We start from the raw sequence: 52287 nt of genomic DNA, 5'->3' as shown, positions 1-52287 counted from the left end.
CGGCGGAAGCCGCCATCGACGACGATACGGACGCCGGGCACGGTCAGCGAGGTCTCGGCGATGGAGGTGGCAAGCACGACCTTGCGCCGCGGTCCGGGCGTGAGGGCGCGGTCCTGCTCGGCGGGAGGCAGCTCGCCATGGAGCGGCAGCACATCCGCCGCGATGCCGGAGAGCCGCTCGGCGGTACGGCGGATCTCGCCCCAGCCGGGGAGGAAGGCGAGCACGTCGCCCTCATGGTCGCGCAGCGCGGTGCGGATGGCGCCGGCCATGGCCTCCGGCAGGTCGCGCGGGTCCGCGAGGTCACGGGGGCGGTGCCCCACCGAGACCGGCCAGGCACGGCCAAGGGACTCGATCGTCGGCGCATCGCCCATCAGCCCCGCGAAGGCCGTGCCGTCGAGGGTGGCCGACATCGCCAGCAGCCGCAGTTCCGGGCGCAGGCCGCGTTGCAGGTCGAGGCAGAGGGCGAGCGCCAGGTCGGTGTCGAGGTTGCGCTCATGCGCCTCGTCGAACAGCACGCCGGCGACGCCCTCGAGTCCCGGGTCGGATTGCAGGCGGCGGACGAGCAGGCCCTCCGTCACCACCTCGATCCGCGTCGCCGCCGAGACGGCGCGGTCGAGCCGCGTCGAGAGGCCGATGGTGCCGCCCGGGGCGGCTTCGCCCAGGAGCTCGGCCATCCGGCGAGCGGCGGCGCGGGCGGCAACGCGGCGGGGCTCCAGCACCAGCAGCTTGCCGGCCTCGGCCCAGGGCTCCTCGCGCAGGACGAGCGGGACGAGCGTGGTCTTGCCGGCACCTGGCGGGGCAATGAGCACCGCATTGGGGCTGGCGCGGAGGGCGGCGGTCAATGCCGGGAGGGCCTCGGCGACGGGGAGGTCGAGGGGAAGCATGGCGGGGGCATAAGGCCAAAGCGGCGGGTTTGACACCGGCGCGCGACAATTCCCCTGGGCTGCGACATGCGGGTGCGACACGTCCGCGCGAGAACAATGCCGCCTTGTCGCATCCGCCGCATGGGTGCCGGAGAGGAAGGATGTCGAACTGCCACGGAAAACACGCGCAGGTTGCAAAAAAGGCTTTGCTCGCGGCACCGTGAAGTGTATACCTTATCCCATCGCGCAAATGTGAGGATGGCCATGCAAACCAAACTCTCCGCTGGCAAGACCCGCCGCCTGCCCGCCGCCACCGCGGACGCCGCCGATACCCGCCGCCGATCGCTGAGCGCGATGATCGCCCACAAGCGCCGCTGCCGCGATGCCGGCACGCCGGACAGCGCCACGATCTCCAGCATGGTCGACGCTTTCCTCGCCGCCGGCGGTGCGATCACGGCCTGCCCGCCCGCCTATGTCCTGCCGGTGCAGAACGGCGCCGGACGCCAGGGCTGACCCACCCGGCCGGCCCGATCCCAGGGCCAGCCCCGCCACCCCGCCAACGGATTGCACCCCCCATGTCCGAGATCATCGTCTTCCCGCTCGCCCGTCCGCCCGCCCCGGGGACGCCCCGTGGCGGCGAGGAGGTTGCCACCCTGGCGGACCGGCTCAGCAAGATCGAGCGCAGCGAGAGCGGGGACGAGACGATCATGGAGCTGCTGGTCGATGCCGAGCTGGCCGCGCTGAGCGCCCTCGCCGCCGCACCAGCCCGCAGCCATGCGGACGTGACCCTGAAGCTCGCCACCCTGCTCCGCCGGGTCGAGGCGGCGGACGAGGGGTTGATGCCGGAGGGCGAGATGACGCTGCTGCGATCCGCCCTGCGCGACATGCGGCGGCTGGCCCGGCGCCCGGTGGCGGCGCGAGCCTGAGGGAAGCCTCGCCGCAGGATTGGCGGCGAGGGAAGCATTTCAGCAATGGTTTGAGAGCGGCCGAGGGCCGGGGGCGCATGCGGCGCCCCCGGCCCTCCTTTCATGGGGGCTTGCGGTCGGGGCAGCCCTCCCCCCTTTATCCAGTCATGCGCCGCCTGCTTGCCTTGCTGCTCCTGCTGATCCTGCTGCCCGGCCCCGGCCGGGCGGCGGAGAGCGCGGCGCAGCGTTCGCCGCGGGCGGAGGCGACGCTGGTGGCGGACCGGGTGGCGGTTGCGCCAGGCGAGAGCGTCCGGCTCGGCCTCAGGCTGAAGCTGGCGCCGGGATGGCATACCTATTGGCGCCATGCGGGCGATGCCGGCGCGGCGCCCGAGATTGCCCTGACCCTCCCCGAAGGCGCCACGGCGGGCGGCATCGCATGGCCGGTGCCGCGGCGCATCCCAAACGGGCCGCTGATGAGCTTCGGCTATGAGGGCGAGGTGCTGCTGCCGCTCCCCGTCACCGTGCCGGCCGATGCCACCGGCCGCTTCACGGTGGAGGCAGAGGCGAATTGGCTGGTCTGCGCCGAGCTCTGCATCCCGGAGGAGGGCCGGTTCCGCCTCGACCTGCCGCTCACGGATAACGGCCGGGCCGATCCGGCGCTGGCGCCGCTCTTCGCCGCGGCGGAAGCAGCGGTGCCGCGCCCCTCGCCCTGGGTGGCGCGGGCGGCGCTGGAGGGCCGGCGGGGCAGCCTCACCCTCATCGGCGAGGGCCTGTCGACGGCCGCTCTGCGGGAGGCGGAATTCTTCCCCCACAAGGCCGGGCTGATCGAGAATGCCGCGCCGCAGCGGCTCACGGCGCGGGATGGCGCGCTGACCCTCGGCCTCGCCCGGCCGGAAGGGGCCGCGCTGCCGCAGCGCCTCACCGGCGTGGTGGCGCTGGTCGATGCGGCCGGGGTGCGCTCCGCCTATGAGGTGTCGGCGCCGGTCGGCGGTGCGCTGGAGGGCGAAACCCTTCCGCTCTGGCAGGTGCTCGGCTCGGCGCTGCTCGGCGGGCTGCTGCTGAACCTGATGCCCTGCGTCTTCCCCATCCTCGCCATGAAGGCGATGGCTCTCGCCCGGCTGTCCGGCGCGGCGCGGCGCGAGGTGCGCGCCCATGCGGCAAGCTATACGGGAGGGGTGCTGACCTGCTTCCTCGGCCTGGCCGGGCTGCTGATCGGGTTGCGCGCGGCCGGGGTCGCAGCGGGATGGGGCTTCCAGTTCACCGCGCCGGCCTTCGTCGCGGGCCTTGCCTGGCTCATGCTGGCGGTCGGGCTGAACCTCTCCGGCGTCTATGCGCTCGGCGGGCCGGCGGGGGCCGGGGCGGGGCTGGCCGCGCGAGGCGGGCATGTGGGCAGCTTCTTCGCCGGGGCGCTTGCCGTGTTGGTGGCGACGCCCTGCACCGCACCCTTCATGGCAGCGGCGGTCGGGGCGGCGCTGGCGATGCCGCCGGCCGGGACGCTGCTGGTCTTCGCCGCGCTCGGCCTGGGGCTGGCGGCGCCCTATGCCCTGCTCGGGATCTTCCCAGGCCTCACCGGGCAGCTGCCGCGGCCGGGCGGATGGATGGAAGCGCTGCGCCAAGGCCTTGCCTTCCCGATGTATGGCGCCGCCGCCTGGCTGGCCTGGGTCCTGGCGCAGCAGTCGGGGCCGGACGGGCTGCTGCTCCTGCTCGGCGGGGCGGTGCTGATCGGCTTCGCCGCCTGGGCGCTCGGGCTGGCGCAGCGCGGCGGCGGGCGGGTCGGGCGGGTGCTGGCCGGGGCGGCGGCCATCGGCGCCCTCGCCCTGTTGCCGGGTCTTGCCGCCGCACCGCCGGCCGCCGCTGGCACCGAGGCGCGGGCGGAGGCCTGGTCGGCGGCGCGAGTCGCGGCCTTGCAGGCCGAGGGGCGTCCGGTCTTCGTCAACCTCACCGCCGCCTGGTGCATCACCTGCAAGGTCAATGAGCGGCTGGTGCTTCAAAGCGGCGCGGTGCAGGCCGCCTTCGCCGGGCGCAACCTCGCCACCCTGACCGGCGACTGGACCCAGGGCGACCCGGTGATCGGCGCCCTCTTGCGCGACCATGGACGGGAGGGCGTGCCGCTCTACCTGCTCTATCCGGCTGGTGGCGGGGCGCCGCAGGTGCTGCCCCAGGTGCTGACGGAGGGCATCGTGCTGCGGGCGCTGGCCGAGGCAGGGTGATTCGGCACGCAGCTTGCTGCGAGGACGCCGCAGCATCGGCGAGGCGGGACCCATGAGCGACATCTATGCGGCACGCGGCTATGGCACCCGGCCCATCGGCTTCGGTACCCGGATCGGCGTCGTGGTGGTGGACTTTCAGCGCGGCTTCACCGATCCCGCCTTTCCCATGGCCGGGGCGCCGATGGTGGAGGCCGCCGTCGAGGCCACGGTCCCGCTGATGCAGGCGGCGAAGCGCGCCGGCCTGCCCGTCATCGCCTGCGTCAACGGCTATGACAGCCCCCGCGCCGCGCCGCACTGGAAGGCGGCGCCGGTCTTCGATCTGCTGGCCGGGACCCCGGCGGTGGAACTGGACCCCCGCATTGCCGCCGCCGCGCCCGATGTGGTGCTGATGAAGTCGGCGCCTTCGATCTTCTTCGCCACGCCCGCCGCGGCCATCCTGACGAAGGAGCGGGTCGATACGGTGGTGATAGCCGGTTGCATCACCTCGGGCTGCGTCAGGGCCAGCGTGATCGATGCCTTCTCGCTCGGCTTCCGGGTGATGGTCGCCCGCGACTGCGTCGGCGACCACGACCTGGCGGCGCATGAGCAGAACCTGAAGGATGTCGCGCGGCGTTATGCCGATATCATCCACGCGGCCACGGCGATCGGCGAGATCGAGCGCTGGGCCCGCGCCAACGACAAGGGATAGGGGACATGCCCAAGGAAATTCTTTGCGCCTTCAGCATCCATTGCGATGCGGTGGCGGGCTGGCTCGGCAGCTACATGGGCGAGGACAGCCCGGGCGACATCAGCCGCGGCGTCTTCGCGGCCGAGGTCGGCATGCCGCGCATCCTGCGGCTGTTCGAACGCTTCGGCCTGACGCAGAGCTGGTTCATCCCCGGCCATACCATCGAGAGTTTTCCTGAGTCGACCGACATGGTGGCGAAGGCCGGCCATGAGATCGGCCTGCATGGCTACAGCCATGAGAACCCCCTCGCCCTCAGCCGCAAGCAGGAGGAGGCGATCTTCGACAAGTGCATCGGCCTGATCGAGAAGCATTGGGGGCGGAAGCCGGTCGGCTATGTCGCGCCCTGGTGGGAAGTGAGCGCGACCAGCATCGAGATCCTGGTCGAGCGCGGCATCGCCTACGACCATTCGCTGATGCACCACGACTGCACGCCCTACTACGTCCGCACCGGCGACGGCTGGACGCCTATCGACTACGCGCAGCCCGCCGAGAGCTGGATGCGGCCCTTCACGAAGGGCCAGACCACCGGACTCGTCGAGATTCCCGCCTCCTGGTACCTCGACGACCTGCCGCCGATGATGTTCATCAAGAAGTTCCAGAACAGCCACGGCTATGTCTCGCCCCATGCGCTGGAGCAGATCTGGCGCGACCATTTCGACTTCATCTACCGCGAATACGACTACGCCGTGGTGCCGATGACCATCCACCCGGACGTCTCCGGCCGGCCGCAGGTGCTGATGATGCTGGAGCGGTTGATCGGCCACATGCTGAAGCACCCCGGCGTGCGCTTCGTCACGCTGGAGGAAATGGCGCAGGACTTCCGGCGACGGAACCCTCAGCCCGCCTGAGCGAGGAGGTGGCGGGCGATCGCCAGCCATTCCTCCTCGAGCGTGCCGGCCGGCTTCACCTGGCCGGCTCGGCTGTACCAATAGCTGGCATTGGCGAGGTCGCCCTCCTTGCGGTGCAGATAGGCATGCACCCAGGCGCTTTCCGCATCCTCGCCGTCCTGGGCGAAGGCGTGCGCCCCGTCCCAGTCGCCGCGCGCATCGGCGGCAAGGGCCTGCAACGGCCCGCTGAGCGGCGGCAGCGCGATCCCTTCGCGGGCAGCGCGCAGCAGCTCCTCCGCCGTCATCCGAGCACCCGCTTCGCCGCCCGCCGCTTGGCGATCGAGACGCCGACGAAGGCCAGCGCGATCACCAGCACCGAGACGCCGGTGACAACGGTGCCAAGCGCGTAGATCTCCGGCGTCGTCACCGTGCTGGTGAGGCCCTGGAGCTCGAGCGGCAGGGTATTGGCATCGCCGATCGACTGGCTGGTTCGCGCGATCTCGTCCCAGGACAGGGTGAAGCCGAAGAGCGCGACGCCGACCAGGCTTGGCGCCACCAGCGGCAGCACGACATGGCGGAAGACCTGCCAGGGCGAGGCGCCAAGGTCGCGCGCGGCTTCCTCGAGGTCGTTGGGAAAACGGTTGAACACGGCGAACATGATGAGCAGGCCGAAGGGCAGCGTCCAGGTCAGATGCGCGCCCAAACCGGATGTGAAGAGGCCCATGGCCGTGGCGTAGCCCTCGCTCAGCCACTCGACCCCGTTTTCCTCCGCGAAGGCCTTTACCGCATCGTCCAGCAGCCGGAATTCGAGCGCGATGCCGAGCGAAACGACGATGGAGGGCACGATCAGGCTGGCGATAGTCAGGTTGAAGAGTAATCCCTGGCCGAAGAAGCGCCGCCGGAAGGCATAGCCGGCCAGCAGCGAGATCACCGTCGTCAGCACCATGACGACCACGCCAAGCCGCAGCGAGCGGCGGAAGGAGGCCCAGATGTCGATGACGCCGGCGCCGGCCCAGAGCGTCTGGTACCAATGGGTCGAGAGGCCGCGCAACGGGAAGGTCAGCCCGCCTTCCGGTCCCTGGAAGGAGAGCACGAGGATTGTCAGCGTCGGCCCGTAAAGGAAGGCGACGAAGAGGGCGAAGAAGGCCCCGAGCAGCCAGAAGGTTAGCGGGCGGCGGTCCTCGTCCATCACAGCTCCCGCCGGATATCGATGAGCTTCGTCATCACCGCGATCACCAGCAGCACCAGCCCGAGCAGCACCACCGCCTGCGCCGCGGCTGCCGGGAACTGCAGGTAGGACATCTGCACCTGGATGATCTTGCCGATGGAGGCGATCTGCTGGCCGCCCATCACGCCGATCGTCACGAAGTCGCCCATCACCAGCACGATCACGAAGATGGAGCCGATGACAAGGCCCGGCTTGGTTAGCGGGATGACGACATGCCAGAGCGTCTGCCAGCCGCTCGCCCCGGCATCCTGCGCGGCTTCCAGCAGCCGGCGGTCGATCCGCATCATGCTGTTGAAGACAGGCACGGTGACGAAGAGCGTGTAGAGATGCACGAAGGCCAGCACGACCGAGAAGTCGGAGAAGAGCAGCCAGTCCTGCGGCTGGTCGACCAGGCCCGAGGCGACGAGGAACTGGTTCACCACCCCCTCGCGCCCGAGCAACGGCAGCCAGGAGATCATGCGGATGACGTTGGAGGTGAGGAAGGGCGCCGTGCAGACGAGGAAGAGCGCCATCCGCATCGTATCCGAGCGGATATGAAAAGCGAGGAAGTAGGAGATGGCGAAGCCGAAGAGCGTGGTGAAGGCCCAGACCATGGCGCAGAGCCGGAGCGTCGAGAGATAGGTGCGGAAGGTGGTGCAGAGCCCCTCGCCCAGGTTCGAGCAGCCCTCGAACATCTCGACATAGTTGCGGGAGGTGACGTCCGGCACCAGCGAGTACTCGGTGTAATTCCACAGGCTGACGACCGCGGTCGCCAGCAGCGGAAACACGAAGAACAGCAGCAGCACCAGCGCCAATGGCGCCGCCTGGAGCAGCGGCGCCACCGGGCGGCCCATTGGGCGGCGGTCAGGCGGCGATGAACTCATTCCATTTCCTGACCATGTAGTCGTTCTCGTCCATCACGGCATTCCAGCAGGCAACGGCGCCCATGCGCGCATCGAAGCTGCCGCCGTCGCGCACGCTGCCCGCCTTCTCCATCACCGTGCCGTCGGGCGCCTTGATGTCCTGCGCCGCCGGCTTGCCCATCATCCAGAAGTCCCACTCATAGGCTTCCATGCTCTTCTGCGCGGTCGAGAGCACGGCGGAGTAGTAGCCCTGCCGATTGAGGAAGGCGCCGGCCCAGCCGGAGAGGAACCAGTTGATGAACTCGTAGGAGGCGTCGAGCTTCCGCCCGCTCAGCGTCTTCGGCAGGCCGAAGCCCGCAGCCCAGGCGCGGTAGCCCTCCTTCAGCGGCTGGTAGGTGCAGGGGATGCCGCGGCTGCGCACCGCCGTCACCGCCGGCGACCACATCGACTGGATGACGGTCTCGCCCGAGGCCATCAGGTTGACGCTCTCGTTGAAGTCCTTCCAGAAGGCGCGGAACTGCCCGGCACGCTTCGCCTCGGTCAGCACCCGCATGGTGAGGTCGATCTCGGCCCGGGTCATGTTGCCCTTGTCGGCATATTTGTGCCGGCCCATCGCCTCCACCGCCATCGCCGCATCCATGATGCCGATGGAGGGGATGTTGAGGATGCTCGCCTTGCCCTTGAACTCAGGGTTCAGCAGTTCCGCCCAGCTCTCGATCGGACGGCCCACGCGGTCCGGGCGGATGCCGAGCGTATCGGCATTGTAGGTCGTCGGAATCAGCGTCAGCCATTGCGTCTGGCCGGTGGCGAAGGTCTTGGCGTCGCGCGCCGGCATGTAGCTGACCTTGATCGGCGCCGTGCCCTGGTCGCCGATCTTCTTCCCCGCCACCTCGCCCTTGGTGAAGACGGTGCTGATCTCGCCCACCAGCTTGATGCGGTTCGCATCCATGCCCATCAGGTTGCCCGAGGGGATGATTTTCTTCAGCATCCAGTACTCGGCATCGAGGATGTCGAGGCTGTTCGGCTGCGTCACCGCGCGCCGCACCACATCGTCCGAAGTGACGGGGATGTATTCGAGCGTGATGCCGAGGTCCTGCCTCACCTTCTCCTTGATGCCGGCATGCTGGTTCACCGCCGTGCCGACATAGCGGAGCGTCACCGCGCCTTGCGCATGCACCGCAGGGGCGGCGAGGCCTGCCGCGAGGCCTGCCGCGCCTTGCAGAAGCTGGCGGCGGCCAGCGCGAATGGGCTTGTCCATGCCTGGATTCTCCTTGTCCGTCATGTCCCGTCCGCCAGATAGCGGAGATCCTGCTCATCCCAGCCGAGGCCGACCGCCTCGCCGGCCTCGAGCGGCCTGGCGCGCAGCGCGGCCTCGCCGACTAGCGCCTGCCAGTCCTCGCCGGCGGGCCCGGCCAGCGCCACGGCGAAGCCCGTGCCGGTATATTCGACACCGCGCACCGTCGCCTGCACCACGCCCTCGCCGGCCGGCCGCAGCAGCGTCCGGTCCGTCCGCACCGCGACCAGCCCGTTGGCGGGCAGCGCGATGACGTTGTGCCCGCCCATGAAGCGCGCGGCGAAGGCGGTGCGCGGGGCGTCGAACACTTCGAAGGGCGTGCCCTGCTGCTCGATCCGCCCGTCCTTCATCAGCACGACGAGGTCGGCCAGCGCCAACGCCTCGTCCTGGCTATGGGTGACATGGACAAAGGTGATGCCAAGCTCGCGCTGGAAACGCTTCAGCTCGGCCCGCACCCGGCCGCGGAGGAAAGGGTCGAGTGCCGAGAGCGGCTCGTCCAGCAGCAGCGTCGCGGGATTGGTCACCAGTGCGCGGGCCAGCGCCACGCGCTGCTGCTGCCCGCCCGAGAGCTGCGCCGGCAGCCTGTCCGCCAGCGCCTCCAGCTCGACGAGGCGCAGCATCTCGCGTGCCTTGGCATGGCGCTCCGCCTTCGCCATTCCGCGCATGCGGAGCGAGAAGGCGACGTTGTCGAGGCAGGAGAGATGCGGGAACAGTGCGTAGGACTGGAACATCATCGCCGTGCCGCGCCTGGCCGGCGGCAGGCCGCTTACCTCATGGTTGTCGAGCAGGATGTCGCCGCTGCTTTGCCGTTCATGTCCGGCGAGCATCCGCAGGCTCGTCGTCTTGCCGCATCCGGAGGGGCCGAGCAGGCAGCAATAGGTACCGGCGGCGATCTTCAGGTCGAGCGTGTCCACCGCGACCGAGCTGCCGAAGCGCTTGGTCACCTTGATGAATTCGATGGCGCCGCGGCTGGTCTGGCCGGTGCGCAGGAGCATGGCGTCAGGCAGGCGAAGGTCCCCCTCGCCCCGGAGCCTGCGGCAGAACGCCCCCCCGCTTCAAGCAGCCGCGAGGGGGATTCAGGCCGCAGCCAGACCGAACTTGCCCAAAGAAATATCATTTCGCCGCTCTTTTGAGCGCGCATCAGCGGACAGCCGCCCCGACCCAATGGCCGGAAGGCCTCGTCGGTCTCCGTGGTCGCGGCAACACGGCGATGGTCCCCGGTCCTGAGGTACCAAACGGTTCCGCCTTCCCTGGTCGCCCGGGATGGCCTCCATGACCAGACCTGTTCCGACATCCTCCCTTTTTTGGCGCACTGCCGCGACCGGGACCCTGCCTGGATGGTCGCGGAAGGGGCCGAGGCACCGGCCAGGGCGATGCTGCCGGCGACGAGGTCGCGGCAGGTGACGGCCGACATGGATGCTTCTCCTGTTCCCGCTTGCCAGCCGCGGTGCCGGGCCGTAATCCGCCCTGGTCATGGCCTTTGCTTGCTTCGGTGGGATGGAACGGCAGGACCTCGGGCCTTGCCGGACACGCCTCCCATTGCAGGGCATCGTTGTGAAGCCGAACAAAGCGACTCAGGCAGTCTCGCCGTGACCACGTCCATGCCGAACCGAGGGGCAACACCTTGCTTGCCGCCCTTGGCGAGCGGCCGGAGTGCATGATGGAGCGCGACAACCGCCGCGCCATGGACGGCCTCCGCATCGTCCGGGCGAGCCGCGAGACGCTGCATGCCAGGGCGGACCTCATCATCGACACGATTGGCCAGGCGCCGGAGGCAAGCCTCGAGGCGCTGCCCGGCGGCTTGCAACGGGAGACCACCGCATGAGCCCCGCCCCGCCCGGCTATCTCCGCCTGCCGGAGCATGCGCTGCCCATCTTCAACAGCCTGGTCGGCCCCTTCTGGGTGAAGCCGGAGGGCGAGGGCATCCTGCTCGGCTTCCGCGTCGAGCTGCGCCACTGCAACCCGATGGAACTCTGCCATGGCGGCATGCTGACCGCCTTCGCCGACATCGTGCTGACCGGCGGCTGCAATCACGTGGCGCGGCTGCGGAGATTCCTCGTCACCGTCAGCCTGGCGACCGACTTCATCGGCCCGGCGCGCATCGGCGCCTGGGTGGAAGCACGGCCGGAGGTGCTGAAGGTGACGCGCGGCATGCTCTTCGGCCAGTGCCTGGTGACGGCGGAGGGCGAGCCGGTGCTGCGCGCCAGCGGTACCTTCCGCCATTCCGGCGACCCGGACCCGCGCTTCGACCGGATCGCGCGGCTGCTGGACGCTCAGCCGAGTGCGGCCTCCGCCTCCAGCGCGGCGCGGTAGCGCTCGGGCGCCGGGATCGGCTTCATCCGCGCGGTCTCGACGAAGGCGCAGACCAGCTCCGCCTCATAGACCAGCCGGTCGCCGACCCGCCCCGTCACCGCGAAGCGGAGGGAGGAGCCGCCGAGGCGGATCAGCAGCACCGTGCTCGCCAGCGTGTCGCGCGGCGTGACAGGGCTGCGGAAATCCATCTGCACATGGACGAAGGGCGTGCCGATGCCCTTATCCACATTCATCTCGTACCAGCCGGTGCCAAGCCGGTCCTGGAACCAGCGCTCCACCGCTTCCATGGCGAAGTCGAGGAAGCGCGCGGTGTAGGCGATGCGCGCCGCATCCGTCTCGCCCCAGGTGATGCGGCGGGTATGGGTGAAGGCCTCGGTAGGTCTCAACGTGATAGCGTCCCTGCTCGCGCATCTGGCCACGCAGGGAGGGCCAGTCGATGCCATGCTCGCGCCCGATCGCCCCGGGCGCCTCCTCCACGCCGGCGTCCAGCCCGCGCAGCCCGCAAACATGGATATGGGTGGAAGGCTTGCGGAGCAAAGCGGCCAGTGCCGGCGCCTCGGCCCGCATCCGGTCCTGCACCGGCCCGGCAGCCCGTCGGGCAGCCTGCCGAAGCAGAGGCGCTTGCCCACCGACGCAGCCGGGACCTTCTGCAAGGGGCCGAACCGGGCAGCTCCTCCGGTGCCCCCGCGCCGAAGAACAGGCGCTGCCGCTCCCTGTCCCGCCGCGCCAGGCGGTGATGTGGCGGTGGGGTGGTTCCTCGTGCCGGGTCGCCCGTGCCATGGTGCCGCCGGACCGCCCTCCCCCGATGCGGGGAGGTGACGGACAAGGGTTCGCTCAATGGCCGGGCCGCCTATTCCGAGCGGCTCCACGACAACAACGATGCGGAGGTGCCGACGCCATGAATGCTCCTGTTTCGATGACCGAGGCACCGGACTGGGCGCGCTACGCCGCCGGCGCCATGGTCGAGACCTTCGCCGATGCGGTGCTCGCCGGCGGGGCACGGACGCCCTTCACCGACCTCAACGGGGCGCTCTCCGCCATCTCGCCGACCGATCTCGGCATCCATGCGGCGCGGGCTGCGATGGCGCGCTCGGGGATCGACCCGAAGCGCATCGGCACCACCGTCGCCGGCAACTGCACCCAGGCGAGCTTCGACGCGCTGTTCTTCGCCCGGCATATCGGCCTCTATGCCGGGATGGCCGACGACAAGCCGGCGCATGGCGTGCAACGGCTCTGCACCACCGGCTTCGAGGCCATCGCCCAGGCGGCGCGGGCGACCAGCCAGGGGCAGGTCGATGTGGCGCTCGCCGTCGGGACGGAGAGCATGAGCCGGGCGCCGGTGGCCAGCTTCACCTCGCGCGGCGGGTTCGGGCTCGGGCAGGTGGAGTTCAAGGACTTCCTCTGGGAGGCGCTCTACGACACGGGCTGTTCCACCGCGATGGGCGGGACGGCGGAGAACTTGGCGAAGCTGCACGGCATCAGCCGCGAGGAGACGGATGCCTATGCGGCGGCGAGCTTCGCCCGCGCGCTGGAGGCCCAGGCCGCAGGCCGTTTCGGCGAGGAGATCGCGCCCGTCACCGAGGCCGTCTTCGAGGGGCCGGGGCTGAAGGCGCGGCGGCTGAAGCTGCCGAAGAAGCTCGATGCCGTCTCGGCCGACAGCCATGTCCGGCCGACGCCGATCGAGGTGCTGGCGAAGCTCCAGCCCGTCTTCGGCGGCGTGCAGACGGGCGGCAACAGCAGCGCCATCGTCGATGGGGCGGCGGCGGTCGTCGTCACGACCGGCAAGGCGGCAGGCGAAGGCGGGACGGTGCCGCTCGGGCGCATCGTGGCCGCCGCGGCGGCGGGGGTGCCGGCGGAGGTGATGGGCATCGGGCCGGTGCCGGCGGCCATCGCGCTCACGCGGAAGCTCGGGCTCAGCATCGCGGACATCGACCTGTTCGAGATCAACGAGGCCTTCGGGGCGCAGGCCGAGGCCGTCAGGCGAGCGCTCGGCGTCTCGCATGACCGGTTCAACGTGAATGGCGGGGCGATCGCCTTCGGCCATCCGCTGGCCGCGACCGGCGTGCGCTGCGTCCTCTCCCTCGCCATGGAGCTGAAGCGGCGCGGGCTCAAGCGCGGCATCGCGGGCGCCTGCGCGGGTGGCGGGCAGGGGATGGCGGTGCTGGTCGAAGTCGCTTGAGCGACTTCGTCCGCCGCTTCCTCGTCCATTGGAATGATTGCGATCCGGCGCGGATCGTCTTCCATGCCAATTTCATCCGCTGGATGGATGAGGGCTTCACCGACATGACCCGGGCGCGCGGCGTGGATTTCGCCGCGATGGCCGGGGCCGATCCGCATTTCCGCGGCTCGCCGCTGGTCGACCTGCGCTGCGCCTTCCGGGCGCCGGCGCGCTTCGCCGATATGCTGGAGCACCGGATCGCGCCGCCCGCCTTCACCGGCGGTCGGAGCTTCCGGCTGGCGCATCGGTTCCTCCTGGAGGACGGGACGCTGGTCGCCGAAGGCGAGCAGACGCGGATCTGGGGGCGGGACGAGGGCGAGGGGCTGCGGGCGGTGCCGATGCCCGAAGAGGTCAGGCGCAGGCTCGAAGGCTGATCCGGCGGAGACTAAAGGGCTTGATGGTCTTCAAGCCCTCCGGGCCCAAGGGTCTGGAATCCTTGGGCCCAGACCAGGCAATTTAAAGACTTTAGGGATTTAGGCGCCTGTCCCGCGACGCCCGGGATGCACGAGCCCAGCCCGCGCAGGATGGGGACAGGCTTTCCCCCTACGAAAGATGCGAACCGGGATTAGGCTATTCGTCCTATATCCCGGACCGTGCGGAAAAACAACGGCTCAGCCGGCGACGACCCAGGGCATCTCCAGCGCGCGAAGGCCCAAGGGGCGGTCGCCCTCGATGCGGACGCGCTGCAGGGCATCGGCCGCGGTGCCGGTGTGGAGTACCGTGCGGTTGTCCCAAAGGATCAGATCGCCCGGGCGCCAGGCATGGCGCCAGGTGACGGCGGGCGCGGTCGCGGCGGCGAAGAGCGCGTCCAGCAGCCGGGCGCTCTCGCCGGCCGGCAGGTTCAGGATGCGGCGGGTGAAGGCCGGGTTGACGAAAAGCGCCCCCTCCCCCGTCACCGGATGGCTGCGGATGACCGGGTGTTCGGCAAGGCGGCCGTGATGGGCGTGCTCGGCGCGCAGCTCCTCGACGCGGCGGCGGAGGCTCGCGGGCAGCAGGGCGAGGGCTGCGCGCTGGTCCGCGAAGGCGATCTCGGTCGCCTCGGCCGCCGGGGCATGGGCGAGGCAGGCGAGGCTCGGCTCCGCATCATGGGTGTGGTCGGCGTGCCAGGCGGCACCGGGCGGAGCCTCGCCCTCCGGGATGCCGGCAACGACGCGGAGCGGGGGCGGCAGCAGCAGGCTGCGGCGGTCGAGCAGCGGCGCCTCGACCGCGGCGAGGCCGGCGGCGAAGGCGGATTGCGCGGCTGGGCTGAGGCGCTGGCCACGGAAGAGCAGCACGGCATGCTCGAGGAAGGCGTCGTGCAGCACTTCGAGGGTCGGCGCGTCGAGCGGGGTGGCGAGGTCGAGGCCGGCGACCTCGGCGGCGAAAGCGGGATGGAGGGGGTGGATCTGCATCGGGGCGTGGCTCCGGGCGAAGGGGTCAGGGGAGAGGGTGCGCGTCAGCGTCGACAGCGCATTCGCCCGCATCCCTGGCTCCGGCCCCGCTGCATTCCACGCGATTTCCTGTCGGCCATGGCGATTATCCACGATCCATGATGGATATAATGGACAATGCACAGCCGGGCGCAAGGATGATTCCGTCACGATGAAGCGTTCAACCCGACACAAGCGGGTTGTATTCACCGATCAGAGACTGTTAATCCTTGGGCCTGAGCCGTGAGGAGCCGGAGGCCGCCATGTCGCACCCCCTCGCCCGCCGGGCCTTGCCCAGACTTGCCCTGGGGCTCGCCGCACCGGCGCGGGCGCAGGGCGCCGGCACGCTGCTGAATGTCAGCTATGACCCGACGCGGGAATTCTACCGGGCCTATAACGGCGCCTTCACCCTTTGGTGGCGGGAGAAGTCCGGCCAGGCGGTGCGGCTGAACAGTTCCCATGGCGGCTCGGGGCGCCAGGCGCGGGCGGTGATCGACGGGCTGGCGGCGGATGTGGTGACGCTCGCCCTGGCCTACGACATCGACGCCATTGCCGAGCGGGGGCTGATCGCGCGGGACTGGCAGCGGCGGCTGCCCGAGAACAGCGCGCCTTATACCAGTACCATCCTCTTCCTAGTTCGGCGCGGGAATCCCAAGGGCATCCGCGACTGGGGCGACCTGGTGAAGCCGGGGGTCGGGGTGGTGACACCCAATCCCAAGACCTCCGGCGGGGCGCGGTGGAATTACCTGGCGGCCTGGGCCTGGGCACGGCGGCAGGGCGGGGGCGACGCTGCGGCGGCGGAGTATCTCGGGCGGCTGCTGCGCAACGTGCCGGTGCTGGATACGGGTGCGCGTGGCTCGACCACCAGCTTCGCGCAGCGGGCGCAGGGCGACGTGCTGCTGGCCTGGGAGAACGAGGCACACCTGGCCTTCGCCGAATTCGGCGAGGGGCAGTTCGAGATCGTGGTGCCGAGCCTCTCGATCCTTGCAGAGCCGCCGGTGGCCGTGGTCGACCGCAACGTGGACCGGCGTGGGACGCGGGCAGTGGCGGAGGCTTATCTGGAGCATCTCTACTCGGCCGAGGCGCAGGCGCTGGCGGCGCAGCACTACTACCGGCCGCGCGAACGGGCGGCGCTGGCGGCGGCGCGGGCGACCTTTCCCGACCTGCCGCTGGTGACGGTGGATGCGGAATTCGGCGGCTGGGCCGAGGCGCAGCGGGCGCATTTCGCCGATGGGGGCAGCTTCGACCGGCTGTACCAGCCCGGGCGATGAGGCGGCGGGCCGCGCTGCCGGGGCTCGGCCTCGCGCTCGGGGTGACCTGGCTGTGGCTGGGGCTGATCGTGCTGGTGCCGCTCTCGGCGCTGGTGCTGCGGCCGTGGGAGCTGGGGCTGGCCGGCGTCTGGGCAAGCGTGACGGAGCCGCGGGTGGTGGCGGCGCTCGGGCTGTCCTTCGGGGCGGCGCTCGGGGCGGCCTTAGTGGATCTGCCGCTCGGGCTGCTGATCGCATGGGTAGTGGTGCGGTACCGCTTCCCCGGCCGGCGGGTGCTGGATGCGGCGATCGACTTGCCCTTCGCCCTGCCGACGGCCGTCGCCGGGCTGGCGCTGACGGCGCTCTACGCGCCGAACGGGTGGCTCGGGGCGCCGCTGGCGGCGATGGGGGTGACGGTGGCCTTCACGCCGCTCGGCGTCGCGGTGGCGCTGGCCTTCGTCGGGCTGCCATTCGTCGTGCGCATGGTGGAGCCGGTGCTGCGCGACCTGGGGCCGGAGGCGGAGGAGGCTGCCGCCGTGCTGGGCGCGACGCGGTGGCAGGCCTGGCGGCGCGTGGTGCTGCCGGCGCTGGGGCCGGCGCTGGTCTCGGGCGTGGCACTCGCCTTCGCGCGCGCCGTTGGGGAGTATGGCAGCGTGATCTTCATCGCCGGGAACCGGCCGATGGAGAGCGAGATCGCGCCGCTGCTGATCGTGGCCCGGCTGGAGCAGTATGACTACGCGGGGGCGGCGGCGCTGGGGCTCGCCATGCTGCTGCTGTCCTTCGTGTTCCTGGTGGTGTTCGGGCTGATGCAGCGCAGGCTGCGGCGGGGTGTCGTTTGAGGCGGCCGACCGAGGAGGCGCCGTGGCTGCGCTGGGTGTTGTGCCTGGCGGCGGTGGGGGTCGCCGTGCTGTTTCTCGTGCTGCCGCTGGCGGCGGTGTTTGCCGAGGCCTTCCGGCGGGGCTGGGAGCCAGCCGTCAGGGCACTTGCCGATCCGGATGCGCTGGCGGCGGTCAGGCTCACCCTGCTGGTGGCGGCGGTGGCGGTGCCGGTCAACCTGGTGGGCGGGGTGGCGGCGGCCTGGGCGATCGCCAAATTCGACTTCCCCGGACGGCGGCTGCTGATGGTGCTGATCGAGCTGCCCTTCTCCGTGTCGCCGGTGATCTCGGGGCTTGTCTACGTGCTGGTCTTCGGGGCGCAGGGCTGGCTCGGGCCGTGGCTTGAGGAGCGCGGGGTGCAGGTGATCTTCGCCCTGCCGGGGATCGTTCTGGCGACGATCTTCGTCACCTTTCCCTTCGTGGCGCGGACGCTGATCCCACTGATGCAGGACCAGGGGCGGACGGAGGAGGAGGCGGCGGCGACGCTCGGCGCCGATGGGTGGCGGATGTTCCGGCATGTGACGCTGCCGAATATCCGCTGGGCGCTGCTGTCGGGCGTGCTGCTCTGCAATGCGCGGGCGATGGGGGAATTCGGGGCGGTGTCGGTCGTCTCCGGCCATGTCAGGGGAGAGACCAACACCATGCCGCTGCATGTCGAGATCCTCTACAACGAGTACCAGTTCGTCGCGGCCTTCGCGGTGGCGGGCTTGCTCGCGCTGCTGGCGCTGGTGACGCTCGGCGCCAAGGCGGTGCTGGAGCGGGCGGGGTGATCGAGGTCCAGGGTTTGCATCTTCGCTATGGCGGGGTGGCGGCGCTGGACGGGGTGAACCTTGCCCTGCGCGCGGGGGAGTTCGTCGCGCTGCTGGGGGCGTCGGGGAGCGGGAAGACGACGCTGCTGCGCAGCCTCGCCGGGCTCGAATTTCCGGATGCGGGGCAGGTGCTGATCGAGGGGCGGGACATGGCCGCCGTGCCGGCGCGGGAACGGGGGGTCGGCTTCGTCTTCCAGAACTACGCGCTGTTCCGCCACATGACGGTGTTCGAGAACATCGCCTTCGGGTTGCGCATCAAGCCGCGCCGGCTGCGGCCGGGGCGCGCAGAGATCGTGCGGCGGGTGGAGGAACTGCTGGCGCTGGTGCGGCTGCCGGGGATGGGCGGGCGCCATCCCGACCAGCTTTCGGGCGGGCAACGGCAGAGGGTGGCCCTCGCCCGGGCGCTGGCGATCGAGCCGAGGGTGCTGCTGCTCGATGAGCCCTTCGGCGCGCTGGATGCGAAGGTACGGAAGGAGCTTCGGCACTGGCTGCGCGGGCTGCATGACAGGCTGGGGCTGACCAGCCTCTTCGTCACCCATGACCAGGACGAGGCGCTGGAGCTGGCCGACCGGGTGGCGGTGATGCGCGACGGGCGCGTCGTGCAGTTCGACACGCCGGAGGCGCTGCTGGCGGCGCCGGCGGATGCGGGGGTGGCGGGGTTCCTCGGCGATGCAGTGCCGATCGATTGCGTGGTGCGGGACGGCCAGGCCTGGTTCGAGGGGTTGCCGCCGGTTGCCGTGGCGGGCGTGGCGGAGGGCAAGGCGGTGGCCTTCCTCCGGCCGGTCGACCTGCTGGTCGAGCCGGGGGCGGGCGAAGCGCGTGTCGCAGCGGCGCGGCAGGATGGGCGGGGGGTGCGGCTGACGGTGGAGACGGCGGGGATGCTGCTGGAGGCCACGCCCGCGCCCGGCTGGATGCCGCGGCGGGGAGAGCCCTGCCGCGTCACCGCGCTCGCGGCGCGGGTGTTTCCGGCATGAGGCCGGGCAGCGCCAGGGCGGCACAAAGCAGGGCGAGGCCGGTCAGCCCGTAGACCAGGGCGGGCGGCAGGACCGGCAGCAGCAGCCCGGCTGCCAGCGGACCGGCGCCGGCGCCGAGGTCGCGCCAGGTGGCGAGGCGGGCGAGGGCCGGGACGCGCTCGGCACCCGGGTTCCGCGCAGCGACGACGGGGGCCGGGAGGGGCTGCAACAGGCCGCGCAACAGCACGACGAGCAGCGCGCCGACCCAGAGCCCCAGGCCGCCGAGGCCGATGGCGGCGAGCGCGAGGGCGGAAGCGACCGAAAGCAGGATGAGCATCCGCGCCGCGCCGAAGCGGTCGGCCAATGCCCCGCCGGCCGGGCCGAGGGCGATCTCCGAGGCGTAGCGCAGGGCGAGCGCCAGGCCCGCAGCCAGGGCGGCCCCCTGCCCTGCCCCGCCCAGGGCGAGCGCGGCCAGCACCGAAAGGCCGAGGACGAAGACGCCGTCCAGCGCCATCCCCTGCACGAAGGACCAGACATCGATCCGCGCCGGCAGGCCGAAGCGCGGGGCGCCGCGCACCGCCTCGCCCTGGCCGCCCGGCAGGCGAAGGGCGAAGGGCAGCGCGGTGAGGGCGATGCCGGCGAGCAGAAGGAAGACGAGGTGGGGGCCGTAAGCCTCTGCGATCAACGCGCCGGCGACGAGGCCGATCATCGGCCCGGTGGCGATGATGGCGCGGGAGCGGCCGCTGCGGCGGGCGGCGCCCCCTGCCTCGGCAGTGGCGAGGGCCTGCGTCGCGATGTTCAGCGCAGCGAAGGAGAGGCCCCAGAGCAGCCGTGCCGCCAGCAGCCACCAGAGGCCGGGTAGCACCGCGTAGCCGAGCGAGGAGAGCGCCGCGCCGACCACGGCAAGCGCGCAGGCGGTACGCGGGCCGCGCCGCTCGTAGAGCCGGGCGATCCAGCCATAGCCGGCGATGCGGACGAGGCGGTTGGCGGCGAGCAACAGGCCGGCTTCGGCGAAGGTGACGCCGAAGGTGGCGGCATGCAGGGGCAGCAGGAGGTAGAGGACGGTATCGGTCGGCAGGGTCAGGCCGAGGGTGATCGAGGCATCGCGGGAGGCGCGGTCGGCAGCGGTGGCGTCCATAAGGCCAGGCTGCGCTTGGGTAGACGGCTAGACAACTGGATGAATGCAGAATTCATGGAAAGCGCTGCGAAATAAGATGGGCGAGCCCCGCCGGTCCGGTCACTCCTGACTGAGCGCGAGCAGGCGTTCCCGATAGGCGGCGCCGGCGCTCGCCAGATCGTCCGCCGAAGCGGTCCTGGCGTTGAAGATCAGGAAGGGCTCCTGCCACGCCAGCCCGCAGCGATGGGCGGTCGCATGCAGGGGGCGCAGCAGCTCCGGCAGGGGGTAGAGGTTCATGCCCGTCGCGTCATAGGCCTCGGGCCGGTTGCCCGCCGTGGCCGCCACCAGCAACGGCCGCCCGGCAAGGCGTGCGCCTTCGGTTTCCGCGTTGATGTAGAACATCCGGGTCAGCACCGCGTCCTGCCAGGCCTTGAGCAGCGGCGGAGTGGAGTACCACTGCACCGGGAAATGCAGGACGATGCGGCGGGCCCCAAGCAGGCGCGCGACCTCCGCATCAAGGTCGAACCGGCCATCGGGATAGAGCGCCTCCAGATGCGCCACCTCCACCCCTGGCAGCGCGGCGGCGGCCTCGGCCAGGGCGCGGTTGGCGCGGGAGGCGGCGTAGCCGGGATGGGAGATGAGGATCAGGGTCTCGGTCACGTTGTTGCTCCTCGGTTGTTGCGGAGGAGGATGGGGCGGCGCCTACTATTGATCCAATGGATGGTTGGTATGGGCGGCCATGGACCGGGTGAATGGACTACGCGGGATCGACCTGAACCTCCTCGTCGTGCTCGATGCCTTGCTGGAGGAGGCGCATGTCACCCGCGCGGCGCGGCGCCTTGGCCTGTCGCAGCCCGCGGCCTCGAATGCGTTGGACCGGCTGCGGCACCTCTTCGGCGACCCGCTGCTCGAGCGTGGGCGCGGGGGCCTGCGCCTCACGCCGTTGGGCGAGGCTCTGCGGGCGCCGCTAGGCGAGGCGCTGGCGGCGCTGCGGGACGTGCTGAGGCGTCCGGGCCGCAATCTGGCGACCACACGGCAGACCGTCCGTCTGCTGATGGCCGATGCGCCGGGCGTGGCGCTGCTGGTGACGCTGCAGGCACGGCTCGCTCATACGGCGCCCGGTGTCACCCTCGCCCTGCTGCCCTGGGCCGGCGCGGCGGATGCCCTGACGCGGCTCCATCACGGCGAGGCGGATCTGGTGGCCTCGGTCCTGCCGCCGCTGGATCCGCCGCTCCGCCAGCGGCGGCTGCTGGACGAGACCTATTGCGTCGTCATGCGGCCCGGCCATCCGGCGGCGGCGGAGTTCGACCTCGCCCGCTGGCTGGCCTTTCCGCATGTCGTCGTCTCCGGGCATGGCGGGACGGAGACGCCGCTGGACGCCGGGCTGGCGGCGCGTGGCCTGGCACGCCGGGTCGGGGTGGTGGTGCCGAGCTTTCTCATGGTGCCGCCCCTGCTGGCCGGGTCGGACCTGATCGCCATGCTGCCGACGCGCTGCGTCCCCGCAGGGGCCGCGCTGACCGTCAGGCCCCCGCCCCTGCCCGTCGAGGGCTTCCGGCTCGACCTCGCCTGGCATGACCGGCGTAGCGGCGACCCGGTGGTGATGCATGTCGCCGAGGCCATGGCGGAGGCCCTCGCCGCGGACGGGGTCCGCGCGCCGCCGCTATGACGGCGCGCCTGCTGGGGCGGCGCTCAGCCCTTCACGTCCATCGCCTGGCGCAGCCCGTCGCTCAGCAGGTTGAAGCAGATGGAGGTGACGAAGATGCAGGCGCCGGGCAGCACCGCGACCCAGGGCTGGACATAGATGGCCGTGCGCAGCGTGTTCAGCATCAGCCCCCATTCCGGCTCGGGCGGCTTGGTGCCGAGGCCGAGGAAGCTGAGGCCCGAGGAGAGGATCATGCAGACGCTGATGAGGCCCGTGGCATAGACGAAGATCGGGCCGAGCACGTTGCCGAGCACATGCACGCGGACGATGGTGAAGCCGGAGGCGCCGGAGGCCCGCGCCGCATCGACGAAATCGAGGCTGCGCACGCCCTGCGTCACGCTCTCGGCCACGCGGATGATCTGCGGCACGAAGACCAGCGTCAGCGAGAGGATGGCGTTGAAGATGCCGGCGCCGAGCGCCCCCGAGATGGCGACGGCGAGCAGCACCGAGGGGAAGGCGTAGAAGACATCGGTGACGCGCATGATCGCCATGTTCACGCGGCCGCCCATGAAGCCGGCGGTGACGCCGAGCGTCGTGCCGATGACGAAGGCGAAGGCCACGGGCACGATGCCCATGAACCAGGAGAGGCGGCCGCCATAGAGCAGGCGCGTCAGGATGTCGCGGCCGAGCTCGTCGGTGCCGAGCAGGTAGTTCGGCGTGCCGATGGCGCGGAGGCGGCGGATCATGCTGCCCTGGTAGGGGTCGTGCGGCGCGAGCAGCGGGGCGAAGACGATCGCCAGCAGCATCAGCAGCAGGATGGCGGCGCAGGCGATCGTCACCGGGTCTCGCCGCAGGCGCTTGAAGACGCCGGCCCAGTAGCCCTGCGAGCGGACGGGGGCCTGCCGGGCCTGTACGGCGAGTTCCGCTTCCGCGGCGGTCGGGGTGGTGGCCGTGCTCATCGATGCAGGCTCCTCAGGCGCGCTTGATGCGGGGGTCGAGGGTGGTCTGGATCAGGTCGACGAGCAGGTTCAGGGCGACGAAGAACATCGCCAGCACCAGGATCGTCCCCTGCAGCACCGGCAGGTCGCGCTGGAAGATGGCGCTGTTCAGCAGGAGGCCCGTCCCCGGCCAGGAGAAGACGGTCTCGACCAGGATGGAGCCGCCCATCAGGTAGCCGAGCTGGAGGCCCATCACCGCCAGTGCGTTGGGCGCGGCGTTCTTGACGACATGCAGGAAGATGCCGCGGCGCGTCATCCCCTTGCCGCGCAGGGCGGTGATGAATTCCTGGTTCATGATCTCGGCGACGATGCCGCGCACGGTGCGGGTGACGATGCCCATCGGGATGACCGAGAGGGTGATGGTCGGCAGGACGAGATGCTTGACGTGCTCCCAGTCCCAGCCCCAGTCGGAGGAGCCGCCGGGGCCAGCGCCCATCGCCGGCAGCCAGTTGAGCTGGACGGAGAAGACGACGACCATCACCATCCCCAGCCAGTAGTGCGGGACGGAGACGCCGGCGACGGCGATGCCGGTGGCGCCACGGTCGATGGCCGAGCCGCGGAAGGTGCCGGCGAGGCCGCCCAGGATGCAGCCGAGGATGAAGCCGAGGCCGGAGGCGCAGAAGGCCAGCATCAGCGTGTTGCCGATGGCGCTGCGGAGATCGGCCCAGACCGGGCGGCCGGTGGCGAGCGAGCGGCCGAGATCGCCGACCACGACCTTCGACAGCCAGAGGCCGAACTGGACCGGCAGCGGCTTGTCGAGGCCGTAGTCGCGGCGGACCTGCTCCACCACATCGGCGGGCGCGTCGGGCGGGACGATGGCATTGATCGGGTCGCCGGGGGCGATCTGCACCAGCATGAAGCAGACGAAGCCGACGGCGAGGGCGATCGGGATCGCGTAGACGATGCGCCGCGCCAGATAGAGGATCATGCGGTGGTTCCCAGGTCTCTGCCGGGGCTGCGACGCAAGGCGCGTGCCAGGATGGCGCGGGGCCCGGCGGCGATGGTGGGGCCGAGGCTGCCCAGGGAGGCGGCAAAGTGCCCGCGGCTTGGGCTTAGGCGGAAATTAAGGGAGCCGGGGGAGAGTGCCGCCATCGGAGTGCAGGCATGGCGGGCAAGGGCAAGAAGGGCGGCGTCACCATCGTCATCCGCAAGGAGGAAGGCGGCGAGCACGGGCATCATGGCGGCGCCTGGAAGGTCGCCTATGCCGATTTCGTCACGGCGATGATGGCCTTCTTCCTGCTGATGTGGCTGCTCAACGCCACGTCCGAGGAGCAGCGGCGCGGACTTGCCGACTTCTTCTCGCCGAACAACGTGCTGGCCCGGGCCAACTCGGGCAGCGGCCAGCCCTTCGGCGGCAGGACGCCGCATGCGGAGGGGGCTTCGGTCTCGGACAGCGGTGCGGTGCGGGTGGAGCGGGGGCAGGCGCCCTTCCTCCTCGACATCGAGGAGGATGGCGACACGCCGGCGGCGCCGCCCTCCCCCGCCCTCCCGCCCCAGCCGGACCAGACCGAGGTGCCGCATGCGGCGCAGCCGGACACCGCCGCCATCCCCGATGCGGCGCTGCGCGAGGAGCTGGCGCGGCGGGAGCGGGTGGCGCTGGAGCGCGCCGCGGAGGATATCCGCGCCGCGGTGCGCGACGACCCGGCGCTGGCGGAGCTGGCGCGGCAGCTCGTCGTCGAGCAGGTGCCGGAGGGCCTGCGCATCCAGATCCTCGATGCCGAGCGGCGGCCGATGTTCGCCGCGGGCAGCGCGGCGCCGAACGAGCGGGCGCGGGCGCTGCTGCAACAGGTGATCCGGGTGGCGGCGCGGCTGCCGAACGGGCTCGCCATCGCCGGCCATACGGATGCGACGCCCTTCCGCGGCGGCGAGCGGGGCAACTGGGAGCTTTCGGCCGAGCGGGCCAATGCGGTGCGGCGGCTGATGGTCGAGGGCGGCATCGCCGAGGCCAGGCTGCAAAGCGTCACCGGCCATGCCGAGCGCGACCTGCTGCTGCCGGCCGAGCCGACCAATCCCGCCAACAGGCGCGTCGGCATCACCCTGCTGCGGCAGCTGCCGGAGAGTGCCGCGCGATGACGACGATCGGCGGCTTCGTCTTCCTGCTGGCCATGGTGTTCGGCGGCTACATCATCGCCGGCGGCAAGTTCGGCATCATCCTGCATTCCCTGCCCTACGAGATGATGATGATCGGCGGCGCCGCCGTCGGCTCCTTCGTCATGTCGAACAGCATGCACGACATCAAGCACGTGCTCGACGGCTTCGGGAAGATCATCAAGGGCGCACGCTTCCACAAGCACGAGTACTCCGATCTTCTCGCACTGCTCTACTACTTCGTCCGCCTGGCGCAATCGAAGGGCGCCATGGCGCTGGAGCCGCACATCGAGAAGCCGGAGGACAGCGCCGCCTTCCAGAAATTCCCCAAGATCGCGGCTGACAAGGTCGCCACCACCATGATCTGCGACTACCTGCGCATGGTCGGCATGAATGCCGACGACCCGCACCAGATCGAGGACATCATGGCGCGGGAACTCAAGAAGGTGGCGAACGAGGAGATGCACGCGGCACATGCCATGCAAGCCATCGCCGATGCGCTGCCGGCGCTCGGCATCGTCGCCGCGGTACTCGGTGTCATCAAGACGATGGCCTCGATCGACCAGCCGCCCGCGGTGCTGGGCGGGATGATCGGCGGCGCGCTGGTCGGCACCTTCCTCGGCATCCTGCTGGCCTACGGCCTGATGGGGCCGATGGCGGCGCGGCTGAAGGGCGTGGTCGACGAGGAGTGCAAGTTCTACGAGGTGATCCGCGCCGTCCTTGTGGCCCACCTGCACGGCAATGCGCCGCAGGTGGCGGTGGAGGCGGGCCGCAAGACCGCGCCGAGCCATTCGATGCCGACCTTCCAGGAGCTGGAGGCGGCGCTGCAGGAGCTGCAGATCGCTTGACCGGGGCGGGCGGCGCGGGCATCGGTGCGGGCATGGATCCCTCGCATTCGCCCTATCACGAGCATCTCGGCATCACGGTCGAGGAATGGCGGGAGGGCTATGCGCGGCTGGTCTGCGAGACGGCGCCCTTCCACGCCAACCGCTCGGGCATCGTGCATGGCGGGCTGCTGCTCTCGATGATCGACCAGGCGGCGGCCTTCTCGGGGCTGTTCTGCCCGGTGCCGGGGCGGGTGCGGCGGGCGGTGACGCTCGATCTCGATTGCCGCTTCACCGGCCAGGCGGCGATCGGCGGCAGGCTGGTGGCCGAGGGGCGGGTGGCGACGGGCGGGCGCAACGTCTTCTTCGCCCGCACCGAGGTCTTCGATGCGGAGGGGCGGATGGTGGCCTTCGGCGCCTCCACCCACCGCTACCGGGCAGGCAGCGGGGACCCCGAAGGCGTGCCTATTCAACCCTGAGCGCGGCGCGGCGCTCGGCGCGGCCGGCAGGGTCGGTCAGCGCGGAGAGGCGCTCCGCGGCCAGCATGGCGAAGCGGTGCAACAGGGCGCGGCGGCGGGCGGGGGCCAGCGGGTGGGCCGGGGCGGGGCGGAGCTCGGCCATCTCCAGACCGTCGGCGACGAGCAGGCCGGCATCCTCCGGCAGCAGCGCCTGCGGGAAGTCGAGGTCCACCGCGAAATAGAGCCGGTCGCAATACTCGCGGTAGTCGGGCCATTTCAGGTCCGAGAGGAAATCGCGGGCGCAGGACTTCACCTCGACGATCGCGAAGCCGCCATCGGGCAGGAGGGCGAGCAGGTCCGCCCGGCGGCCGTTCGGCAGGGGCATCTCGGCCAGGCTCGTCCAGCCGTGGAGGCCGCAGAAGCGCTGCGCAGCCCGGCAGACGAGGCTGGTGCGTTCCGCAGGCGTCAAGGTGCATCCCAGGGCCAAGTCCGGCGTTGATGGGAGAATGGTCACAAATTCACGGCTCCGGTGTCAGCGAAACGATGGAAAGGGCCCCGGCGACCCGGGCCGGCCTGCCCTACCAAATGATAAATCATGATAGCGACTCGCTTCTCCGTCGGCCTCCATATCCTCACCATCGTCGCCAGCGACCCCCCGGGCGGGGCGACCAGCCTGCGCCTCGCGGCCAGCATCGGCACCAACCCCGTGGTGGTGCGGCGCATCGCCGGGCAGCTCTCGCGGGCCGGGCTCATCACCGTGCAGCGTGGGCCGGGCGGGGCGATGCTCACCCGGCCGCCGGAGGCGATCAGCCTCAAGGATGTCTGGCGGGCCATCCACCCGGCGCCGGAGGCAATGCTGCGCGTGCACCGGCGGGGCCCGCAGGCCTGCCCGCTCGGCCAGCGCATCCCACCCCTGCTGCGCCGCCGCTTCGATCAGGCGGAAGCGGCGATGCTGGCCGATCTCGACCGGACCAGCCTCGCCGAGCTGGTGCAGGCAGCGCGGCAGGAGACGGCCGAGGCGGCGGACTAGGCTCGATCCAACCGCCTCAGCCGAGCAGCGCGTCGATGGCCTGGGCGAGGCGGAGGTCGCGGGCTGAAAGGCCGCCGGCGTCATGCGTGGTCAGCAGGATCTCCACCCGGTTCCAGACATTCGACCATTCCGGATGATGGTCCTGCGCCTCGGCCAGCAGGGCCACGCGGGCCATGAAGCCCCAGGCCTCGGAGAAATCGCGGAAGCGGAATTCGCGGCGGATGGCGTCCCGGCCGGCGACCGGCTGCCAGGCGGGCAGCGTGGCGGACAGGGCGGTGCGGGCAGCGGCGTCGAGCGGTTCGACCATGGATGTCATCTCCTGGCGGCTTGACCTGGGGGCGGCATGGGCTTCCGCTAGGGGGATGCGCCACAACACCCCGCCAAGCCTTGAGGATATCCTGGAGCTGGCCGAGCAGGCCCTCGCCGCCATGCCCGCCGTGCTGCGCGAACAGGTGCGCGGCACGGCGATCATCGTCGAGGACATGCCGGATGACGAGACGCTGGAGGAGATGGGGATCGAGGAGCCCTGGGAACTCACCGGCCTCTACCGCGGCGTGCCGCTGACGCAGAAGAGCGTGCTCGACACGCCGCGGGAGCCGGACACGATCCTGCTCTACCGGGAGCCGATCCTGCTGGAATGGATCGAGACGGGGGAGGATCTGTTCGGGCTGGTGCGGAACGTGCTGATCCATGAGATCGGGCACCATTTCGGCCTGTCGGATGCGGATATCGACCGGCTGGAGAAGGAGAATTAGGGCCTGATCGCCGAGGCGGGGACGGCGGCGCCAAGGGCCGCGGAAGCGGCGACGCGGGAGGCGATGCCGGCAATGGCCCAGCTGCCCTCCGGGCCGCGGGCCAGCAGCGGGGCACCGCTGCTGCCGCGGGTGCCGGCGCAATCATGCAGCAGCATCGCGCCGGGGCCGCCGGCGGAGAGGCCGAGCAGCCGGCAGCCGGTATCGGCGATGATCACCTCCGGCCGGTCCTGCTGGTAGCCGCCGAGCATCAGCGGCGCGCGGGGCGCGGGCGGGGCGGCGAGCAGGGGCAGGATGCGGTCGGGGGTGCCGAGGGGCGTGTCGAGGCTGAGGATCGCCCAGTCGGCCGCGGCGGGGCCGCCCTTCGACGGATCGAAGCCGGGGCCGATGCGGTAGGCGGTGGCGCGGGCATGACCGCGGGCGGTGCCGCGGACATAGCCGAGCAGGACATGGATGGTGCCGGGCTGGACCAGGGCGCGGCTGCGCGGGGCGACCAGGCAATGCGCGGCGGTCAGCATCAGGCGGGGGCCGATCAGCGCGCCGGTGCAGCGGCCGCCGACTTCGAGCTGGACGCGGCCGAGGGCGTGCCAGGGGCTCTCCTCCGGGTTGACGGGGCGGCGCGGGTCGACCTCTCCGATACCGGGGCGGAGCGCGGGTTGCGCCGTCGCGGGCCAGGCCAGCAGCGCGGCGACCAAGGCAGCCAGCAGGGCGGCGACGAGGCTGCGATTCTGTCCGGGACGGCGCGGCCCCATCCGGCTGCCCGTGACGGCCGGCCCGGTGGGGGTGTTGGCCGGCGGCGCCACGGAGGATGCGCCGGCCGGGCTCTCAGTGATGGGCCGGCCCGCGGGCGCCGGCGGCACCGACATGCAGCATCACCTGCGTCTCGCCCGCCCGCTCGAAGCGGAGGGTGAGCGGGACGTCGCTGCCCGCGGCCAGCGGCTGCGTCAGGCCGATCAGCATGACGTGGAAGCCGCCGGGCCGGAGAGTGACGGTGGCGCCGGGCGGGATGGGGATGCCGCCTTCGGCCTGACGCATGCGCATCACCTCGCCGTCGCGCATATGAGTGTGGAGTTCCACGCTGCGGGCGACGGGCGAGGCGGCGGAGAGCAGCCGGTCGGGCTGGGTGCCGGCATTGCGGATGGTCAGGAAGCCGGCGCCGGTGCCGTTCGCCCCGGCGGCGCGGGACCAGGGCTCGGTCACCTGGATGTCGCCGATGGTGACGGCGTCATTATGGGCGAGCGCCAGAGGGGTGAAAGCCGGAAGGGGGGCGAGGCAGGCCAGGGCCAGCAGGCTGCGGCGAAGGATGGGCATGGGGTTCTCCTGAATCCGGAATGGCATGGTGGGGGATCAGGAGAACCGGGGTGGGGCGCGAGCGCCACCGGGTGGGCCGCGGCGGCCGGACGGGAGCGAGGTCAGGAAGGCGGCGGCGACCGGCTGGCCGATGAGGCTCCATGACGGGGGCGGCAGGGATGGCGGGTCGAGCGCGGCGCCGGCCGGCAGGGCGTGGCAGGCGAGGCAGTCGCCGAGATGCGGCAGGACGGCGGGGTTGTCATCGGCCCGCTTCACGCCATCGGCGGTGCAGAGGGCGAGGGGCAGGCCGTGGCCGGCCATCGCCAGACCATGCGCCGGAGCGAGGATCGCCTGGAGCAACAGGGCGGCGATCAGCAGGAAGGGGGGCCGGCGTGTCACCGGCCGGACCCTAGACGGGGCCGCAAGGAAAGTCGATGCGGGTGCAGGCCGCCTCCCCGGCTCAGGCGGCCAGGGCGTATTCGACCTCGGGCACGTAGAAGGCCTGCTCCTTGCCGAGCAGGCTGGAATAGAGGGTGAAGCTCTCGACCGGCACGGGCGGGGCGCGGAAGAGGTTATGCGCCTGGACGAACTGTATAAGCTTGTCCGGCGCGGCACGGTCGGTGCGGGCCAGCGTCACATGCGGGGCGAAGCGCTTGCGCTCCGGCTCGAGGCCGACGCGCTGCAGGGCGGTCTCCACCTTGGCCTGGAGGAAGGCCAGTGCTTCGGTCTTCTCGACGCCGACCCAGAGGGCGCTGATGCGCCCGGCCTTTTCGAAGGTGCCGAGGCCGCGCAGAGACAGCTCGAAGGGACGGGCGCGGACATTGGCGAGGGCGTCGTCCACGTCCTGGGCCTGCCAGGATTCGACCTCGCCGATGAAGCGGAGGGTGAGGTGGTAGTTCTCCGGCGGGACCCAGCGGGCACCGGGGATGCCGCCTGAAAGCTCCGCGAGCTGGTCCTTGATGGCAGGCGGCAGGGCCAGGGCGACGAAGAGGCGGATCATCGGGAACACTCCTCAGCCAGGGGTGACTCGGTCCAGCAGGGCCTCGACCGCGGGCAGGATGCGGGCGACCAGGCGTTCCACGCCGCGGGGGTTGGGGTGGATGCCGTCCGCCTGGTTCAGGGCGGCGTCACCGGCGATGCCTTCGAGGAAGAAGGGGTCGAAGACGAGGCCGGGCCGCTCGCGCGCCAGGTCGTGGAAGACGGCCTGGAAATCCCGGCCATAATCGGCGCCGAGATTGGGCGGGGCGAGCATGCCGGAGAGCAGGACCGGGATGCGGCGGGCGGCCAGGCGGTCGAGGATGGCGGCGAGGTTGCGGCGGGTCTCGGCGGGGGGCAGGCCGCGCAGGCCGTCATTGCCGCCGAGTTCGACGATGGCCGCCTGCGGGTCGTCGGCAAGGGACCAATCAAGGCGGGCGAGGCCGCCGGCCGTGGTGTCGCCTGAGACGCCGCCGTCGAGCACCCGCACCTCGCGGCCACGGGCCTGAAGCGCCGCCTGGAGGCGCGGCACGAAGCCCTCGCCAGGGGGCAGACCGTAGCCGGCGGTCAGGCTGTCGCCGAGGGCGAGGAGGCGGACCGGACCGGCCGCCCTGGCCGGCACCGCACCCGTCCGTAATACTCCGATACCCGATAGCGCTAGGCCGATGGCGCTTCTGCGCCCATATCGGCTGGCATCCCGGAACCCGCATGGCACCATGGACACCATCGCAAGCCACTCCCGCTCCCTGACAGGCGACAAATCGGACGAATCGCTCATTGCCGCCAGGGGCCTCGCCTTCAAGGTGGCGGGGGCGGCCGGTGCGGTCAACATCCTCCGCGGGGTCGATCTCAGCATCGGGAAGGGCGAGGTGGTGGGGCTGGTCGGTCCCTCCGGCTCGGGCAAGACCTCGCTGCTGATGCTGCTGGCGGGGCTGGAGCGGCCGACTTCCGGCAGCCTCGTCGTCGCCGGGCGCGAGCCGGGGCGGATGGACGAGGATGCGCTGGCGCGCTTCCGGCGGGAGACCATCGGGATCGTGTTCCAGGCCTTCCACCTGATCCCGACCATGACCGCACTCGAGAATGTTGCGGTGCCGCTGGAGTTCGCCGGGCGGCGGGATGCCTTTCCCCGCGCGACCCAGGCTCTGCAGAATGTCGGGCTCGGGCACCGGCTGGGGCATTACCCGGGCGAGCTGTCGGGCGGCGAGCAGCAGCGGGTGGCGCTGGCGCGGGCGACGGTGGCCGAGCCGCCGCTGCTGCTGGCCGATGAGCCGACCGGCAATCTCGACCGCGGGACGGGGGCGCAGGTGATGGAGCTGCTGTTCGGGCTGCGCGCGCGGCTCGGCACGACGTTGCTGCTCATCACCCATGACCCGGTGCTGGCCGGGCGTTGCGACCGGGTGCTGCGGATGGAAGACGGGCTGATCCAGCCGGGCTGAACGGCGGCTGGGATGATGCGTTCGTGCGACGAACGGATGAGGAGGAGGCCGATGCGCGTTGTGATGCTGATGCTGGCGGCGCTCTCGCTGTCCGGCTGCGGGCTAGTGGCGCTGCCCTTCCGGGTGACGGGGGACGTTCTTTCGGTCGTGCCGGTGGTGGGCAAGCCGCTCGGGGCGCCGATCCATGCCGTGGGCGATGTGATCGACTAGCGCCCCGACGGGATTGCGTCGCGGTGTGGAGTCCGAGGAGGGCGGCGCCCTCCTCGACCGCGGTCCCTACAGACCTGCGCCGCGGCGGCGCTCGATCTCCCGCCAGCGGGCGACGTTGCGGTTGTGCTCCTCCAGCGTCCGGGCGAAGGCGTGGCCGCCGCTGCCATCGGCAACGAAGTAGAGGTCTTCCGTCGCAGCAGGGCGGGTGACGGCACGCAGCGCGGCGAGGCCGGGGGCGGCGATGGGGGCGGGCGGCAGGCCCCTTACCTTGTAGGTGTTGAACGGATGGTCGCGGTCGAGGTCGGCGCGGCTCAGCGGACGGTCGAGCGGGGCGCCGTCGGCGGCGGCATAGGCGACCGTCGGGTCCGATTGCAGCGGCATCCCCGCGCGGAGGCGGTTGAGGAAGACGGCGGCGACGCGCGGCCGCTCCTCCGCTACCGAGGTCTCGCGCTCGACGATGCTGGCGAGGACCAGCGCCTCGCGCGGCGTCGCCAGCGGCAGGTTGCCGGCACGGGCGGACCAGGCCTCGGACAACGCCTGGAGCATGGCCGATTCGGCGCGGCGGAGCAGGCCGGAGCGATCGTCGCCCCAGCTATAGGCATAGGTTTCCGGCAGGACGGCGCCCTCGGCGAAGGCGGGAAGTTCGCCGGTGAGGCCTTCGGTGCGGGTCAGGAGAGCGGCGATCTGGCGGGCGGTGAGGCCCTCGGGGATCGTCACCCGGCGCTGCACCGGGCGGGCAGTGCGGAGGATGTCGAGCACCTGCGCCATGGAGGCACCGGGCGGGAAGGCGAATTCGGCGGCGCGTAGTGGCCCGTCGCCCCGCGTCGCCAGGGTGGCGAGGGTGAAGAGGCGGGGCTCTTCGATCACCCCGGCGCGGCGGAGGGCGGCGGCAATGGCCTCCGTTCCGCCCCGAGGGATGACGAGCTGGGCCTGTTCAACCAGGGGGCCGGGGGATTGGAAGCGATGCCAGGCCCAGCCCGCGCCGGCTGCGGCGAGGAACGCCAGGGCGGCGAAGGCCGCCCCGGCGATGCGGAGGAAGCGCCTCAGGGCGCCGCGCGGAAGACGATGCTGGCGTTGGTGCCGCCGAAGCCGAAGCTGTTCGACAACGCCACGTCGATCTTCCGCTCCTGCGCCACCTTGGCGACCCGGTCGATCGGGCTGTCCTTCGAGGCCTTCTCTAGGTTCAGCGTCGGCGGGGCCACGCCGTCGCGGATGGCGAGGATGGAGAAGATGCCCTCCACCGCCCCGGCCGCGCCAAGCAGGTGGCCGATGGCGGACTTGGTCGAGGACATCGCCAGGCCGCGCGCGTCCTCGCCCCAGAGCCGCTCCACCGCGCCGAGTTCCAAGTCGTCGCCGAGCGGCGTCGAGGTGCCGTGGGCGTTGACGTACTGCACCTCGCTCGGGGCAACGCCGGCGCTCTTCAGCGCTGCGCGCATGGAGCGGAAGGCGCCGTCGCCGGTATCCGAGGGGGCGGTGATGTGGTGGGCATCGCCCGACATGCCGTAGCCGATGACCTCAGCATAGATCTTCGCGCCGCGCGTCTTCGCGTGCTCGTACTCCTCGAGCACGACGACGCCGGCGCCCTCGCCCATGACAAAGCCATCGCGGCCCTCGTCCCAGGGGCGGGAAGCCTCGGCCGGGGTGTCGTTGTAGCCGGTGGAGAGGGCGCGGGAGGCGCAGAAGCCGGCCATGCCGATCTCACTGACCGCGGCCTCGGCACCGCCGGCGACCATGACGTCGGCATCGCCGAAGGCGATCAGCCGGGCGGCATCGCCCAAGGCGTGCACGCCGGTGGCGCAGGCCGTCACCACCGCATGGTTCGGGCCCTTGAAGCCGTAGCGGATGGAGACGTGGCCGGAGGCGAGGTTGATCAGCGCGCTCGGGATGAAGAAGGGCGAGACCCGCTTGTGCTTGCCCTGGGCGATGAGCTGCGAGCTCTCGTAGATGGTGGTGAGGCCGCCGATGCCGGAGCCGATCATCACGCCGGTGGCGCAGCGGCCTTCCTCATCCTCCGGCATCCAGCCGGAATCCTCGACCGCCTCGACCGCCGCCACGACGGCGAGCTGGATGAAGCGGTCCATCTTCTTCTGGTCCTTGACCGGGATCCACTCGGCGAGGTCGAGCCCGCCTTCGGCCCTGGTGCCGACAGGGACCTGGCCGGCGACCTTGGCCGGCAGGTCCTTCACGTCGAAGGACTGGATGGCGGCGATGCCGCTCTGCCCCTCGATCAGGCGCTTCCAGACCCGCTCGACGCCGAGGCCAAGCGGGCTGGCGATGCCCATGCCGGTGACGACAACGCGCCGCGGCGCGGCAGCCTGTGCGAACACGCTACACCCTCTTCCCGGTCTCGGTCTTGGTCGTGGCGGAGAAGGGCCTTAGCCCTTCTGACCGTCGATATAGGCGATGGCGTCCTTCACCGTGGTGATCTTCTCGGCCGCATCGTCCGGGATCTCCACGCCGAAGGCCTCCTCGAAGGCCATCACCAGTTCGACGGTGTCGAGGCTGTCGGCGCCCAGGTCGTCGATGAAGGAGGCGTCCTCGGTCACCTTGGCCTCGTCCACGCCGAGGTGCTCGACGACAATCTTCTTAACCTTCTCGGCGGTCTCGCTCATCGCGTGCCAGTCTCCAAATCAACAGCCATGCCCCTGGCGTCGACCAGCCCGTGCCCGGAAGCGCGGCATGCCGCACGGGGGCGGGGGGTGGTTAACGCGGAACCCGGAGGGGGCGTAGGCGGTGTTGGCTGCGCTGGCAAGTCCCTTTGGTGGCTTCCGCGTGACCGGCGCGGATGACGCGGCGCAGCATCAGCGCGGCGGGGCGGCCAGCTGAGCGAGGCGGGCCACGCCCATCATCGCCTCGATCGCGGCCGAGGGCGAGATGAGGCAGGCGAGGCCGGCTGCGATCGCCAGATGCAGGTCGGCACCCTGGGCCAGCACGGCGTAGGGGGCGGCGAGCGCCGCTGCGCCGAGCAGCCACCAGGGCCCGTCGGGCCAGGGCCCGACCAGGGAGTCAGGGGAAAGTCGGGGCGGAGTGAGACGCACCATCGCTGCCTCGGCTGCTGCGGCTGAAGCGGGCCTGGCAGCCTCGGGTTGCGCCGGCGGCGGCGCAACAAAAAGCGATGGGCCGGGGCGAGAAGGCCGGAGGCTGGGGAGGGCCGGACCTTTCATGCCCGCAGCTAACTGGCGCCGGGGTGCGTTGCGGGGTTTAGTCTGTCCCGCAAGCAAGAATGGCCCTCTCCCGGGCCCCAGGAGGAAGCGGCATGGCGGTCTCACGCCGGGCGTACCTGATTGGCGGCGCAGCCGTGCTCGCGCCTGCACCGCTGCGCGCGCAACCGGGCCGGCCGATCCGCTTCGTCGTCGGCTTCCCGCCGGGCGGGTCCGGCGACTTGGTAGCGCGGGTGCTCGGCGAGGCGGTCGGGCGGGAGCTGGGCCAGGCGGTCGTCGTGGACAACAGGCCCGGCGCGGGCAGCAACATCGCCAGCGAATACGTGGCCCGCAGCGAGCCGGACGGCACGAGCCTGCTGATCGGCGGCAATTTCAGCCATGCGGTCAACCCGGCCCTCTATCGCCGCGTGCCCTTCGACCCCGTCGCCGACTTCACGCCGATCACCGAGATCGCCGACTACCCGACGATCATCACCGTCTCGCCCGCGACCGGCATCACCTCGCTGCGCGGGCTGATCGAGCGGGCGCGGGCCGAGCCGGGGCGCCTGGCCTATGCCACGCCGGGCAACGGCACCCCGTCGCATCTCGCAGGCGCCATGCTGGAGAAGGTGGCGGGCATCGAGCTGACGCATGTGCCCTTCCGCGGCGGCGCGCCGGCGCTGCAGGCGGTGCTGGCCGGCGACGTGCCGCTCACCATCGGCACCCCGCCCGTGGTGCTGCCCTTCATCCGCTCCGGGCAACTGCGGGGGCTGTCGCTGACCACCCGCCGCGCCTTCCCCATCATCCCCGAGGTGATCGGCACGGAGGAGGCCGGCCTGCCGGAGCTCGACATCGGGGGCTGGTGGGGGATGTGGGGGCCGGCGCGCCTGCCGGCGCCGATGGTGGCGCGCCTCTTCGAGGCGACGCGCCGCGCGCTGGGCCAGCAGGGCGTGGTGGCGAAGCTGGCCGGCGAGGGGCTGCAGGTCGTGACCTCCGCCTCGCCCGAGGAGTTCGGCGCCTTCATCCGGCGTGAAATCCCGTTCTGGGCCGGGGTCGTCAAGGCGGCGGGGGCGGTGGTCGACTAGAGCATGATCGCCGGAGGCGTGAATCATGCGATCAAACAAAAGGCCCCCTGCCCCGTTCAGATCATCGCCATGCCGCCGTTGACGTGGAGCGTCTGGCCGGTGACCCAGGCGGCCTCGGCGCTGGCGAGGTAGACGACGGCGGCGCCGATATCCTCGGGCGTGCCCATGCGGCCGGCGGGAATGCGCTCCAGCAGCTTGGTGCGTGCCGCTTCGGGAAGGGCGTCGGTCATCGCCGTCTTGACGAAGCCGGGGGCGACGACGTTCACCGTCACGCCGCGCGTCGCAACCTCCTGCGCCAGCGACTTGCTCATCCCGATGAGGCCGGCCTTGGCGGCGGCGTAGTTCGCCTGGCCGGCATTGCCGGTGACGCCGACGATGGAGGCGATGGAGACGAGGCGGCCGTGGCGGCGCTTCATCATTCCGCGCAACGCGGCGCGGGCGAGGCGGAAGGGGGCGGTCAGGTCCACCTCCAGCACCGCGGCCCAGTCGGCATCGCCCATCCGCAACGCCAGCATGTCGCGGGTGAAGCCGGCATTGTTCACCAGGATGTCGAGGCTGCCGAGCCTGGCTTCCACCTGCTCGACCAGCGCCGCGGGGGCGGCCGGATCGGCAAGGTCGGCGGGGGCGACAAGAACCCCCTCCCCGCCCAATTCGGCGGCGAGCGCCTCGAGTTCGGCGGCGCGACGGCCGGTGAGGGCCAGCTTCGCGCCCTGGGCATGGAGGGCGCGGGCGGTGGCGGCGCCGATGCCGCCCGTCGCGCCGGTGACGAGGGCGGTGCGGCCAGTCAGGTCGAACATGGTGGGGTTCCCGTCATGGGTTGAGGCCGCTCATGGGTTCAAGCCACGGGCGGCCGGGTCGAAGGAGGCGGCGGTCCTGAGGTCGAACCAGGCGGCGGCACTGGCCTCGCCGGTGCCGTCCAGCGCGAAATGGCGGCCGAGGCCGGGGATGTAGAGCTGGTCGATGAAGAGGTGCGGCGCTTCCCGGGCGACGACGAAGCGCTGGCCGCCGCCTTCCGCCGTCACGCCGGGGCCGGCATGGGCAGCGATCAGGATGCCGGGCTTCGGCCGGACGCGGACGATGATGTCGCAATCGGTCCAGGCCGGCGGCAGGGCGAGCTGCCGGCGGGCGGCCTCGATCAGAGTGATGCCGGCGGTGCGGGCGCGGGAGAGGAGCAGCACCATGCGGTCCTCCTCCATCCACCAGGGCGAGTTCAGCAGCGGCAGCAGCGCCTGACCACCGGTGCCGAGATAGCGGCGGGCGGCGAAGCGGTAGAGCATGTTGTCCTCCGCCAGCAGCACGCAGCGCTTGGCGATGAGGCCGCCATTGCGCTGGTAGGCGAAGCCGCCCGGCGCATCCGGGTCCGGGTCGCTGGCGAGGGTCTTGCGCGGGCCATGGGAGGCGTTGCGCCACTGGTAGCCTTCGGCTTCCATGCGGAGGGTGCTGTTGCGGTACCAGTCCTCGTTCACCGGAGTGGCGGGCATCGGGTGGGAATCCTCGCGGGTTTGTGCGACCCACGGTTGAACATGGCTGCCCCGATTGCGCGATTGAGTTCCGCGTGATCGAGGCGGCGAGGGTTCAGAGAGTTTTGAGGAAACCCTCGACCTCGGCGGGGTTGCCGATGGCGCTGGCCGTGGCGTCGGGCGCGTTGCGCTTCATCAGGCCGGTGAGCACCTTGCCGGCGCCAAGTTCGACGAAGCGGTCGCAGCCCATGGCCGCCATGCTGGCGACGCACTCCCGCCAGCGGACCGTGGCCGTCACCTGCTCGACCAGCAGGCGGCGGATCTCGACCGGATCGGTCGCCTTGGCGGCGGTGACATTGGCGATGACGGGCACGAGCGGCGCCTGGATCGCGGCCTCGGCCAGCGCCTCGGCCATCGCATCGGCGGCGGGGGCCATCAGCGCGCAATGGAAGGGGGCGGAGACGGGGAGCGGCAGGGCGCGCTTCACGCCATGGGAGGGCGCGGCGGCGATGGCACGTTCGACGGCCGCCTTGGCGCCGGAGATGACGACCTGTCCGCCGCCATTGTCGTTGGCGATCTGCACCACCTCATCCTCGCCGGTTTCGGGATCGGCCTTGGCGGCGTCGCAGATCGCCTGGGCCTGGGCCAGGTCGGCGCCGAGCAGCGCAGCCATGGCGCCGGTGCCGGGCGGGGTTGCCTTCTGCATCACCTCGCCACGGAGGCGGAGCAGGCGGGCGGCCGTCCCGAGGTCGAAGGCGCGGGCGGCGGTGAGCGCGCTGTACTCGCCCAGGGAATGGCCGGCGACGAGGGCGACGCGGGCGGGAAGCTCGAAGCCCCCCTCCCCTTCCAGCACGCGGAGCACGGCGACCGAATGGGCCATCAGCGCGGGCTGGGCGTTGGCGGTGAGGGTGAGTTCCTCCGCCGGCCCCTCGAACATCAGGCGGGAGAGGTGCTGCTTCAGCGCCTCGTCGACTTCCTGGAAGACCTCGCGGGCGACGGGGAAAGCGGCGGCGAGATCGCGGCCCATGCCGGGGGCCTGGCTGCCCTGGCCAGGGAAGACGAAGGCCATTGCCATGGGACGGTTTCCTCGGAGCGTGCGCGGTTGGCGGCGGGGCCTACCGGCCTGTCACACGCCTGTCAATCGCCGGAGGGACTGCCTCAGGGGGAGGTGGTGACGCCGCGGGCGATGCCCTGCGCCACGGGCGGAAGCTGCGAGGTCAGGGCATTCTGCGCCGCCTGGGCAGGGCCGGACTGCGCCGGGGTGGCCGCCGGGGACTCGGCAGCGGCCCCGGCGGGTGGGGCGGGCGGCGGCGGGACGACGACCGGCGGGGGTGGCACGGGCGGCAGGGCGGCCTCGCCGCCGGGGGCAGACGTGGCGGGTGCGGGCCGGGGCTGCGGGGTTGCGGTGGCCGCTGCCGCAGCGGCGGCGGCCGGGGTAGCGGGCGGCTCGGTGGTGTAGTCGGGGACGATGCGGGCCTGGTTGCCGGCGATGACCAGCACGCGCTGGCCGACGACCAGCGGCGTCTGGTCGCGCTGCGTCACCGAGATCAGCTCGCCCTTGCCGGTAGTGCGGACGACGTATTCGAAGGCCTTGGTGTCGCCCGCCACATGCTCGGCGGTAGTGCCGATGATGCCGCCGAGCAGCGCGCCGCCGACGCCGCCCAAGGCCGCGCCGATGCCGCCGCCCGGCGCCTGGGCGCCAAGCACGCCGCCGGCTGCGGCGCCGGTGGCGGCGCCGGTGCTGCCCTCGGCGGTGACGCTCACCTCGCGCCGGCCGACCACCATCCCCTGCTCCACCTTGTTCGCCTGCTGGACGGCGCGCGTGGCGTAGGTGTCCGGCGAGTAATCGGCACCGCAGGCGGCGAGCAGCAGGAGGAGAAAGGGCGCGAAATGTCGCAAGGGCGGACCACCGTTCCGGGTTGGAGGGATTTGCGGCGCTGCATAATGCGGATGGAGGGTGTTTGTCATCCCGTGCCGCGATGGCCTAGGCTTTCTCCCGGGGAGCAAGGCCGGCCGCACGCCACCGCTGGGGGCAAAGAGCCATGGATATCCGCCTGAACCGTCGCACCGTACTGGCCGGGGCAGCCAGCCTCGCCATGCCGCGGCTCGCCGCCGCCCAAGGGTCGCGGGTGCTGAAATTCATCCCGCAAATCGACCTGGCCTTCCTCGATCCGCACTGGACCACGGCCTATGTCACACGCGGCCATGGGCACATGGTCTTCGACACGCTCTACGGACAGGACGGCAGCTTCAAGGCCTCGCCTCAGATGGTGGAGGGGCATGTCGTCGCGGATGACGGTAGGCTCTGGACGCTGACGCTGCGGCCGGGGCTGCTCTGGCATGACGGGGAGCGGGTGCTGGCGCGGGACTGCGTCGCCAGCATCCGGCGCTGGGCGAAGCGCGATGCGCTGGGCGGGGCGCTGATGGCGGCGACCGAGGAGCTGTCGGCGCCGGATGACCGGACCATCCGCTTCCGCCTGTCGCGGCCCTTCCCGCTACTGCCGGAGGCGCTGGGCAAGGTCAGCTCTCCGATGCCGGCGATGATGCCGGAGCGGCTGGCGAATACCGACCCGTTCAGGCAGGTGACGGAGATGGTGGGCAGCGGGCCCTTCCGCTTCGTCGCCGACGAGCGGGTGGCGGGCTCGCGCAACGTCTATGCGAGGTTCGAGAAATACGTGCCGCGGGAGGGGGCGCGGTCGGATTGGAATGCCGGGCCGAAGGTGGTGCATCTCGACCGGGTGGAGTGGACCACCATCCCCGATGCGGCGACCAAGGTGGCGGCGATCCAGCGGGCCGAGCAGGACTGGTGGGAGAACCCGACGCATGACCTGATGCCGCTGCTGCGGCGGGACCGGCGAATCCGCATCGAGGTGAACAATCCGACCGGCACGGTCTGCATGATGCGGCCGAACCACCTGCAGCCGCCCTTCGACAAGCCGCAGGCGCGGCAGGCCTTGCTGCATGCCTTCGACCAGACCGCCTTCATGCAGGCAATCGTCGGCGAGGATGCGGCGATGTACCACGTGCCGCACGGCATCTTCTGCCCCGGCACGCCGATGGCGAGCGAGGCGGGGCTCGACCCGCTGCGGGGGCCGCGCGACTACGACAAGGCGCGCCGGCTGCTGGCGGAGGCGGGCTACGGCGGCGAGACGGTCGCGCTGCTGGTGGCCGCCGACTACACCCACCTCAAGGCCATCGGCGAGGTGATGGCGGATGCGATGGGCAAGATCGGCCTGAAGGTCGACTACATCGCCACCGACTGGGGCACCATGCTCCAACGCCGCAACAACCGCGGGCCGGTGGCGCAGGGCGGGTGGAGCTGCCTGAACACCAGCTGGGAGGGGGCGGACCACATGGACCCGGCGAGCCACTACGCCATCCGCGGCAACGGCGCCGAGACCGGGGCCTGGCCGGGCTGGAGCGTCAGCGAGCGGCTGGAGCAGCTGCGCGATGCCTGGTTCGCGGCGCCCGACCTCGCCGGGCAGCAGGCGGCCTGCCGGGAGATGCAGGTGCAGGCGATGCGGGACGTGCCCAGCGTGCCGCTCGGGCAGTATATCCAGCCGACGGCCTACCGGACCAACGTCACCGGCGTCGCCCGGGGCTTCCCGACCTTCTGGGGGGTGCAGAAGGGGTAAGTAAGTCCTTGCCTATGGCGGGGCGGCGTGCTTTACGCCCCGCTTCCCTGCCGCCGCGGAGGCATCGCGCGCGGCTATGCCCATTTGCGCGCCCGGCATTCCGCCTGTCGCCTCGGGCTGAGACAGCCAGAGGGGTACTCCATGCCGTTATATGAAAGCGTGTTCATCGCACGCAACGACGTCACGCAGCAGCAGGTCGAGGCGATCGCGGAGCTGGTGGCCGGCGTCGTCGCCGAGCAGGGCGGCGAGGTCAAGAAGCGCGAGTACTGGGGGCTGCGTGGCCTCGCCTACCGCATCAAGAAGAACCGCAAGGGGCACTACATGCTCCTCGGCATCGAGACCGCCCCGGCCGCCATGCAGGAGGCCGAGCGGCAGCTCGGGCTGAACGAGGACGTGCTGCGCGTCATGACGCTGCGCGTCGAGGCGATCGACGAGGCGCCCTCGGCCATCCTCTCCCGCCGCGGCGAGGAGCGCGAGCGCGACCGCGGCTTCCGCGGTCCCCGCCCGCCGGGACGCTTCACCAGCGGCCGGCGCGAGCGCGGCGACGAGCGCGAGGAATTCCGTGCCCGCCCGCGCGACGAAATGGCCGATCCCTCCATGGGCGGCGAGGAGTAAGCCATGTCCGACGAGACCCCCGCTTCCGACATGACGCCGGCGGCCCGCCGCCCGGCCGTCGGTGCCCGCCGGCCCTTCTACCGGCGCCGCAAGTCCTGCCCCTTCTCCGGCCCGAACGCGCCGAAGATCGACTACAAGGACGTGCGCCTGCTGAGCCGCTTCCTGTCCGAGCGCGGCAAGATCGTCCCCAGCCGCATCACCGCGGTTTCGGCCAAGAAGCAGCGCGAGCTGGCGAATGCCATCAAGCGCGCCCGCTTCCTGGCGCTGCTGCCCTACGTCATCAACGACTGAGGGCGGGCCCCCAAGGGCGTGACTTGGGGGGCGTGAGGCGTGGCGGCGGTGACGGCATCAGCACCACTCGGCCGGCCCCGTGAGGGCCTGATGGCGGCGGCGGCCGCGGCACTGGCCGCGACCGTCTGCGCCATGTGGGCCTTTCGCGGCCTGCCGGGCGGCACGATGCTGTTCTGGCTGACGCCGTTTCCGCTCTTCGCCGCCGGGCTGGGTTTCGGCCTCGGCAGCGTCGTGGTGGGCGCGGTGCTGGCGGCGGTGCTGGTGGCACTGGTCGGCGGGGGCGTGCCGCTGCTCGTCTTCCTGCTGCTCTTCGGCTTGCCGGTGCCGATGCTGCTGGCGGCGGCGCTGCGCAGTGGCAGGCTCGGCCTGCCGCTCGCCCTGCTCGGGTTGTGGCCGGTCTCGGTGCTGCTCGGCGCCGCGCTTTTCCTCGCCGATGATGGCGGGCTGGAGCCGGCGATGCGGCGTGCGGTGGAGATCGCCCTCGCCCGGCTCGGCCTGCCGGCGCAGGAGATGCTGGTCGCCGAGCTGGTGCGGGTGAAGGCGGCGGCGATCGGCTTCTGGGCCGACATCGCCCTGCTCGCCAATGCGGCGGGGGCGGAGCGCTTCCTTGCCCGGCGCGGGCTGCTGCCGGCGCGCACGGCGTGGAGCGCGGTGCGGCTGCCAGGCTGGTACCTGCCGCTGCCGGCCGTCGCCGCGGGCCTCTTCCTGGCGGCGCCGGAGGATGGGGACGCGGTCGCGCTCTCCGCCCTGCTGCTGCTGCTGGTACCCTTCTTCCTCCAGGGCTGCGCCGGGGTACATGCGCGGCTCAAGGGCCGCCGGGGTGCTGCCGCGATGCTGGCGGGCTTCTACCTGCTGATGCTGCTCTTCCTCAACATCATGGGCCCCGGCCTCGTCGGCCTCGGCCTTTACGACCAAATCTGGCGGCGCCAGGCGCCGCGCAACAGCTGACGAGAGAGTTTTCCTCATGATCGACATCATCCTGATGCAGCGCGTCGAGAAGCTCGGCCAGATGGGCGAGGTGGTGAAGGTGAAGCCGGGCTACGCCCGCAACTTCCTCCTCCCCCTCGGCAAGGCGATCCGCGCCAACAAGGCGAATCTCGAGAAGTTCGAGTCGCAGCGCGCGCAGCTCGAGGCGCAGAACATCAAGCGGCGCGAGGAGGCCGAGCGCGTGGCCGAGCGGATGGACGGCCTCACCGTCACCATCATCCGCCAGGCGGGCGAGAGCGGCGGCCTCTATGGCAGCGTCTCGGCGCGCGACATCGCCGATCTCTGCAAGGAAGGCGGCCTCACCGTCTCGCGCAGCCAGGTGCTGCTGGAGCAGCCGATCAAGACGCTGGGGCTCACCAAGGTGCGCGTCGAGCTGCACCCGGAGGTGCATATCCCGGTGACGGTCAACGTCGCCCGCAGCCAGGAGGAGGCCGAGCGCCAGGCCCGCGGCGAGGAGATCGTCCGCGAGGAGGAGCCGAGCCTCGAGGACGAGCTGCGCGCCGAGATCGGCGCGGCGATGGACGACCGGTAACTCCCCACGACAACGCTGCGCGTTGCCGCGGGGGCCCCGCTTTAAGGGCGCTTTGACGAGCAGCGTCTCGGCATCCCTCCGCGGCAAAGCCGCGGAAGGCGCGAACGAAGGGAGCCGTAAGGCTCCCTTTTTCGTTCATGGGCGGGGGACGTCGTAGAGGCGAGCGGGGTTGTCGACGAGGACGCGAAGGCTAGGCACGCACCCGCGCAAGGAAAAGGGCGCGGCCCCTGCGGACCGCGCCCTCCTTCATCAGCCCGAAGCTGCGGTGATCAGGCCGCCTTTGCCATGCCGCGCAGCACGTAGTGCAGGATGCCGCCGTTCTTGTAGTACTCGACCTCGTCCGCGGTATCGATGCGGCTGAGGACCTTGGTGCGGGTCTCGGTGCCGTCGGCGCGGCGGATGACAAGCTCCAGCGTCTGGCGCGGCGAGAGCTGCTCGAGGCCCAGGATGTCGATCACCTCGTCGCCATGGATGCCGAGCGACTTGCGGTCCTCGCCATTCATGAAGACCAGCGGCAGCACGCCCATGCCGACCAGGTTCGAGCGGTGGATGCGCTCGAAGCTCTCGGCGATGACGGCCTTCACGCCGAGCAGGAAGGTGCCCTTCGCCGCCCAGTCGCGCGACGAGCCGGTGCCGTACTCCTTGCCGCCGAACACCACCAGCGGCACGCCCTCGGCCTTGTACTTCATCGCCGTGTTGTAGATCGGCGCAACCTCGCCCGAGGGGTAGTGCTTGCTGACGCCGCCCTCGGTGCCGGGGACCATCTCGTTCTTGATACGGATGTTGGCGAAGGTGCCCCGCATCATGACCTCATGGTTGCCGCGGCGGGCGCCGTAGCTGTTGAAGTCGTCCTGCCGGACCTGGTGCTCCAGCAGGTACTCGCCGGCCGGGCTCGCCTTCCGGATGTTGCCGGCGGGCGAGATGTGGTCGGTGGTGATGCTGTCCGCCAGCTCGGCCAGGACGCGCGCACCGTGGACCGAGGTCACCGGCTTGATGTCGGCCGACATGCCCTCGAAATAGGGCGGGTTCTGCACGTAGGTGGAGCCGTTGTTCCAGCGGTAGGTGTCGCTGTCGGCGTCGACGCGGATGGCCTGCCACTGCTCCGGGCCCTTGAAGACGTCGCCGTAGCGGCCCTGGAACATCTCGCGCGTCACGCAGGCATGGACAGTGTCGTTCACCTCCTTCTGCGTCGGCCAGATGTCCTTGAGGTAGACCGGCTGGCCATCGCTGCCGGTGCCGATCGGCTCCTTGGTGATGTCCTTGGTGATGGTGCCGGCCAGCGCATAGGCGACGACGAGCGGCGGCGAGGCCAGGTAGTTGGCGCGCACATTGGCATGCACGCGGCCCTCGAAGTTGCGGTTGCCCGACAGCACCGACGCCGCGACCAGCTTGTTGTTCTCGACGGCGTCCACGATCGGGTCCGGCAGCGGGCCGGAGTTGCCGATGCAGGTGGTGCAGCCATAGCCGACGGTCTGGAAGCCGATGGCGTCGAGGTCAGCCTGCAGGCCGGACTTCTCGAAGTACTCGGTGACCACCTGGCTGCCGGGGGCGAGCGAGGTTTTCACCCAGGGCTTCGGCATGAGGCCCTTCTCGCGCGCCTTGCGGGCGACGAGGCCGGCGGCGACCATCACATAGGGGTTCGAGGTGTTGGTGCAGCTGGTGATCGCGGCGATCACCACGTCGCCATGGCCGAGGTCGTAATTGGCGCCCTCGACGGGGACGCGCTTGGTCGCCTCGTCACCGGGCACGCCCATGGTGCCGGCGGCGAGGTCCTTGGCGAAGCTCGTCGCGGCGTTGGACAGCGCCACGCGGTCCTGCGGCCGCTTCGGCCCGGCAAGCGAGGGCTCCACCGTGCCCATGTCGAGCTCGAGCGTGTCGGTGAAGACCGGGTCGGGCGTCGAGCTGTCGCGCCACATGCCCTGGGCGCGGCAATAGGCCTCGACCAGCTTGATGCGGTGCTCGTCGCGGCCCGAGAGGCGCAGGTAGCCGATGGTCGTCGCATCGACCGGGAAGAAGCCGCAGGTCGCGCCGTATTCGGGGGCCATGTTGCCGATGGTGGCGCGGTCGGCGAGCGGAAGGTCGTCGAGGCCGGGGCCGAAGAACTCGACGAACTTGCCGACAACGCCCTTCTTGCGGAGCATCTGCGTGACCGTCAGCACGAGGTCGGTCGCGGTGACGCCCTCGCGCAGCCTGCCGGTCAGCTTGAAGCCGATGACGTCCGGGATGAGCATGGCGATGGGCTGGCCGAGCATCGCGGCCTCCGCCTCGATGCCGCCGACGCCCCAGCCGAGCACGCCGAGGCCGTTGACCATCGTGGTGTGGCTGTCGGTGCCGTAGCAGCTGTCGGGGTAGACATAGGTGTCGCCGATGTCCTGCGCGGTCCAGGCGACCTGGGCGAGGTATTCGAGGTTCACCTGGTGGCAGATGCCGGTGCCGGGCGGGACGACGCGGAAATTGTCGAAGGCGGCCTGGCCCCAGCGGAGGAACTCGTAGCGCTCGCCGTTGCGCTGGAACTCGATGTCGACGTTGCGCTGCAGGGCCTGCGGCGTGCCGGAGACATCGACCATGACCGAGTGGTCGATGACGAGGTCGACGGGGACGAGCGGGTTCACCTTCCGCGGGTCGCCGCCGAGGGCGATGATGCCGTCGCGCATGGCGGCGAGATCGACCACCGCCGGGACGCCCGTGAAGTCCTGCATCAGGATGCGGGAGGGGCGGAACGGCACCTCCTTGTCGGAGTGGCCGGCGGGGAGCCAGCCGGCGATCGACTTGGCGTCATCCACCGTGTAGCTGCGGCCATCCTCGTAGCGGAGGACGTTCTCGAGCAGCACCTTCAGGCTGTAGGGCAGGCGCGCGATGTCGCCGATCGTGCGGGCCGCCTCGGGCAGGCTGAAATAGTTGTAGGTCTTGCCGTCCACCTCAAGGGTGCGGCGGGTCTTCAGGCTGTCCTGCCCGATCATGCGCATGGTGCGGGGGCCCCTTTCTTGAACCGCATCGGCTATGCTGCGATGCGGGGCTGGCGGGTTTTAACCACGCTGCCGCGGGCTGGTCCATGGCCCGTGCAGTTGTCAAGGCCAGATGAGAGGGATTCGCAACTGGCCATGCTGCAAGCGGAAAACCTGGCCTGCCGGCGTGGTGAGAGAGTCGTCTTCGCCGGGCTTTCCTTCAAGGTGGAGCCGGGCGAGGCGGTGCTGCTGACGGGGGCGAACGGCGCCGGGAAATCGACCCTGCTGCGGCTGCTGGCCGGGCTGCTGGCGCCGGCCGAGGGGCGGCTGCTGTGGCAGGGGGCGGATGCCTTCGCCGACCGTGCGGCGCATGCGGGGCGGCTGCGCTATCTCAGCCACGCGGATGCGCTGAAGCCGGGGCTGACGGCGCGGGAGAATCTCGGCTTCTTCGCGCGGCTCTGGGGCGGGGATGCGGGGGCGGCGCTCGACCAGCTTGGGCTGGCGGCGCTCGCCGGGCTGCCGGCGCGGGTGCTGTCCTCGGGGCAGAAGCGGCGGGTGGCCCTGGCGCGGCTGGCCCTCGCGCCTGCGGCGCTCTGGCTGCTGGACGAGCCGACGGTGGGGCTTGATGCGGCTTCGGTCGAACGACTCGGCGGGTTGCTGGCACGGCATCGGGCCGCGGGCGGGATGGTACTGGCGGCGACGCATCTGCCGCTGCCGCTGCCGGACGCGCGGGAGTTGCGGCTGTGAGGGGGTTCGGGGCGCTGCTCGGGCGGGAGATGCGGCTGGCCATCCGGCATCCGGCGGATTCGCTGGCGGCGGTGCTGTTCTTCGTGCTCGTCGCGGCGCTGTTTCCCTTCGGCATCGGGCCGGCGCCGGAGGCGCTGGCGCGGCTGGCGCCGGGGGCCTTGCTGGCTGCTGGCCTGCTCGCGGCGCTGCTGCCGCTCGACCGGCTGTTCGGGGCGGATGCGGAGGACGGGACGCTCGACCAGCTCTTGCTGTCGGGGATGGGGGCGGCGGTCGTCGCCCTGGCCAAGGCGCTGGCGCATTGGCTGGTGACGGGGCTGCCGCTGCTGGTGGCGACGCCCATCGCCGGGGCGATGCTCAACCTGGCGACGGAGGCCTGGCCGGCGGCGATGGCGGCGCTCGGGCTGGCGACGGCCTTTCTCTCGCTGCTGGGGACAGCGGGAGCGGCGCTGACGCTCGGCGCGCGGCGGGGCGGCGTGCTGCTGCCGCTGCTGGTGCTGCCGCTGGCCATCCCCGCCGTCATCTTCGGCGCGGCGGGGATCGAGGCGGCGGCGGCGGGGTTGGAGGCGCGGCCCTATCTGCTGCTGCTGGGCGCGCTGGTGGCGGCGGCGCTGCCGCTGGCGCCGTTGGCGGCGGGGGCGGCGCTCCGGGTGGAGTAGCAGCGGCGGCAGGGCTGCCTATGTCATCGGGGCGATGAAAAGGGTGTTCCCATGCTCGGCCGACTGCTTTCCGCCGCCTCGGGGCTCCTGCTCGGGGCCTATTCGGTCGTCGGCGTGAGGTCGGGGACGGAGGAGCCGCGCTTCACCGTGGTGGAGCGGGTGGGCGAGGTGGAGATCCGCGATTATGCGCCGCGGGTCGCGGCCGAGACGCTGGTCGAGGCCGACAGCGAGGAGGCGGCGCGGCGGGAGGGGTTCCGACGGCTGGCCGGCTACATCTTCGGCGGCAACCGGGGGCGGACGCGGATCGAGATGACGGCACCCGTCGCCCAGGGCTCGGCGCGAATCGCCATGACGGCCCCGGTCGGACAAGCGGCGGCGCCGGGGGGATGGGCGATCCGGTTCTTCCTGCCGGCGGAGATCGCCAGCGCCGAAGCGGCGCCGGTGCCGGAGGATGGGCGGGTCGCTATCCTCACCATCCCCGGCGAGCGGGTCGCCGTGCTGGGCTATGCGGGGGTGCCAAGTGCGGAGGCGGCCGCCGCGGCGCGGGCGCGGCTGCTGGCGGCGCTCGGTGCGGGGCCGTGGCGGACGGAGGGGGAGATCTTCGACTGGTTCTACGATCCGCCCTGGACGCTGCCGCCGCTGCGGCGGAACGAGGCGGTGGTGCGGGTCAGCCGCCGGACGGGGGGGTAGCGAGGCCGATTGCCACCCGCTCCAGCACGGCGAGGCAGGCGGCGAGGTCATCCTCCGGGATGCCGGTGAGGATCTCGGCACGGACCACCGTTGCCGCGGCCTCGATGCGCTGGATCAACGGCACGGCGCGCTCGGTCAGGTGCAGGGTCTTGGCGCGGCGGTCCTGGGCGGAGCTGCGGCGCTCCACCAGCCCTTCCCCTTCCAGCCAGTCGAGGGTGCGGACGAGGGTCGGGCCCTCGATCAGCAGGCGGTTCGCCAATTCCTTCTGGGTGATGCCGTCGCCGCTGCGGGAGAGGGTGAGGAGGGCGAGCCAGCGCGCCTCGGTCAGGCCGAAATCGGCGATGCGTGCGTCCAGCCGCCCGCGCCATCGCCGCGCGATCTGCGCGATGCTCATGCCGAGGCGCCACTGGGTATGGGCAAGCGTCGAGCCGTCCCGCATCGGCGCAGGCTAGACCGGAGCGGGATAGTTAGGAAGCTAGATGTTTGACCCGCCTGGGCGCCGGCAGGCGCGGCCGGGCCTGCATCAGCGGTGCCTCCACCGCGACATGCAGCAGCCAGGCGACGGGGATGGCGACGGCGAGCGAGAGCAGGGCGAAGGCCAGCACCTGCCCGGCCGGGCCGAGCGCGCCGGCCTGCGTCGCCCAGGGTGCGGCCAGGGCCAGGCCGAGGCTGTGCGAGAGGTAGAAGGGGTAGCTGATCCGGCCGAGGAAAAGCGGCACCGGATGCAGCAGCCAGGCCGGCTGGCGATGTGCCACGGTACCCACCACCAGCACGGCGCCGAGCGACTCGGCGGCGCGGCCAAGGCCGCCACGGCCGAGGAGGAGGCTGCCAAGCAGCAGGGCGGCGAGGCCGAACCAGGGGATGACGCCCCGCCAGAGCCAGCGGGGCAGGTCCGCGATCAGCGCACCGCCCAGGAAGACGGGGAAATAGACCGCCATCGGCAGCACCCCGCGCAGCAGGGGCAGCAGCAGCACCGAGAGGGCGAAGGCGATGGCGAGCCCCCTGCCCTGCCCGCCCGCCAGCCGGTGGACGAGGAAGAGGCCGAGGCTCGCCACCATCTCCACCTGGAGCGACCAGGCGGGGCCGTTCAGGTCGTAGCGGAGCAGCAGCATGTTGCCGATGAGCCGTTCGGCCCCGGCATCGGCGAGGAAGCCGAGCGGCAGGGCACTGGCCATGGCGACCGGCAGCAGGCGGTAAAGGCGCGCGATGGTCCAATCCGGCAGGCCGGTCAGCAGGCCGCCCGGATGACGGGCGCAGGCGGCCCAGAGCACATGGCCGCTGAGGGCGAAGAAGAGCAGCACCGCCGCATCGGCCGGGAAGAGGACATGGGCGAGCCGGGCGAGGATGGCGGCGGCGTCGAGCCCCGGGAAGTCGGCAAGGCGCAGCGCCCAGGCACCCTGGCCGGTGACGGCGAGGACGCAATGGCCGAGGGCAACGGCCAGCGCCGCCAGCCCGCGCAGGCTGTCGAGGGCGTGGTTCCGGCTCATCCGGCCGCTATTGCAGGTAGCGGCTGCGGAGATGCGCCATGAAGTCGGCCGGGTCGAGCGGCTTGCCGGTCGCCGTGCGCAGCAGGTCCTGGAAGCCGAGGCGGGAGCCCTGGCCGTGGACATGGATGCGCAGCCAGCCGAGCAACGGGGCCATGTCGCCCTCGGCGAGCGAGGCGTCGAGGTCCGGCAAGGCGTGGCGGGCGGCGCCCATCAGCTGGGCGGCGGCCATGGCGCCGAGGGTGTAGCTCGGGAAGTAGCCGAAGGCGCCGTCGTGCCAGTGGATGTCCTGCAGGCAACCCTGCGCGTCGTCGGGCGGGGCGATGCCGAGCAGGCGGGTGAAGCCCTCGGCCCAGGCGCCGGGCAGATCGGCGACGGAAAGTTCGCCCCCGATCAGCGCGCGCTCCAGGCGGAAGCGGAGGATGACATGGGCGGGGTAGGTCAGCTCGTCCGCATCGACGCGGATGAAGCCGCGCGAGACGCGGCGCCAGAGGCGGGCGAGGTTGGCGGTGGCATAGGGGGCCGGGTCGCCGCCGAAGGCCGCGTGCAGCTCGCCGCCGAGGAAGGCGAGGAAGGCATCGGACCGGCAGGCCTGCATCTCCATCAGCAGGCTTTGCGACTCGTGGGCGGCCATGCCGGCGGCCTCGCCGACCGGCTGGCGGGCCCAGGCGTCGGGGAGGCCGGCCTCGTAGAGGGCGTGGCCGGTCTCATGGATGACGCCCATCAACGCCTTCCCGACCTCTGCCTCGCTGTAGAAGGTGGTGATGCGGATGTCGGTCGGCGTGCCGCCGCAGAAGGGGTGGAGGCTCTCGTCCAGCCGCGCATGGTCGTAGTCGAGGCCGAGGCGGGTGGAGATCGACCCGCAGAGGCGGCGCTGGGTCTCGACCGGGAATGGGCCGGGCACCGACTGCGGGGTGCCGCGGGCGGCCTGCAGGGCCTCGGCGCGCGGCAGGGCCTCGGCGAGGAAGGCCTCGTAGGCGGCGAAGACGGGCTCGACATCGGCGGCGGCGATGCCGGGCTGGAAGCCGTCCATCAGCGCGTCATAGGGGGAGAGGCCAAGCGCGGCGGAGAGGGCGCCGGCGGTCTCGCGCTGGAGGCGGACAATCTCCGCCAGATGCGGTTGGACCATGGCGAAGTCGGAGCGCGCCTTGGCGATGCGCCAGACCTTCTCGCAGGCGGCGTTGGCGCGCTCGGCGGCCTCGACGAGGTCGGTCGGCAGGGCCGTCGCACGGCGATGGGCGCGGCGCATGAGGGCGAGGTTGGCCTCCGCCCACTCGCCCTCGGCGGTGGCGGCAGCGAGGTCGTCGGCGACTTCGGGGGCGGTCAGCAACTCGTGGCGGAGGCCGGCCAACGTCGCCAGCTGCTCGCCGCGCGCCGCGCCGCCGCCTGGAGGCATCATCGCACTGGCATCCCAGTGCAGCACGGCGCTGGCCTCGCCGAGCGTTGCGATGCGGGCGAAGCGGGTGGCGAGGCGGCCATAGGCGGCGTGGCTCATGCGGCGTGCTCCCTGCGGCTGCGGAGGAGGAAGGAGGCCAGCACCCCGGCCAGGGCGGCGGCGAGACCATACCAGGTGATGGCATAGCCGAGATGGGGGTTGTCCGGCCGCGGCAGGCTGCGGGCGGCGGCGGGGAGCGTCGCCGGGCCGGCGCCCGGCGCGGCGAGCGCCACCAGGCCGAAGGGCGCCGGCGGCGGCAGGCCGAGCGAGGCGCCGATCACGTCTGGGTCGAACACGTAGAAGCGCCGTGCCGCCGGGTCGTCGCGCGGCGAGTTCCAGTCGCGGATATCGGCCCCGCGGACATAGCCGGTGACGGCGGCCTCGCCTTCCGGTCGGTCGATGGCCTGACTGCGCTCCAGCGGCACCCAGCCGCGATCGACCAGCAGCGGCGGCGCATCGGCGCGGAGCAGCGGCGTGACGAGGTGGGCACCGAGGGTGGTACCGCGCAGCTCGATGCCGAGCATCACCTCCCGCCCATGGTCGAAGCGGCCGGTGACGACGACCTTGCTGTAGGGCGGCGGGCTGCCCGCAAGCGGCACCGGGGGGCCGGACTCGGCAGCCGCGATGCGGCCGAGGATGTCGAGCTTCCAGTGCAGGCGCTGGACCTGCCAGGTGCCAAGGGCGATCAGCGCAGCCAGGACCGGCAGGCTGGCGAGGATGGGGAGGAGGAAGCGGCGCATCGTTCATCGATATGGGGCGGAAGGCGGCCCGCCAAAGAGAAGGGCCGCCACCGCGTCTGCGATGGCGGCCCTTGGCTGGAGAAGCCGGAGGCTCAGTGCTCGGCGATCTCGCCGGCGCCGAGGAAGTAGATGCAGACGAAGAGGAAGAGCCAGACCACGTCCACGAAGTGCCAGTACCAGGCCGCCGCCTCGAAGCCGAAATGGCGCTGGGCACTGAAGTGGCCCTTGATGGCACGGACCAGGCAGACCGCCAGGAAGATGGTGCCGACCATCACATGGAAGCCGTGGAAGCCGGTCGCCAGGAA

Annotated in this window: 63 protein-coding genes (2 of these 63 cut by a window edge); 30 read left to right on the top strand and 33 right to left on the bottom strand. The window is 71.4% G+C overall.

Annotated elements, in window-relative coordinates:
- On the bottom strand, positions 1–884 hold the beginning of the coding sequence (hrpB, locus tag JMJ56_RS00600) for an ATP-dependent helicase HrpB (protein ID WP_202829671.1). Its footprint begins 1591 nt before the window's first position; the window shows 884 of its 2475 coding nt (coding positions 1–884); the start codon lies at positions 882–884; the stop codon falls past the left edge of the window.
- A gap of 243 nt (positions 885–1127) precedes the next feature.
- Here hrpB and JMJ56_RS00595 point away from each other — a divergent pair, with 243 nt between their 5' ends.
- The 5 genes from JMJ56_RS00595 (at position 1128) to JMJ56_RS00575 (ending at position 5553) form a co-directional block, all read left to right on the top strand.
- On the top strand, positions 1128–1376 hold the full coding sequence (locus JMJ56_RS00595; protein WP_202829670.1) for a hypothetical protein: 249 nt from the start codon (positions 1128–1130) through the stop codon (positions 1374–1376).
- A gap of 62 nt (positions 1377–1438) precedes the next feature.
- Positions 1439–1789 (top strand): hypothetical protein, encoded by a 351-nt coding sequence (locus JMJ56_RS00590; RefSeq protein WP_202829669.1) that lies wholly within the window; start codon positions 1439–1441, stop codon positions 1787–1789.
- Positions 1790–1935: 146 nt separating this feature from the next.
- Entirely contained in the window at positions 1936–3978 is a 2043-nt protein-coding gene (locus JMJ56_RS00585) for a protein-disulfide reductase DsbD family protein (protein ID WP_202829668.1), read from the top strand.
- A gap of 52 nt (positions 3979–4030) precedes the next feature.
- Positions 4031–4666 (top strand): isochorismatase family protein, encoded by a 636-nt coding sequence (locus JMJ56_RS00580; protein WP_202829667.1) that lies wholly within the window; start codon positions 4031–4033, stop codon positions 4664–4666.
- A gap of 5 nt (positions 4667–4671) precedes the next feature.
- Positions 4672–5553, top strand: coding sequence for a polysaccharide deacetylase family protein (locus tag JMJ56_RS00575; RefSeq protein WP_202829666.1), 882 nt, complete (start codon positions 4672–4674; stop codon positions 5551–5553).
- Here JMJ56_RS00575 and JMJ56_RS00570 read toward each other — a convergent pair.
- From JMJ56_RS00570 to JMJ56_RS00550, 5 genes are read right to left on the bottom strand one after another with little or no spacing between them, the layout of a single operon-like run.
- The gene (locus JMJ56_RS00570) at positions 5541–5837 is read right to left on the bottom strand and encodes a hypothetical protein (protein WP_202829665.1); all 297 of its coding nucleotides are present in this window, start codon (positions 5835–5837) and stop codon (positions 5541–5543) included. The two genes, JMJ56_RS00575 and JMJ56_RS00570, sit on opposite strands and share 13 nt — an antisense overlap.
- Positions 5834–6721, bottom strand: a complete 888-nt coding sequence (locus JMJ56_RS00565) for an ABC transporter permease (RefSeq protein WP_202829664.1) — start codon at positions 6719–6721, stop codon at positions 5834–5836. Before JMJ56_RS00565 ends, JMJ56_RS00570 begins: the two co-directional genes overlap by 4 nt.
- Positions 6721–7623 (bottom strand): ABC transporter permease, encoded by a 903-nt coding sequence (locus JMJ56_RS00560; protein ID WP_236037368.1) that lies wholly within the window; start codon positions 7621–7623, stop codon positions 6721–6723. Before JMJ56_RS00560 ends, JMJ56_RS00565 begins: the two co-directional genes overlap by 1 nt.
- The gene (locus tag JMJ56_RS00555) at positions 7604–8860 is read right to left on the bottom strand and encodes an ABC transporter substrate-binding protein (RefSeq protein ID WP_236037367.1); all 1257 of its coding nucleotides are present in this window, start codon (positions 8858–8860) and stop codon (positions 7604–7606) included. Before JMJ56_RS00555 ends, JMJ56_RS00560 begins: the two co-directional genes overlap by 20 nt.
- A gap of 20 nt (positions 8861–8880) precedes the next feature.
- Positions 8881–9891 (bottom strand): ABC transporter ATP-binding protein, encoded by a 1011-nt coding sequence (locus JMJ56_RS00550; protein ID WP_202829662.1) that lies wholly within the window; start codon positions 9889–9891, stop codon positions 8881–8883.
- Positions 9892–10520: 629 nt separating this feature from the next.
- Between JMJ56_RS00550 and JMJ56_RS00545 the strand changes: the two genes are divergently transcribed.
- Both JMJ56_RS00545 and JMJ56_RS00540 read left to right on the top strand, forming a co-directional pair.
- Entirely contained in the window at positions 10521–10721 is a 201-nt protein-coding gene (locus JMJ56_RS00545; protein ID WP_202829661.1) for a hypothetical protein, read from the top strand.
- Entirely contained in the window at positions 10718–11209 is a 492-nt protein-coding gene (locus JMJ56_RS00540) for a PaaI family thioesterase (protein ID WP_202829660.1), read from the top strand. Before JMJ56_RS00545 ends, JMJ56_RS00540 begins: the two co-directional genes overlap by 4 nt.
- Here JMJ56_RS00540 and JMJ56_RS00535 read toward each other — a convergent pair.
- Positions 11170–11595: an acyl-CoA thioesterase gene (locus tag JMJ56_RS00535; protein WP_202829659.1), complete on the bottom strand. Its 426-nt coding sequence runs from the start codon at positions 11593–11595 to the stop codon at positions 11170–11172. The two genes, JMJ56_RS00540 and JMJ56_RS00535, sit on opposite strands and share 40 nt — an antisense overlap.
- Positions 11596–12107: 512 nt before the next feature.
- Here JMJ56_RS00535 and JMJ56_RS00530 point away from each other — a divergent pair.
- Together JMJ56_RS00530 and JMJ56_RS00525 are read left to right on the top strand one after the other, a co-directional pair.
- A complete protein-coding gene (locus JMJ56_RS00530) occupies positions 12108–13388 on the top strand; it encodes a thiolase family protein (protein WP_236037366.1) in 1281 nt (426 codons plus the stop codon).
- Entirely contained in the window at positions 13385–13801 is a 417-nt protein-coding gene (locus tag JMJ56_RS00525; RefSeq protein ID WP_202829658.1) for an acyl-CoA thioesterase, read from the top strand. Before JMJ56_RS00530 ends, JMJ56_RS00525 begins: the two co-directional genes overlap by 4 nt.
- 237 nt (positions 13802–14038) lie before the next feature.
- On the opposite strand, the gene JMJ56_RS00520 is transcribed toward JMJ56_RS00525, so the two are convergent.
- Positions 14039–14890 carry a TauD/TfdA dioxygenase family protein gene (locus JMJ56_RS00520; RefSeq protein ID WP_202829657.1) on the bottom strand — a complete coding sequence of 284 codons (852 nt, stop codon included), beginning with the start codon at positions 14888–14890 and terminating at the stop codon, positions 14039–14041.
- Between the two features lie 209 nt (positions 14891–15099).
- Between JMJ56_RS00520 and JMJ56_RS00515 the strand changes: the two genes are divergently transcribed.
- From JMJ56_RS00515 to JMJ56_RS00500, 4 genes are read left to right on the top strand one after another with little or no spacing between them, the layout of a single operon-like run.
- Entirely contained in the window at positions 15100–16107 is a 1008-nt protein-coding gene (locus tag JMJ56_RS00515; RefSeq protein WP_202829656.1) for a sulfate ABC transporter substrate-binding protein, read from the top strand.
- On the top strand, positions 16104–16922 hold the full coding sequence (cysT, locus tag JMJ56_RS00510; RefSeq protein ID WP_202829655.1) for a sulfate ABC transporter permease subunit CysT: 819 nt from the start codon (positions 16104–16106) through the stop codon (positions 16920–16922). Before JMJ56_RS00515 ends, cysT begins: the two co-directional genes overlap by 4 nt.
- On the top strand, positions 16919–17728 hold the full coding sequence (gene cysW / locus JMJ56_RS00505; RefSeq protein ID WP_236037365.1) for a sulfate ABC transporter permease subunit CysW: 810 nt from the start codon (positions 16919–16921) through the stop codon (positions 17726–17728). Before cysT ends, cysW begins: the two co-directional genes overlap by 4 nt.
- Positions 17725–18741, top strand: a complete 1017-nt coding sequence (locus tag JMJ56_RS00500) for a sulfate/molybdate ABC transporter ATP-binding protein (RefSeq protein WP_202829654.1) — start codon at positions 17725–17727, stop codon at positions 18739–18741. Before cysW ends, JMJ56_RS00500 begins: the two co-directional genes overlap by 4 nt.
- On the opposite strand, the gene JMJ56_RS00495 is transcribed toward JMJ56_RS00500, so the two are convergent.
- Complete coding sequence (locus JMJ56_RS00495; RefSeq protein ID WP_202829653.1) at positions 18707–19858, bottom strand: MFS transporter; 1152 nt, start codon at positions 19856–19858, stop codon at positions 18707–18709. The genes JMJ56_RS00500 and JMJ56_RS00495 overlap by 35 nt on opposite strands.
- A 99-nt stretch (positions 19859–19957) precedes the next feature.
- Entirely contained in the window at positions 19958–20497 is a 540-nt protein-coding gene (locus JMJ56_RS00490; protein ID WP_202829652.1) for an NAD(P)H-dependent oxidoreductase, read from the bottom strand.
- Positions 20498–20576: 79 nt separating this feature from the next.
- On the opposite strand from JMJ56_RS00490, the gene JMJ56_RS00485 reads away from it, so the two are divergent.
- Complete coding sequence (locus JMJ56_RS00485) at positions 20577–21503, top strand: LysR family transcriptional regulator (RefSeq protein WP_202829651.1); 927 nt, start codon at positions 20577–20579, stop codon at positions 21501–21503.
- 23 nt (positions 21504–21526) lie between these two features.
- Here the strand turns inward: JMJ56_RS00485 and JMJ56_RS00480 are convergent, their stop codons facing one another.
- Complete coding sequence (locus JMJ56_RS00480) at positions 21527–22438, bottom strand: ABC transporter permease (RefSeq protein WP_043362523.1); 912 nt, start codon at positions 22436–22438, stop codon at positions 21527–21529.
- A gap of 13 nt (positions 22439–22451) precedes the next feature.
- Positions 22452–23405, bottom strand: coding sequence for an ABC transporter permease (locus tag JMJ56_RS00475; RefSeq protein ID WP_202829650.1), 954 nt, complete (start codon positions 23403–23405; stop codon positions 22452–22454).
- Positions 23406–23581: 176 nt separating this feature from the next.
- Here JMJ56_RS00475 and JMJ56_RS00470 point away from each other — a divergent pair, with 176 nt between their 5' ends.
- From JMJ56_RS00470 to JMJ56_RS00460, 3 genes are read left to right on the top strand one after another with little or no spacing between them, the layout of a single operon-like run.
- Positions 23582–24550 carry a flagellar motor protein MotB gene (locus JMJ56_RS00470; RefSeq protein WP_202829649.1) on the top strand — a complete coding sequence of 323 codons (969 nt, stop codon included), beginning with the start codon at positions 23582–23584 and terminating at the stop codon, positions 24548–24550.
- Positions 24547–25413, top strand: coding sequence for a flagellar motor stator protein MotA (motA, locus tag JMJ56_RS00465; RefSeq protein WP_202829648.1), 867 nt, complete (start codon positions 24547–24549; stop codon positions 25411–25413). Before JMJ56_RS00470 ends, motA begins: the two co-directional genes overlap by 4 nt.
- A complete protein-coding gene (locus JMJ56_RS00460; protein ID WP_236037364.1) occupies positions 25410–25868 on the top strand; it encodes a PaaI family thioesterase in 459 nt (152 codons plus the stop codon). The genes motA and JMJ56_RS00460 overlap by 4 nt, the downstream gene beginning before the upstream one ends.
- Here the strand turns inward: JMJ56_RS00460 and JMJ56_RS00455 are convergent.
- A complete protein-coding gene (locus JMJ56_RS00455; RefSeq protein WP_236037363.1) occupies positions 25855–26316 on the bottom strand; it encodes an MmcB family DNA repair protein in 462 nt (153 codons plus the stop codon). The two genes, JMJ56_RS00460 and JMJ56_RS00455, sit on opposite strands and share 14 nt — an antisense overlap.
- Before the next feature lie 126 nt (positions 26317–26442).
- Here JMJ56_RS00455 and JMJ56_RS00450 point away from each other — a divergent pair, with 126 nt between their 5' ends.
- Positions 26443–26877, top strand: coding sequence for an Rrf2 family transcriptional regulator (locus tag JMJ56_RS00450; protein ID WP_043362513.1), 435 nt, complete (start codon positions 26443–26445; stop codon positions 26875–26877).
- A 16-nt stretch (positions 26878–26893) separates the two neighbouring features.
- Here the strand turns inward: JMJ56_RS00450 and JMJ56_RS00445 are convergent, their stop codons facing one another.
- Positions 26894–27184, bottom strand: a complete 291-nt coding sequence (locus JMJ56_RS00445) for a 4a-hydroxytetrahydrobiopterin dehydratase (protein WP_202829647.1) — start codon at positions 27182–27184, stop codon at positions 26894–26896.
- A gap of 55 nt (positions 27185–27239) precedes the next feature.
- Here JMJ56_RS00445 and JMJ56_RS00440 point away from each other — a divergent pair, with 55 nt between their 5' ends.
- Positions 27240–27632, top strand: a complete 393-nt coding sequence (locus JMJ56_RS00440; protein ID WP_043362507.1) for a metallopeptidase family protein — start codon at positions 27240–27242, stop codon at positions 27630–27632.
- On the opposite strand, the gene JMJ56_RS00435 is transcribed toward JMJ56_RS00440, so the two are convergent.
- From JMJ56_RS00435 to JMJ56_RS00415, 5 genes are all read right to left on the bottom strand, one after another.
- A complete protein-coding gene (locus tag JMJ56_RS00435) occupies positions 27629–28495 on the bottom strand; it encodes a trypsin-like serine peptidase (RefSeq protein ID WP_202829646.1) in 867 nt (288 codons plus the stop codon). The genes JMJ56_RS00440 and JMJ56_RS00435 overlap by 4 nt on opposite strands.
- A complete protein-coding gene (locus JMJ56_RS00430) occupies positions 28455–28940 on the bottom strand; it encodes a copper chaperone PCu(A)C (protein WP_202829645.1) in 486 nt (161 codons plus the stop codon). Before JMJ56_RS00430 ends, JMJ56_RS00435 begins: the two co-directional genes overlap by 41 nt.
- A 36-nt stretch (positions 28941–28976) precedes the next feature.
- Positions 28977–29318, bottom strand: coding sequence for a hypothetical protein (locus tag JMJ56_RS00425; protein WP_202829644.1), 342 nt, complete (start codon positions 29316–29318; stop codon positions 28977–28979).
- Between the two features lie 61 nt (positions 29319–29379).
- Positions 29380–29919, bottom strand: a complete 540-nt coding sequence (thpR, locus tag JMJ56_RS00420) for an RNA 2',3'-cyclic phosphodiesterase (RefSeq protein ID WP_202829643.1) — start codon at positions 29917–29919, stop codon at positions 29380–29382.
- A 12-nt stretch (positions 29920–29931) separates the two neighbouring features.
- Positions 29932–30516 (bottom strand): arylesterase, encoded by a 585-nt coding sequence (locus JMJ56_RS00415; protein ID WP_328702218.1) that lies wholly within the window; start codon positions 30514–30516, stop codon positions 29932–29934.
- A gap of 94 nt (positions 30517–30610) precedes the next feature.
- Between JMJ56_RS00415 and JMJ56_RS00410 the strand changes: the two genes are divergently transcribed.
- On the top strand, positions 30611–31330 hold the full coding sequence (locus tag JMJ56_RS00410; protein ID WP_202829642.1) for an ABC transporter ATP-binding protein: 720 nt from the start codon (positions 30611–30613) through the stop codon (positions 31328–31330).
- Positions 31331–31381: 51 nt separating this feature from the next.
- The gene (locus tag JMJ56_RS00405) at positions 31382–31540 is read left to right on the top strand and encodes a DUF6726 family protein (RefSeq protein WP_202829641.1); all 159 of its coding nucleotides are present in this window, start codon (positions 31382–31384) and stop codon (positions 31538–31540) included.
- A gap of 66 nt (positions 31541–31606) precedes the next feature.
- Here JMJ56_RS00405 and mltG read toward each other — a convergent pair whose 3' ends face one another.
- The 4 genes from mltG to JMJ56_RS00385 form a co-directional block, all read right to left on the bottom strand.
- Positions 31607–32545 (bottom strand): endolytic transglycosylase MltG, encoded by a 939-nt coding sequence (gene mltG / locus JMJ56_RS00400; protein WP_268884937.1) that lies wholly within the window; start codon positions 32543–32545, stop codon positions 31607–31609.
- Between the two features lie 38 nt (positions 32546–32583).
- Positions 32584–33867 (bottom strand): beta-ketoacyl-ACP synthase II, encoded by a 1284-nt coding sequence (gene fabF / locus JMJ56_RS00395; RefSeq protein ID WP_328702216.1) that lies wholly within the window; start codon positions 33865–33867, stop codon positions 32584–32586.
- 48 nt (positions 33868–33915) lie between these two features.
- Positions 33916–34152: an acyl carrier protein gene (locus JMJ56_RS00390; RefSeq protein ID WP_043338033.1), complete on the bottom strand. Its 237-nt coding sequence runs from the start codon at positions 34150–34152 to the stop codon at positions 33916–33918.
- A gap of 189 nt (positions 34153–34341) precedes the next feature.
- Positions 34342–34581, bottom strand: a complete 240-nt coding sequence (locus JMJ56_RS00385) for a hypothetical protein (protein ID WP_202829640.1) — start codon at positions 34579–34581, stop codon at positions 34342–34344.
- A gap of 215 nt (positions 34582–34796) precedes the next feature.
- Between JMJ56_RS00385 and JMJ56_RS00380 the strand changes: the two genes are divergently transcribed.
- Positions 34797–35765, top strand: a complete 969-nt coding sequence (locus JMJ56_RS00380; protein WP_202829639.1) for a Bug family tripartite tricarboxylate transporter substrate binding protein — start codon at positions 34797–34799, stop codon at positions 35763–35765.
- 56 nt (positions 35766–35821) lie between these two features.
- Here the strand turns inward: JMJ56_RS00380 and fabG are convergent, their stop codons facing one another.
- From fabG to JMJ56_RS00360, 4 genes are all read right to left on the bottom strand, one after another.
- Positions 35822–36562 (bottom strand): 3-oxoacyl-[acyl-carrier-protein] reductase, encoded by a 741-nt coding sequence (fabG, locus tag JMJ56_RS00375; protein ID WP_202829638.1) that lies wholly within the window; start codon positions 36560–36562, stop codon positions 35822–35824.
- 30 nt (positions 36563–36592) lie between these two features.
- Entirely contained in the window at positions 36593–37246 is a 654-nt protein-coding gene (locus tag JMJ56_RS00370) for a hypothetical protein (protein ID WP_202829637.1), read from the bottom strand.
- Positions 37247–37340: 94 nt separating this feature from the next.
- Positions 37341–38300, bottom strand: coding sequence for an ACP S-malonyltransferase (gene fabD / locus JMJ56_RS00365; RefSeq protein ID WP_202829636.1), 960 nt, complete (start codon positions 38298–38300; stop codon positions 37341–37343).
- An 83-nt stretch (positions 38301–38383) separates the two neighbouring features.
- The gene (locus tag JMJ56_RS00360) at positions 38384–39124 is read right to left on the bottom strand and encodes a hypothetical protein (RefSeq protein WP_202829635.1); all 741 of its coding nucleotides are present in this window, start codon (positions 39122–39124) and stop codon (positions 38384–38386) included.
- A 155-nt stretch (positions 39125–39279) separates the two neighbouring features.
- Between JMJ56_RS00360 and JMJ56_RS00355 the strand changes: the two genes are divergently transcribed.
- The 5 genes from JMJ56_RS00355 to rplI all read left to right on the top strand — a co-directional run bounded on the left by JMJ56_RS00355 (position 39280) and on the right by rplI (position 43285).
- A complete protein-coding gene (locus JMJ56_RS00355; protein ID WP_407927887.1) occupies positions 39280–40860 on the top strand; it encodes an ABC transporter substrate-binding protein in 1581 nt (526 codons plus the stop codon).
- A 141-nt stretch (positions 40861–41001) separates the two neighbouring features.
- Entirely contained in the window at positions 41002–41475 is a 474-nt protein-coding gene (rpsF, locus tag JMJ56_RS00350; RefSeq protein WP_202829633.1) for a 30S ribosomal protein S6, read from the top strand.
- A 3-nt stretch (positions 41476–41478) separates the two neighbouring features.
- Positions 41479–41766, top strand: coding sequence for a 30S ribosomal protein S18 (gene rpsR, locus JMJ56_RS00345; RefSeq protein ID WP_202829632.1), 288 nt, complete (start codon positions 41479–41481; stop codon positions 41764–41766).
- Between the two features lie 90 nt (positions 41767–41856).
- Positions 41857–42714, top strand: a complete 858-nt coding sequence (locus JMJ56_RS00340; RefSeq protein WP_202829631.1) for a DUF2232 domain-containing protein — start codon at positions 41857–41859, stop codon at positions 42712–42714.
- A 16-nt stretch (positions 42715–42730) separates the two neighbouring features.
- Complete coding sequence (gene rplI / locus JMJ56_RS00335) at positions 42731–43285, top strand: 50S ribosomal protein L9 (RefSeq protein WP_202829630.1); 555 nt, start codon at positions 42731–42733, stop codon at positions 43283–43285.
- A gap of 269 nt (positions 43286–43554) precedes the next feature.
- Here the strand turns inward: rplI and acnA are convergent, their stop codons facing one another.
- On the bottom strand, positions 43555–46251 hold the full coding sequence (acnA, locus tag JMJ56_RS00330) for an aconitate hydratase AcnA (RefSeq protein WP_202829629.1): 2697 nt from the start codon (positions 46249–46251) through the stop codon (positions 43555–43557).
- A gap of 135 nt (positions 46252–46386) precedes the next feature.
- Here acnA and ccmA point away from each other — a divergent pair, with 135 nt between their 5' ends.
- From ccmA to JMJ56_RS00315, 3 genes are read left to right on the top strand one after another with little or no spacing between them, the layout of a single operon-like run.
- Positions 46387–46977 (top strand): heme ABC exporter ATP-binding protein CcmA, encoded by a 591-nt coding sequence (gene ccmA, locus JMJ56_RS00325; protein ID WP_202829628.1) that lies wholly within the window; start codon positions 46387–46389, stop codon positions 46975–46977.
- Entirely contained in the window at positions 46974–47633 is a 660-nt protein-coding gene (gene ccmB / locus JMJ56_RS00320; RefSeq protein WP_202829627.1) for a heme exporter protein CcmB, read from the top strand. The genes ccmA and ccmB overlap by 4 nt, the downstream gene beginning before the upstream one ends.
- Before the next feature lie 51 nt (positions 47634–47684).
- Positions 47685–48323: an SOUL family heme-binding protein gene (locus JMJ56_RS00315; RefSeq protein WP_202829626.1), complete on the top strand. Its 639-nt coding sequence runs from the start codon at positions 47685–47687 to the stop codon at positions 48321–48323.
- Here the strand turns inward: JMJ56_RS00315 and JMJ56_RS00310 are convergent.
- The 5 genes from JMJ56_RS00310 to JMJ56_RS00290 all read right to left on the bottom strand — a co-directional run.
- Complete coding sequence (locus JMJ56_RS00310; RefSeq protein WP_202829625.1) at positions 48301–48762, bottom strand: MarR family transcriptional regulator; 462 nt, start codon at positions 48760–48762, stop codon at positions 48301–48303. The two genes, JMJ56_RS00315 and JMJ56_RS00310, sit on opposite strands and share 23 nt — an antisense overlap.
- A 28-nt stretch (positions 48763–48790) precedes the next feature.
- Positions 48791–49810, bottom strand: coding sequence for an acyltransferase family protein (locus JMJ56_RS00305; protein ID WP_202829624.1), 1020 nt, complete (start codon positions 49808–49810; stop codon positions 48791–48793).
- 7 nt (positions 49811–49817) lie between these two features.
- Positions 49818–51302: a carboxypeptidase M32 gene (locus JMJ56_RS00300; protein WP_202829623.1), complete on the bottom strand. Its 1485-nt coding sequence runs from the start codon at positions 51300–51302 to the stop codon at positions 49818–49820.
- Positions 51299–51982 carry an SURF1 family protein gene (locus JMJ56_RS00295; RefSeq protein WP_202829622.1) on the bottom strand — a complete coding sequence of 228 codons (684 nt, stop codon included), beginning with the start codon at positions 51980–51982 and terminating at the stop codon, positions 51299–51301. Before JMJ56_RS00295 ends, JMJ56_RS00300 begins: the two co-directional genes overlap by 4 nt.
- A 92-nt stretch (positions 51983–52074) precedes the next feature.
- Positions 52075–52287: the 3' end of a cytochrome c oxidase subunit 3 gene (locus tag JMJ56_RS00290; RefSeq protein WP_202829621.1), read on the bottom strand. 639 nt of this gene lie beyond the right edge of the window; only the last 213 of its 852 coding nucleotides appear in the window; its start codon lies beyond the right edge, outside the window; its stop codon occupies positions 52075–52077.

Origin of the sequence: Belnapia arida, from assembly GCF_016773205.1 — a bacterium.
Taxonomy (GTDB): Bacteria; Pseudomonadota; Alphaproteobacteria; order Acetobacterales; family Acetobacteraceae; genus Belnapia; species Belnapia arida.
This window is presented reverse-complemented; position numbering and strand designations above follow the sequence as displayed.

Bases quoted from the DNA above. Each gene is read 5' to 3' on its own strand.
- JMJ56_RS00595 (WP_202829670.1), top strand. From the start codon at position 1,128: ATGCAAACCAAACTCTCCGCTGGCAAGACCCGCCGCCTGCCCGCCGCC.
- JMJ56_RS00590 (WP_202829669.1), top strand. From the start codon at position 1,439: ATGTCCGAGATCATCGTCTTCCCGCTCGCCCGTCCGCCCGCCCCGGGG.
- JMJ56_RS00585 (WP_202829668.1), top strand. From the start codon at position 1,936: ATGCGCCGCCTGCTTGCCTTGCTGCTCCTGCTGATCCTGCTGCCCGGC.
- JMJ56_RS00580 (WP_202829667.1), top strand. From the start codon at position 4,031: ATGAGCGACATCTATGCGGCACGCGGCTATGGCACCCGGCCCATCGGC.
- JMJ56_RS00575 (WP_202829666.1), top strand. From the start codon at position 4,672: ATGCCCAAGGAAATTCTTTGCGCCTTCAGCATCCATTGCGATGCGGTG.
- JMJ56_RS00570 (WP_202829665.1), bottom strand. From the start codon at position 5,837: ATGACGGCGGAGGAGCTGCTGCGCGCTGCCCGCGAAGGGATCGCGCTG.
- JMJ56_RS00565 (WP_202829664.1), bottom strand. From the start codon at position 6,721: ATGGACGAGGACCGCCGCCCGCTAACCTTCTGGCTGCTCGGGGCCTTC.
- JMJ56_RS00560 (WP_236037368.1), bottom strand. From the start codon at position 7,623: ATGAGTTCATCGCCGCCTGACCGCCGCCCAATGGGCCGCCCGGTGGCG.
- JMJ56_RS00555 (WP_236037367.1), bottom strand. From the start codon at position 8,860: ATGGACAAGCCCATTCGCGCTGGCCGCCGCCAGCTTCTGCAAGGCGCG.
- JMJ56_RS00550 (WP_202829662.1), bottom strand. From the start codon at position 9,891: ATGCTCCTGCGCACCGGCCAGACCAGCCGCGGCGCCATCGAATTCATC.
- JMJ56_RS00540 (WP_202829660.1), top strand. From the start codon at position 10,718: ATGAGCCCCGCCCCGCCCGGCTATCTCCGCCTGCCGGAGCATGCGCTG.
- JMJ56_RS00530 (WP_236037366.1), top strand. From the start codon at position 12,108: ATGAATGCTCCTGTTTCGATGACCGAGGCACCGGACTGGGCGCGCTAC.
- JMJ56_RS00520 (WP_202829657.1), bottom strand. From the start codon at position 14,890: ATGCGGGCGAATGCGCTGTCGACGCTGACGCGCACCCTCTCCCCTGAC.
- JMJ56_RS00515 (WP_202829656.1), top strand. From the start codon at position 15,100: ATGTCGCACCCCCTCGCCCGCCGGGCCTTGCCCAGACTTGCCCTGGGG.
- cysT (WP_202829655.1), top strand. From the start codon at position 16,104: ATGAGGCGGCGGGCCGCGCTGCCGGGGCTCGGCCTCGCGCTCGGGGTG.
- JMJ56_RS00495 (WP_202829653.1), bottom strand. From the start codon at position 19,858: ATGGACGCCACCGCTGCCGACCGCGCCTCCCGCGATGCCTCGATCACC.
- JMJ56_RS00485 (WP_202829651.1), top strand. From the start codon at position 20,577: ATGGACCGGGTGAATGGACTACGCGGGATCGACCTGAACCTCCTCGTC.
- JMJ56_RS00480 (WP_043362523.1), bottom strand. From the start codon at position 22,438: ATGAGCACGGCCACCACCCCGACCGCCGCGGAAGCGGAACTCGCCGTA.
- JMJ56_RS00475 (WP_202829650.1), bottom strand. From the start codon at position 23,405: ATGATCCTCTATCTGGCGCGGCGCATCGTCTACGCGATCCCGATCGCC.
- JMJ56_RS00470 (WP_202829649.1), top strand. From the start codon at position 23,582: ATGGCGGGCAAGGGCAAGAAGGGCGGCGTCACCATCGTCATCCGCAAG.
- motA (WP_202829648.1), top strand. From the start codon at position 24,547: ATGACGACGATCGGCGGCTTCGTCTTCCTGCTGGCCATGGTGTTCGGC.
- JMJ56_RS00450 (WP_043362513.1), top strand. From the start codon at position 26,443: ATGATAGCGACTCGCTTCTCCGTCGGCCTCCATATCCTCACCATCGTC.
- JMJ56_RS00445 (WP_202829647.1), bottom strand. From the start codon at position 27,184: ATGGTCGAACCGCTCGACGCCGCTGCCCGCACCGCCCTGTCCGCCACG.
- JMJ56_RS00440 (WP_043362507.1), top strand. From the start codon at position 27,240: ATGCGCCACAACACCCCGCCAAGCCTTGAGGATATCCTGGAGCTGGCC.
- JMJ56_RS00435 (WP_202829646.1), bottom strand. From the start codon at position 28,495: ATGTCGGTGCCGCCGGCGCCCGCGGGCCGGCCCATCACTGAGAGCCCG.
- JMJ56_RS00430 (WP_202829645.1), bottom strand. From the start codon at position 28,940: ATGCCCATCCTTCGCCGCAGCCTGCTGGCCCTGGCCTGCCTCGCCCCC.
- thpR (WP_202829643.1), bottom strand. From the start codon at position 29,919: ATGATCCGCCTCTTCGTCGCCCTGGCCCTGCCGCCTGCCATCAAGGAC.
- JMJ56_RS00410 (WP_202829642.1), top strand. From the start codon at position 30,611: ATGGACACCATCGCAAGCCACTCCCGCTCCCTGACAGGCGACAAATCG.
- JMJ56_RS00405 (WP_202829641.1), top strand. From the start codon at position 31,382: ATGCGCGTTGTGATGCTGATGCTGGCGGCGCTCTCGCTGTCCGGCTGC.
- JMJ56_RS00390 (WP_043338033.1), bottom strand. From the start codon at position 34,152: ATGAGCGAGACCGCCGAGAAGGTTAAGAAGATTGTCGTCGAGCACCTC.
- JMJ56_RS00385 (WP_202829640.1), bottom strand. From the start codon at position 34,581: ATGGTGCGTCTCACTCCGCCCCGACTTTCCCCTGACTCCCTGGTCGGG.
- JMJ56_RS00380 (WP_202829639.1), top strand. From the start codon at position 34,797: ATGGCGGTCTCACGCCGGGCGTACCTGATTGGCGGCGCAGCCGTGCTC.
- fabG (WP_202829638.1), bottom strand. From the start codon at position 36,562: ATGTTCGACCTGACTGGCCGCACCGCCCTCGTCACCGGCGCGACGGGC.
- JMJ56_RS00370 (WP_202829637.1), bottom strand. From the start codon at position 37,246: ATGCCCGCCACTCCGGTGAACGAGGACTGGTACCGCAACAGCACCCTC.
- fabD (WP_202829636.1), bottom strand. From the start codon at position 38,300: ATGGCAATGGCCTTCGTCTTCCCTGGCCAGGGCAGCCAGGCCCCCGGC.
- rpsF (WP_202829633.1), top strand. From the start codon at position 41,002: ATGCCGTTATATGAAAGCGTGTTCATCGCACGCAACGACGTCACGCAG.
- rpsR (WP_202829632.1), top strand. From the start codon at position 41,479: ATGTCCGACGAGACCCCCGCTTCCGACATGACGCCGGCGGCCCGCCGC.
- JMJ56_RS00340 (WP_202829631.1), top strand. From the start codon at position 41,857: ATGGCGGCGGCGGCCGCGGCACTGGCCGCGACCGTCTGCGCCATGTGG.
- rplI (WP_202829630.1), top strand. From the start codon at position 42,731: ATGATCGACATCATCCTGATGCAGCGCGTCGAGAAGCTCGGCCAGATG.
- acnA (WP_202829629.1), bottom strand. From the start codon at position 46,251: ATGCGCATGATCGGGCAGGACAGCCTGAAGACCCGCCGCACCCTTGAG.
- ccmA (WP_202829628.1), top strand. From the start codon at position 46,387: ATGCTGCAAGCGGAAAACCTGGCCTGCCGGCGTGGTGAGAGAGTCGTC.
- JMJ56_RS00315 (WP_202829626.1), top strand. From the start codon at position 47,685: ATGCTCGGCCGACTGCTTTCCGCCGCCTCGGGGCTCCTGCTCGGGGCC.
- JMJ56_RS00310 (WP_202829625.1), bottom strand. From the start codon at position 48,762: ATGCGGGACGGCTCGACGCTTGCCCATACCCAGTGGCGCCTCGGCATG.
- JMJ56_RS00305 (WP_202829624.1), bottom strand. From the start codon at position 49,810: ATGAGCCGGAACCACGCCCTCGACAGCCTGCGCGGGCTGGCGGCGCTG.
- JMJ56_RS00300 (WP_202829623.1), bottom strand. From the start codon at position 51,302: ATGAGCCACGCCGCCTATGGCCGCCTCGCCACCCGCTTCGCCCGCATC.
- JMJ56_RS00295 (WP_202829622.1), bottom strand. From the start codon at position 51,982: ATGCGCCGCTTCCTCCTCCCCATCCTCGCCAGCCTGCCGGTCCTGGCT.